Source organism: Streptosporangium sp. NPDC001681 (genome assembly GCF_040298085.1).
Taxonomy (GTDB): domain Bacteria; phylum Actinomycetota; class Actinomycetes; order Streptosporangiales; family Streptosporangiaceae; genus Streptosporangium.
In genome coordinates this window covers 1-56,893 of the sequence record NZ_JBEOZN010000051.1, presented here as the reverse complement: position 1 = coordinate 56,893, position 56,893 = coordinate 1, and the positions used below count along the sequence as shown (strand labels likewise).

Sequence of the window (56,893 nt, the reverse complement as noted above, 5' to 3'; positions counted from 1 at the left end):
GGGTGGTGCGGGCGGTTCAGGATGAACCGGCCTGCGGCGGGGTCGGTGGTCGCGGGCGCCTCAGGCAGCTCGAACCGTACGCTGCGCTCCCGATACTCCGCGTTCCAGATGTGGACCTGGTCGGCCATCTCCTGCATCAGCGTTGCCCCGGCGGGCCCGTGGCCGACGACGCCGACCTCGTACCGTTTCCCGCCGTCGGTGGCCGGTGGGGCGGGGCGGATGGTGAGGTAGGCCAGATCACCGTCGCGGGTGGTGGCCATCGACCCCCAGCCGAACATCGGGCTGACCTGGCCGCGGTCCTTGGCCTCAGACTGGGCGTTCATCCTCATCAGAGCGTTGCCGAGCGTGCAGGCCAGCCACAGGTCCAGCCACTCGAAGCACTCCATCGGGGCGAACAGGACCCCGGTCCAGGTCTCGTGGTGCTCGGTGTCCAGCACACCGGCAAGAGCGTGGCCATCGACCGTCTGGTCCTGGTGGACCTCCAACGCCACCCCTTCCCCAGGGGTGAGCTTGACGGTACGCCGCGTGTCGTCGCCGATACCACCGCGCAGCGGCATGAAGATCGCCAGCTCACTGCCCACGCTGCGCCAGCAGCCGTCGCCGCGCTCGAAGGCGATGCTGCGGGCGGCGGCGCCGCGCAGGCGCAGCGGCACGACCAGGCGCCCGCCGGGGGCGAGCTGCTCCAGCCACGCGGTGGGCACCTCGAACGCGCCGACGGTCGCGATCACCCGGTCGTAAGGGGCGCCCTCGGGGTGGCCGAGCGCGCCGTCACCGAGGATGACCTCCACGTTGCTCACGCCCGCAGCGGCCAGGTGCTCCCGGGCGCCGTCCACCAGGTCTTCGTCGACGTCCATCGTGACGACGTGCCCGTTCTCGCCGACGAGGGCCGCCAAGTAAGCGGCGTTGACGCCCGTACCGGCGCCAACCTCCAAGATCCGCTGGCCGGGCTGCGGGGCGAGTTGCTGGAGCATCACGGCGACGACCCGCGGCTGTGAGGCGGCGCTGATCGAGGTGCCGGTATCGTCCTCCTTGGTGTAGACGGCGTTGTCGTCATACACCTGCTCCAGCGGCACACCGGGCAGGAAGGGCTCTCGGGGGACACGCCGGAAGGCGTCCTCAACAGCGGCATCCTGAATGATGCCCTGGGAGCACAGCTGGTCGGTCAGGGCGGCGCGGAGCCGCTCAGCGGACATGTCTTCACTGACAGTAGTCGCGGTAGTCATTCGGCTGACCTTAGTGTTGGTGGGATGGGTGGTGAGCGGGAAGCGGCGTGTCAAGGGGCCAGGCAGGTCCACGTCATCCCCTCTCGACCAGTTCGGTGGGCACTATGACGGCGAGGGCCGGTTCGTCCATCGCGACGGCGTGGGCGAGGTAGGCCACGATGGCCTGTTGGTGGCCGCGCATGCCGGCCCGGTTGAACAGGAACAGAACGTGGCGGGCGAGTACGGCGCGCAGACCTCGCTGGAGCACTCCGGTGCGGGCGAGGCCCGCGAGTTCGCGTCCGGCGACCTCGAAGGCAGCCACGCGGCTTCGCCACCCGGTGCCGAAGCGCTGGGCGACGGGGTCAGCGGCCATCAGGTGTCCGATTCCGGTGAGCGCGGCGTCCATCTGGTGAGGCGGCGGAAGCCGGGGCGGGTCACGGCGGGCGCAGATTCGCGCCCAGACATCGCCCTGTTCATGCACGTCCAAGCCCGCTGCGCGCAAGAGGGCGCAAGTGAGCAGCACCGAGGTCTTCCTCGGGCACGGGCTTGGCAGGGGTGAGGCCAGGTCGAAGGAGGCGAGGGCAGCGTGGGAGTCGGCGCAAAACAGCGTGTGCGCTGTTCGCATGGCGGCCGGACCGCCGAAGGCGTGGGTTTCCGGCTCGTAGATGCCGGGCACCCAGCCGCTGACCTGCCCGCAGGCGGCGAGTCTGTCCAGGATGGCGGCGAGCCGCTGCTGGGCGGGCTCGCTGTTGGGGCGGACGCGTAGCCGTATCCCGCCGTCTTTGCGGAGGAAGTGGTAGCTGTGGATCACCTTGTCGTTCTCGGCCTCGCCCAGCTCGGCGCCGAGGTGGGAAAGCACAAACGGCGTTAGCCCGTGGTGGTGACTTAAGGCAGGGCTGGCGACCGTGATCTGGTACCAGGCTGGCCGCTCCGACATTCGGATCAGTGCCGCCTCACCCGCGATCCGGTACACCTCCACGGCGCGGACCAGGTCGTCCTCGCGCATCTGGAAGCGGGCGGCCACCTCGCCGAGGGGCTCGCCGGCCAGAACTGCGATGACAGCCTGACCGGCGGCGGGTGGCGCGAGCTGGGCCCTCATCAGTGGTTCTCCAAGGAGAGGCGGTTAAAGGGCCAGGAGGAGTACGGCGTCCCACCCCGAGGTGGGCGCTGTGTTGGTGCCGAAGGTGTGCAGGGCGAGTGCGATGCCCGCGGTGCCGTCCAGGAGTTCGGGGTTGGCCATCAGGGGCGGGAGGCGGGCGACGAGCTGCGAGGCCAGGCCGGGCAACTCGGCGGTTATCTGGTCGTCGAGGGCGTCGCCTGCGATCCGCCAGGCGGCTTGGAGGAGCCCGGCCATGCCGTGGCAGAGCCCGAGATCGGGGAGAAGGTCGGGCAGAGCTGGGTTGCGCAGCGTCGTGAGCACCGCCTGTTCGGCCGTTCGCCGCCGTTCGGTGTCGTTGAGGGCGAGCCCGGCAAGCTGCTGGGCCCGAGCGGTACCGGCGACGCCGTAGCACCATGACGGGCGGGGCCGCAGCGACGGATCGACGTGCTGCTCGTGGAGCTCGCGGTGAGTGAGCAGGCCCGGCCACCACGGGCCCACGTGGTCGTGCTGGAGCCAGTCGTCGGTCCACGCGCAGACGCGTCCGATCGCCTCGGCCAACCCGGGCACCGGCATGCCGCGCAGGGCGGCCAGGGACAGCAGCGCCAGGGGTGCGCTGATGCCATGGGAGAGGCCCAGGTTGCCGTGCCCGCCGGGGAACTCGTCAGGGTCGCGCTCACCGTTGGGCGCGACGGGCGTCCACCACGCCGGTAGACCGTGACGGGTTGGGAGCGGCTGGGTGAGCCGTACGAGGTAGGCGAGGACGTCGTGGGTGAGCTCGTGGTCGGGGTTGCAGCGCAGGTGGTAGACGCCGAGCCCGGTCAGCCCGCGGATCAGGTCGAACTCCTTCATCTCGGGGAGTTCGCCTCGGTCGATGCGGGCGTGGGCGGCTTCCAGGCGGGCTCGGGTGAGGTTCGCGACGGCTTGGTCCAGCGTGGCCAGTGTGTGCTGCGACCTTCCTGCTGATGCGGCTGCGGCGTGCGTAACGAACGCGAGCGCGGGCGCGCCTACGTACAGGTTGGCGTTCGCCGCGGCGGTCACGGGGGCGGTGAACGCCGCCCGCAGCCAGGCGTGAGCGAGGGCTTCGTCGCCATGGCCGGAGTGGGCGCGTTCGATGTGCAGGAGGGCTATGCCCGCCGCGCCGCCGGCGAGTGACTGCGACCAGGCGCGCCCGCTGTCCGATGGGACGGTGGCCTGGACCTTCCCGGGGTCGGCGAGCACGGTCGCGAGGGCGTCGGATGCCGCCAGTGTGTCAGGGATGGGGTGGGTCATACGCTCCTCCTGGCGTGTGCGGACCAGCTCAGGGCGGCGGCGCGGGCCAGGTGCAGGCACAGGGCCTCGTGTCCGGGGTCGGTGCCGGCGACGCGGGCGTGGTTCAGGTGCAGCAGGTCGGGCAGCAGCTCGGCGGCATCCCGCAGGACGTGCCGGTAACCGGCCAGCTGGGCTCGGCGCTGCGCCCAGCAGGCGGCGATGTTCTCGCCGTTCGGCAGAGAGGTGACGTCGCCCCGGTGGTAGGGGTTGGCCAGGGTGACGGCTTGGTCGTAAAGGGTGCGGGCCGGTGCGGGGGCGACCGGCCGGGTGTTGACGATCAGCCAGCGCATGGCCGCGCCGGTGTCGCCGAGCCAGCCGATGGCCAGGTCGAGCATGCCCGCCGCGGTGATGGTCCGCAGGTCGGGACCACCTTGGAGGGTGACGGTCTGGAGTTGGGCGAGCACGGCCGCCGAGTCCGCGGCGAACACCTCCTCGGCAAGCTCCATAACCTCTGGGCCGCCGAACCGGGCGGTCTCGGGGAAGTAGGTGTCCCACTGCACATGGGCGACCAGGTTGGCCTGGCGTAGCCGCTCGCTCCAGGCTGCGAGGCAGTCGGCGGTGGCGGCGAAGCTGTCGGCCGGGACGGTCACACGCAGCCGCAGGTGACAGTCGGGATCGTGGTAGCGCAGGAACCACGATCGCCCGCCCACGCCCAGCTCGGCCAGCTCGGCGTGGAGGTAGGGGAGGTGGCGGGTCAGGATGGCCGTCTGCCGGTCGGGATGGCCGTACAGCTTGAGGAAGAAGCGGCCATTCCGACCGGGTGGATACCCGTGGTCGCGGGCGGTTGCCGAGGTCGTGGCCAGCCAGGTCGGCGCCGGCGGGGGCGTGCTGGTGACGGCGAGGGGGATGACGACCTCGGCCACCTGCCCACCCGCCCACCCTTCGGCATCCGGCGCAGGCGAGGTCACCAGGACAGCGGTGGCGGTGCGGTCCAGGTGGGCACGGAGCAGCACCCGATGGGCGGGAACGTCCAGGTCAAGGTGCAGGACCCGGTCGCCTTCGGTCAGGCCGACCCGCGCGGGGATGCCCATCTGTTGCCGCCACACGGCCAGTGCGTCCTGCCACGCCTGCCACGTGGCGGCGGGGCCGGGCAGGTCGTCGGCCGTCAGCCGCCAGCGTGCCGGGGCCAGGATCGTCCTTTCGTAGCGCAGTGCCGGGAGGAACGGCAGGGCCGCCGCGGCGCCCCAGTTGAACTCGGTGCAGGGGGTGGTCAGCGCGGTGCCGACTTCGATCAGGAACCGCACCAGGGGGTGGGTGTGGTGGCCGAGACCCACCGCGTTGAACAGCATCGGCGCCACCACCTGGCGCCGGGAAAGGGAAGCCAGGTAGAGGTGGTTCCGGTCGGCGGTGACAGCCAGGTCCTCCAGCGCGATCACGTCGCCTCCGCCGTGGTGGAACTCGCCCAGCGGCAGGACATGCCCGAGCACACGCGGGGCACGGGCGACGTTCTGCGTGCTGATGTGCAGCGGCGGAGCGGAGACCTGCACAGGCAGCGCTCCCCGGACGACAGTGGGCAGGCTCGCGTAGACGCTGCGCGTCCGCTCCCGGTCGTTGGCGTCGAGCAGGGGCAGAAACCGGCCGACGCTGGTGCCCGCCGCGCGGGAGACACCGAGGACGGTGAGCGTGAAGTCCCCGCGGGTCAGCGCCTGCTGGGTGGCGGCGGCGATGTGCACGGTCAACTCGGTGGTTGGCTGGGTGGCCGCTGTGCCCTCTCCGAGGGCAAGGTCTGTGAGGGTGGCGTCATCGAGCACGATCTCACGCTGGCCGCGCAGCGCCGCCCACTGGGCGAGCGCGAGCAGCCGCCGATCCCGGTCGGTGAGCGCGCCGGTGGCCACTGCCGCCGTAGAGCCCAGGTAACCAGCTGGGTAGCCGAGCCCTGTGTCGGCGTCGACGACGTCCAGGACCGGCACCAAGGCGCGCGGCCCGTACCGCTCCAGGAAACGGCCATGCCAATTCACCCATCCCGAACTCAGGTAAGGGAGTCGGGCCAGCCGGACGAGCACGGACGCGGCGGTGGCTGCCTCGGCGGCGACCGCATGCGGGATGCGCATATCCCAGTCCACGCGGAGGTCCACCGCGACGTCGGGCCGCGTGTCGGCCACCTTCGAGGCTCCGTTCCCCGGGGCGGCACGCAGTTGCTTGATCAGGTGGGCGAGCGGGTCGCTTTCCGTCATCGCAGGTCGCAGGCTAGTGAGAAGAAGCTGCTGCGCCACCATACGCGTCAACAACCGGTCTGCGGCCTCGGCTGAGCCGCCGGGAATGTCGGTCACGAGTTTGTCGGCCAGGTCCGCCCACCGGATCGGCTCGCGCGCCAGCCTCAGCGCTGCTCGTATCGGCGCCGTAGCGCGCACGGAGACAGTGACCGGTGCACTCGTCGCCGCCTCGGCGGGGCAGTGTTCCAGCACCAGGAGGCCGTCCCGCTCGATGATCATGTTGTTCGCCCGCACCCGCAGGTGCGGGCGTAGTTGCGCGTCGGCTTCCAGCTCGCGGATGAGTGAGGTCAGCCATCCCGCTTCCGCTCTGGCCAGGGGTTGGTGCCGGTCACCGATGTGGACCTTCGCCGTATCGGCGACTCGCGCCGCAGCGACCCCTGCGAACAGGCCAAACGGAGTCGCCCGGCCTGAAGCCCGCAACCGATAGCGCAGCAGCGACAGCACCACCCGCCGCTGCTTGAGCTCGGGCAGATCATCCCGCCCAGCGCAGATCTCGCGCACACGTCTGGTCAGGACCGGGCTGGCCTGCTCCAGTGCGTCGGCGAAGCCGGGGAGCGTGAGCGTCTGCTCCAGCCACGGCCGCCAGGTCGTGATCCCACCTGAATCTCCGATCAGGTCCGGCCACGATTTCACGGGAACAGCGGCTGGGCAGACCGCCGCTCGCACTACCAAAGCGTCGAGATATCGGTACACCTGCTCCCCTCCGTGCCGAAGGGTGTTCGGCCGGGCAGCTCACCCGGTCGAACACCCTGGACAATCAGTCAGGACGCGCCGAGCACCTCTACTTGCAGGTGGAGGAGCATGCGGACTGGCACGTCTGGCCGCACCCGTCATCGGTCATCTGGATGAGCCGGTTCGCCTCAGGCCCCGACTCGACGAGGGCGACGTCGAACTCCCAGTCCGCGAACTCCTTCGCGGTACCCGGCGAGGACGAGTTCCTACCAGGTAGGACGTGGTCGATGTGGACAGACACAGGAACCTCTTTCTCGATAGGTGGTGCGTTCGCTGAGGGGAGCGCCTTCCGGTTCAGGCCCACGAGATCGTGACGGCTCCATGCCTTTTGAGTACGACCCCCCGGGCGGGTGCGAGAGCGCCGGCCGTGGCGGGGAGGTAGGTGATACGGGCTGCGCCACGACGGCGATGGTGGTCGGCCCAGCGGCGCAGCAGCTCGACGTACTGCTCGGCGGCCTCCTCCGCCTGCGGGCCGTGGGCGATGACTCCGGACTCGAAGCCACCGGTCTGCGGGTTGTCCCGCTTGATGCGATAGGCGAAGCTGCCACCGTGGATGAGCGTGGGAACCCCACGGCCCGCCGCCGGGTTGAACCGGCCGCTGTCTATGTGCTCGCTGCCGACGTGCAGCATGGCCGGGTGCGGGATGCTGCTCATGAGGAACAGTTCCAGCTCGTCTGGCAAGTCGAAGGCCGCGCCGGACCACCGTTCCACCTTCGGCGCGTGCAGCGCCTCCCGCAGCGCGCCGACGTCGAACCGCTGCGAGGTGTCGTCGATGCGCAGCGCCACGCCGTCTTCCAGTCGGACCAGGCACTCGTTGAAGGCACCCTCTCCCTGCATGGGAACGAACCCGGCCAGCCGGTAGCTGTCGCTGACCAGCCCGTCATCTACCCGGTCGAACGCGATCGACCGGGTAAGCCCGCGGAGCCGGAGCGGGACGACGATCCTGCCGTTCTTGGCGAGCTGGTCGATCCACGCGGGCGGAAGGTCCCATGAGCCGGCGGTGACCAGGATCCGGTCGTAGGGAGCACCCTTGGGCACACCGTTCTCGGCGTCGGCCGTCACGACTTCGACCTGTGCGTACCCGGCGGCGTTGAGGCAGTCGCGAGCACGACAGACGATCTCAGGGTCGATGTCGACGGAGGTCACCTTCCCCTCCTCACCGACGAGTTCTGCGAGCAGAGCGGCGTTGTAGCCGCCAGAGCCGACTTCCAGGACGCGCATGCCAGGCTCGACGCCTGCCTGCTCCAACATCACCGCCTGGATATGCGCGGCCGACAGCGAGCTGATCGCGGTGCCGTCCTCGTCACGCTTGATCACCAACGCCCTGTCTGCGCTGTAGGCGGCGTCCAACGGCTCGTCGAGGGCGAACTTGTGCCGGGGCACCGTGGACATGGCCGCCGCCACGCTTTCGGAGGTGATGGCGTCGCACTGGCGAAGCTCGGCCACCATGGCCTCTCGGAGTGCGCGGGCATTCTCCTCCGTGATGGCGTCCTCGCGGATGGTGGCGGGTGTCGCCGGGCGTTCTGTCACGCCCACCTCCTGTTCTGGCTTACTGCGGACATGAGGGGTCGCGTCCGTGCTGGATGCGGTTTCAATGGCTGGTGCGACCGGAGCGAAGGTCCTCGCCGCCCCGGACAATGCGGGGATTCGCCAACTCATCGGCGGCGAGCCGGACCGTTGTGGCAGCAGCCATTGCAGCCTCCCTGCGGATAGCGGACCTGCTTCGACGCTAGGGACGGCGGGCCGTACGGCTCAACGGAATGTCTTCAGATTTCTTCAATCTCGTGCAGGGCACGACCGATCAGCTCGTGCGCGCGCTCCCCATACACGGCGAGACGGTCCAAACCGCCGAAGTGCCGCTCGTACAGCGCGATCTCCCGAGGCTGGGTCACGTTCAGCCCGGCCGTGACGGTCTCCGTCATGACGATCCGCGAGTCGAAGATCCAGTATCCGGCGTGCGGGCCGAGCTCGATGTCGGCGTGCCGGGGAATGACGCCGACGTGCAGGCGCAGCGGAAGCGCCTCCATCTCGGCGCGGATGTGCGCAAGCTGACCGCGCATCACCTCCGGACCACCCACCCACGTGTCGAGGGCCTGCTCCGCCATGATGATGTGGAAACGCCGATCCCCCATCCGCAGGATCGCCTGCCGACCGAGTCTGGCGCCGACCGCTGCCTCCAGGTCGTCGTGGGCGAGTTCGTAGAAGGCCGCGGACCTGGCCATGATGACCCGGGCGTAGTCGCGAGTCTGCAGGAAGCCGGGGATGTGGAACGGCTCGAAGATCCGGAACAGCCGCGTGTTCAGGTCCTCGTTCCTGATCGCGTTCTGGACACGCCGCTGGCCACCGCGCATCTGGCGTTTCCACTCGACGTACTGGGCGTCGATCGTACGGACGGTGGCGATCAGTTCGGGAATCTGGCCCTCGGCGCCGCAGACACGACACCAGGTGCGGATGTCCGCCTCGGTGGCGTTCTGCCGGCCCAACTCCAGTTTGGAGACCTTCGGGGGGCGCCAACCGGCCCGCTCCGCCAGATCACGGCCAGACAGCTCCGCGTCACGGCGTAGCTCCCGCAGGCGTGCGCCCAGGGCTTCGCGGGCCTGGTCGGTGGGAGGGAGCACGAGACGTGACAGGGTCAGACATAGTTGGCGTGGGGAAGTCGACAGCATCTAAAGAAACACCGTCATCGCACACAGCGTCACACTCGATACCGAAGCCGAGGTGGTCCGTCACGCCCCCCAAGAGATTCACCGTTCTTCCTCACATTGGGCCGTAGAGCAGACCTACGGCTGGCTGATGTTCCACCGCCGCATGGCCCGCGACTACGAGGCACTACTTACCCGCTCTGAAGCCATGATCGACCTCATGTCCCGCTGCCTCACCAGCGAACCAACCCCTACTTGGCAAGGCACCTGAATCCGAACCAGACGGAACCCGCAGGATCAAACACTCTCTGGCCGCAGGTGACGTCCAAAGCATGAGGTGCGACAGTCCGTGTCTCTCTGTCCGATTCTCCCTATCATCGAGCATTGCTGGACAGGTAACCAAATACCCCTTTTCGGATCAGACAAAATGCGATGTCCTAAAACAACGAGAACTGGCGTTCAGGCAAAGGAGATCGATCACCCCCCTCTGGAGCTACGCGAGGCGGACTTAATTCGGACATACAAGGACGACACAGACAAAGCGGTAAGCTAATGTCTCTGAAGTCGAACCCGAGTTTCGGACTGCCGAGACTTGGTAATCACTGACGAAAAGTGCTGAAAGGATTTACCGTGCAGAATGCCGCATCGTATGATCTTCAAGGTCCGCATTGCGTGGATTCAAGGAGGCGCGGTGACTCTACCCGGATTTACCCTTGCTTACGAAGCATGGGAGGGAGAGCACCACTTCGCGATTTTCGATGTCGATGCAGATGCTGTGTTAGACCTTTTCGCAGAGACGATTCGTGATCTTTATGTTGAATCAGATACGCTGCGCATTACGCTGACTAGCGCACTCGCGGGCCTTGATGATGTGGTTGATCTACAGGACATAGAAGCTCTTGTGAGCGAAGTCACTGAAGCCGCAGTCCCTCTACCAGGGCAGAATCAAACTAAACCGCATTTAGATATGGCCCGTAATGAGGCTGCCGAGGTGTTAGCTCACCTAGTGGCAGAGCGGCTCCATGGTGGCTTGGTGGTCGCTAACCGTGTGCGTAACAAGGAGATCCCCGGGCAGCCTACGAGGGGCATGGACCTCTTAGCTTTAGAAGAGTCTTCTCCCAAGCAATTGCGATTGGTGTGTGGTGAAGTGAAGGCATCCAGCTCAAACTCATCCCCACCTGCAGTTGTGGACAAGGCGGATGATTCCATGAGGAATCAACTCAAGAGGACAATCTCCGATCATGCACGCATTCTTCAAGAGTTGAACTGGGCACATAAGCATGCGAAGGACGGGAATAAGCCTATGGTTGCCCGCGCCATGCTGTTGTGGACACGAAAAAAACTCCCTGTGGTTATCCTTCCTGTTCTAATGCGTACGAGCGAAACAGGTCAAGAATCCGACTTTGGTACATTTAAGAGCAAACCTACAGAATTTACGCCGGCAGTTATCCGCTTCTTCCTTGCCAAGATTTCGATTTCTATCGAAGAGTTTGCCGAACGGGCTTATACTAAGGCACGGGAGGTGGGATGAACGTCGAGGAAATAAGAGAGCTTCTTTCCGATTTAGAGTTAGACACAGCTATCGAGGCGTCTCGTACCCACTATTTCACCGAAGCCTTACAGGAGCTACTCGATGAGCCTCAAATAGCAGCTCCACGGGAGGAAGACCCTTCATCGCTCGCGGTTGCTATTGAGCGACTCGCCCTCGACGCCGATGATGGCGATGGAGCGGAGCTTTTCGACGAGGCTTTTCTATGCAGAAGATCCGAAGAATCGTACTTGACGAGTCAACAAAGTGCAGTTCTTCATTATTTCTATCTCTCAGTAGATGCGCTACTTGCTGGTCGTCGATCTGAGCTGAGGATGCTCCTCAAGGACCACCAAGAAGACTACCGTATAGATTCGACTAGCCGGACTTCTAATTGGTTGGATGAATTGCTGCTGCGCATTGCACGCAGTTTTATACTACTATGCCGGAAGGAAGGTGGATGGACGGATGTTAATACGGCCGTTGCGGAGATTGAAGCTTTACGCCGATTACAGCGAGAGCATCAAGAGTCTATGCTTCACAAGATCCGAGATGATCGACGAATCGCTGGATCTTTAGTAACTCGTTTTAACTTAGCCAAAATAGTCGACATTGCGGCTCGATACACCATTAACGGAGAGCCAGCGGATGCAATTATCCGAATCGATCGTCACGCTTCTAACATTGTAGAGATTCTGGAGCTACAACCTGATCCTGAACTTCTACATTTCACTGACCTTCTGTCTGCAGGTGCTAAACAGCTAGTTAGAAGCAGCGTATGGTTTAGCACAAGGCGGCTGGGAACACGTATTCGCGATTTCGTTAATCTGTTAACTGACCAAGCACGTCAATCACCTCTTCTTGAGTTATGGCCAAGTCAGCGGGCCGCTCTCGGTTCTAGCCTTCTCGACCCAGCTAAAAGAGCCATAGTTGTTGAAATGCCGACATCGGCAGGAAAAACACTGATAGCCGAGTTTTCGATCATTCAAGCATTAGCATTAAATCCGGGTAGCAGAGTTGCTTATGTGGTTCCTACGCGAGCTCTGATCAACCAAGTCGTTGTTAGACTGCGATCTGATGTGGCTCCATTGGGGTACACCGTTGAGGCAGCTGTACCAGTTTTTGAACTCGATCCGACGGAAGATCTCCTCCTGAGGAGAAAGGTAGATGTACTCGTCGTCACTCCAGAGAAGCTGGACTTACTAATTCGATCCGGCCATCCAGTAGCAAATACGCTCTCTCTAGTCGTTGTGGATGAAGCTCACAATATCGCTGATGGTCCCCGAGGTGCTCGCCTTGAGTTGCTCCTAGGTACCTTGAAACGGGAGCGGGCTGACACAAGATTTCTCCTACTTACTCCATTTGTGCCCAATGGTGATGCTCTCGCATCCTGGCTTGGCGATGACGCTGAAGGAACTATCCGAGTTTCCTGGCGGCCAAGCGAAAGAATTGCTGCTGCAAGTCTTTGGGAGAAGCCAAGAGGCAAACCATATAGGCTTGTGTTAAATACTCTTCCTAGCGCGACCAACGTAGACCTTCAAGAAGAGATTAAGCTTTATCTGGGGCCTGTCGGATTTGATAAAAACCGATCTAAAGGAGCAGTCTCTGTCTCTACTGCTATACGTCTCGCTCGGCGTGGAGGTGTCTTAGTTCTTGTGCGAGGCCGTGCACCTTCCGAGACGCGGGCTGCAGAAATAGCAGAGCACATGGAAGAACTGCCGCTATCTGATTTTGCAAAGTCGGTAGTGAGGTATATCCAAAGCGAGCTTGGGCCTCAGCATGAGCTGCCACACCTTATTAGAAAAGGCGTTGCCTATCATCATGCCGGCTTGTCTCATGATCTGCGTTATCTAATTGAACTACTCATTGATAGGGAAGACGTCCGGGTAATTTGTGGCACGAGCACTCTCGCTCAAGGAGTTAACTTTCCTATTGGCAGTGTCATCGTGGAGACACTTTCGAAGTATCAGGGAAGATCAGCTGGCTGGGTTCAGATGTCCTACTCTGAATTCTGGAATATTGCTGGCCGTGCCGGCCGTGCCCTCAGGGACCGTCTAGGCCTCGTGTTGTTCCCTACATCAAATAAAAAGGAAGTTGAGGATGCACGAAACTTCTTACGTGGTGAAGCAGCCGAGCTAGCAAGTGTTCTACTAAAGGCGCTCGGAGACTTATCAGCAGTAACATCGGAGCTTAATCTCGGATTTGTCCGTAATAATCGAGAGCTTGCCGTATTTCTACAGTACCTCACGCATGCCGTCAGAGTTGCAGGCACAGACTTCTCGACCGCTGAGCTAGAAGATGTTCTTCGCTCGAGTCTTGTTTACCACCAGGCACGGGAAGAGAACGTTCCCGCCGCGGAAAGACTAGTTAGACTCACTCGGCGTTTTGTTGAGCAGTTACAAGGTAGACAGCCCGGGTATCTGTCATTAGCCGATGGCACTGGATTTAGCTTGTATTCGGTAGATTATCTATACGCAAGACAGCGGTCAGAGTTCCCGGAATTTCAACAGCCTGAGTTTTGGCAGGCAGGAAACCTGTTCAAATCAGATTTGACCGCTCTTACGTCGCTAGTCTCAGTGCTGGCTGATGTTCCCGAGCTGACCTTAGGACATAGCGAAACTGGACCATTCGACCCTCGTAGGGTAGCAGGCATAATTCACGACTGGGTGTCTGGCGCAACTGTCATAGATATAGCGGATAAGTGGTTCGATAATGTTTCCGATGTCGCCAAACGCAGACGAGAAGCTGGGCACTATCTATATTCGCGTCTGATCAGTCAGATCCCATGGGGAATTGGAGCTATGCAGCGTTTGGCTTTAGGCAACAATTCTGGTGCTGGCGAAGTAGCTCACATTCCGTCCCTAATATTCTATGGTGTTCCGACTCGCGAAGCGGCTGCACTGCGAATGGTTGGTGTTCCGCGTGCTGCAGCTCAGGGTTTAACTCTCACGATTCGTGATGCTAAATTCTCTGCAACTTACGAACAGCTTAGGGGCTGGGTAGCGGAGCGTGAAGTTGCCGACTGGGATGCAGCGCTAGGCCCGAACAGTATCCTTTCTGGGGCTGACTGTAAGTCAATTTGGTCAACTCTGGCTGGTGTAGATACTTCCTTTTGAGACTTACACAAAGCTTTTATCTGTTACTGATTCTGAGAGCTGAATTTACTACGGTCAGTCAGACAGGACAAGGCCGACCCCGGGGGTAAATCCGGTCAGGAGTTCGAGCTAGTATTACATGCACTTAAGATCGCGAGCTGGTCTAGGGTCGCCCACGGTAAAGTTGAAAAGTTTGATACGTAGGGCAAACCAGATTCCTTCGGGCACCTTTGGCGGTCGGCGTAAACCAGGCCCGGGAATCTGACGTCATACCGCTGGCATCCGAGCTAAGAGGGGAAGCTCACCCAGCGAGTACGAAGTCATCTACTGCGCTCAATACAAGTCCAAACATGCGCAAACAGTCACACCGTAGCACCTTACAAAATCTGGCCTTCCAGCCAAGCAGGCCGCTTAGTCGCTGCCACTCAGGGAGCGGAAAGACTAGCCTGGTGGAAAATGTCTGCGGGGAGTGGGTAGGCCAGCTGCCAGATGATCTGCATTGGTCGGTCGCCCTTGGATGACACGTATGTCATCGGGCCTGCGTAGAAGAACGGTGGGGCGCCGAGGGAGCCGTCTTCGTCTTTGGACTCGCGAAGGAAGAGGTGCACGGTCGAGCCGCCGTTGATGTAGCGCTGGCCGGTTGGTGATGATGCGCGGGTGGTGCTCTGCGACTCCCAGTGGAAGAGCGTCGGGCTGATCGCTCGGTCGTTGTACATGGTGGTTGGGGAGAAGCCATCGGTCTTGCGCAGGGTCACGAAGAAGGCATCGGCTTTCGCCTCGGGGATCCACTTGACGCCCTCGCGAACGTTGCCCGGGCGATCAACGCCAAAAGCTGCCAGCGCTTCGTTCTTGGAGTATCGAGCATGCAGGCGCAGCGGTAGGCCGGCGATCTCCCGAGTGACCCGGTGCATGCGCTCTTCCAGGATTGGCGCTATAGCCCGTAGCTCCTCGGCGCGCTGAGGGTGATCAGCCAGTAGTTCCAGGACGGCGTCCCCTCCATCGAAGGACACATTTCCACCCACTAGAGCAACATGCAGCATCGCACGCAGGCGTGGGTCGTCAACGGCATCTCCACGAAGCTGAACCAGCCGCAGAGGATCATCCACATGGAGAAGACGGCCGATCGCCCGGCCAAGCTTGCGGTCGACTTCCTCATCAGCGATGGAACGATTCTCAGCTCGACGGCGCAGCCCAGCCCAACCGCCCCGGCCGGAACGATAGAGGTCTTCGAGCTCGTGACCCGTCTCGGCCAAGAACTTGGCTAGGGAAATCTCAGGCATCGAGCGAAGCTCAGCAATCAGGTCGTTCCAGGAGAGACGAAGAGCGCGGCGTACGTTATCAAGGACCATCTCGGTCACTACGTCGTCGAGCTGGAGGTGACATCCAGCGGGGAGCGTGGGGTTAAGCAATGCTCCGGGAAGCTTGCGCCGAGGCACTCCAGTGAGTGCAGAAAGCCGCAGGTCAAAGCGGAATTCGGCCCGCTGATGCCCAACAAAGTCCAGCGCGGTAAGACACGTCTTGTCCGGGGCACGGCGCAAACCGCGGCCGAGCTGCTGCAGAAAGACTGTGGCACTCTCCGTGGGGCGCAGGAAGAGGATGGTATCCACCTCCGGGATATCCACACCTTCATTGAACAGGTCCACGGTGAACAGCGCGTTGATCTCACGCTTCTTCAAGCGCTGCAGGGCGAGACGGCGCTCATCGTGTGGCATGTCGCCTGTCACCGCCAAGGAAGGGATGCCGTGCTTGGTGAACTGGTCAGCCATGAATCTGGCATGTTGAACGCTTACGCAGAACCCCAGGGCACGCATCTCACCGGGATGAGCAATCTTGTTCCGTACGGCCTGCAGAATGAGGCGGACCCGGGCATGGTTCCCGGTGTAGAGGTCGTTGAGAGCCTTCTCGTCGTAGTGTCCGCGGCGCCAGGCTACGTCGGCCAGCGACACTTCATCATGGATGCCGAAGTAGTGGAACGGGGCAAGAAGCTGCTGTTCAAGTGCCTGCCAGAGGCGTAGCTCGTAGGCGATCCGTCCGTCAAAGAACGCTCCAACGTTGATGCCGTCGGTTCTCTCAGGGGTAGCAGTCAGGCCGAGGAGATAGCGCGGCTGGAGATGCTCCAGCAGTCGCCGGTACGTGGGAGCCTCCGCATGGTGAAACTCATCCACGATCACCATGTCGAACCGGGCCGGGTCGAGTTCGTCAAGGTTGATTTTGGCTAGCGACTGAACCGAGGCGAAGACATGTCGCCACTTCTTCGGCCGGTTCCCCGCGACGCACTTCTCTCCGAACTCTCCGTCGCGGAGCGTCTGCCGAAAGGTGGCCTGGCTCTGAGTCAGAATGCTGTCTCGGTGCGCCACGAACAGCACACTGTCGACCTTGCCCGCAGTGGCCAGTCGTCGATAGTCGAGTGCGGCGACCACGGTCTTACCCGTACCAGTCGCCATGACAACCAAGTTGTGCGTACGGCCATGCACCTCACGTTCGGCTTCCAACTCTTCCAGGGCCTCGGCCTGATACCAGCGAGGAAGCACATCCAGCGCGGCGATCTCCAGAGGTAGATCAACCGGGGTCGTCCCACCCTCACGCTTGAGCGCCTCGGTCAGCCGGGACCCGTCACGAGCCGGGTCATAATCTTCGAACGCTGGATCAGCCCAGTACTGCTCGAAGGTGGCGGTGAACGTTGACAGCAGATGGGCCTGCTCAACCTGGGTAAGCCGTACGTTCCACTCCAGGCCGTCCAGTTGCGCTGCCTTGGACAGGTTGGACGAGCCGACGTACGCGGTCGAGAAGCCGGTGTTTCGGTGGAACATCCACGCTTTCGCGTGAAGCCTGGTGCTGAGCGTCTCGTAGGAGATCTTGACCGTGGCACCGAGGGCCACCAGACGATCCAGGGCGGCCCTGTCCGTAGCCCCGATGTACGTCGTGGTGATCACTCTGAGTTCACCCCCTCTGGCGATGAACTCCTTGATCGCTCCTTCGATGAGACGCAGGCCGTACCACTTGATGAAGGCGCAGATCAGATCCACCCGGTCGGCGGTCGCGAACTCCCGCATAACCTCGGTGCCGATGCTCGGCTGACCTCGCCCGTTCACGAGGAGAGCGCTGGCAGACAGCGGCGTCTCAGGCCGAACCAACGGCTCCGGCCGCCCAGGCACTCCTGATGGCTGCCGCACCTCTGTAAGCAACTGCCCAGGCTGAACGACCCGTTCCTCCGCGTCCTCGCTGTCGAGAAACTCCTTGATGATCGCCTCAGCGATGTGGTTCGCCCGGTCAATCTGCTGCTCAGGGGATTTGGCAGCGCGTAGGGCGTGGCGTGTCAGAGCGGCAACGTGCCGTACGAGGTAGTCCTCCGCCACCGCCTGCTCAACGGAGGTCACCTCCACCAGCTCGTCAGGAAGCGCGCGTAGACGCCTGTCCAGAGCATGCGTGACGATCTGTTCGTAGGCCCCAGGCGCGATATCGCTCATAGGTCAGCAATCTAAGCAGTGTCCTCGGCATTTGGTGTTGGTATTCGGACATCCTCGTCCTAGCGCTGATCACAGCACAGGGAGTGTTGGATACCTTGTTCGAACTTTTGATTCAGGTGAGAGACCTCTCGGATGATCTGTGGCTCTCACAAGGAGAACATCCTGTAGTCAGATGGCTTTAACAAGATATGAGCTGCGCCGGGAATGACGACAATGACTCTGTTAAAGGTGCTGAGCGAGAACCTGTCCTGTCAGAGTTACGCGATCTTCGTCTCCATGAACTAGAAGTAGCGGACGCTGAATCCCAGATTCGGATTCGTGTGCCCCATCGAGTAATCACTGTCAAGCAGTTCAGCGTGATGGCTCTGGGACCTGCGAACGACCCTCACTCCTTGAGGCCAACCACGGCCGCCCTGGCAGCCCTTACCGCAAACACGTCTGTTGTCGCCAGGGCGTACAGAACGGCGGATCCGCCGGCGCTGACACCCCAGCTCACTACCCACCGAAGACTCGTACAGCTGGCAGACACCAGATGAAGGGCGACGTCAGCGTAGTCAGTGGCATCGGCGTTCCCTCGAATTGCGCAGATGAACTGTGCGACTTGTCCAGACTGTCTGGATTTACTGGCAAGATTCGGACATGGGCAAGTACAGCAGGACCTTCGGCGAAATCCCCGGATATCCAGAGGGCTGGAAGCCCCCTACCGGGAAGCGTGCAGAACTACGCGAAGTAGGCTTACATGCACATAACGTAGCTGGAATATCCGGCAAAGCTGACGAGGGCGCCGACGCGATCGTCCTTAACGGCGGATATCCCGATGACGATGACCGGGGCCTGGTGATCATCTATACCGGACACGGAGGGCAGGACGCCAACACCAAGAAGCAAATCGCCCACCAAGATCTTGAGGACTCTGGCAACGCCGCCCTCGTCAAAAGTCAGCTCGATAGCCTGCCTGTTCGAGTGATTCGCGGATCCAAAGAGAAGTCACCGTACGCCCCCAACACGGGTTATCAGTATGACGGGCTATACCGGGTCGTACGGCACTGGTTCAAGACTCGCGCTGACGGGTTCCGCGTCTGCCAGTTTCTCATGGTCAAGATCGGTAGCCAATACGACGTTTCCGATCCGGATTACCCCGATGACCTCGTCATTGAAGATGCTCCGAATGTTTCGCAATTGCCACTGGAGCCCATACGTCGAACCAAGACGACTATTAACAAGGCCAACCGCCGCGCAGAAGTCGTAAGGAAGGTCAAAGATCTGCATGCCAACCTCTGTCAGATCTGCGGCAAAACGGTGGAACTTCCCAGCGGCCCAAGCAGCCAAGCTGCCCATATACGCCCCATTGGCGTTCCCCATAATGGCCCTGATGTAATTGAAAACGTCCTATGCCTATGCCCCAACGATCACATTAGATTCGACAACGGCGCCTTCTATCTGACCGACAATCTCGAAATTGTCAACGCCCTCAAAGGCAACGTCTTCCGTTCCTTGCGTACGCATCCTGAACATAAAATTGGAATCGAGTACGTACGATATCATCGCGCTTGCTGGGTTAAGGTGCCTTGAATTAGGGCAGCACCGAAGCCTCTCATCGCAACCTCGAACATGCTTCCAGCAACTTCGACATTTTGCCATGAAGAGCATGACCTCACGGTAGCCCACCTTTGGGACGAAATATCTCCTGCGAAATCGACCTCTACCGAATTTCAAACACACCCTGCAGTAGAGTGCGCTTTCGCAGGAGGTTTAGCTGAGCTGCCGGACAGCCGATCAGACCTCGAAGGATCCGTTCTTGATGCCGCCGATGAAGGTCTGCCATTCGGCGCCGGCGAAGCGCAGCACCGGCCCGTTCGGGTCCTTGCTGTCCCGTACGGCACGGCCGCCGTCTGGGAGCTCTGCCGTCTCTACGCAGTTGTCCTGCTGAGCACTCTTGCTGCTCTTGCGCCAGGTGAGTACAGGGGTGATTCGGTCCACGGTTGTTACCTCTCCTCCTGCTTTAGTTGATCAACCAGGGCAGTCACATAGTGTACGGACTGCTCGACGGTCAGAGCGGCCGCTACCACGCGATTAAACATGAGCGCATACGCCTGAACCTCCTCTGGGCGCTCCAAAAAGAGATTGTCTGTTGGTGTCTCCAGATAGACAAGTGATGGATCCAGATCGCCCATAAAGTCCAGGACGACGAATCCGCTACCCATCGCCGCATGTGCACCGATCGAGTCGGGCAGCACCTGCACGGTGATGTTGGGTTGTCTCGCCATGTTGACGAGGTGTGCGAGCTGTTCAGTCATGACGGCCGGGCCGCCAACCATCTTCCTCAGTGCTGCCTCGTCGACGACGGCCCAGAGTTGGGGTGAGTTGTCGCGAGTGAGGATCGCCTGCCGAGCCAAGCGCGCCTCAACGTGCCGCCGCACAGCAGCCTGATCAAGAACCTGTCCAGCTTGGAAGACTGCTGTGGCGTAGGCGGCTGTTTGCAGCAGGCCTGGGATGGTCACGAGTTCGACAGTGCGGATCTGGGTCGCTTCCGCTTCGAAGCCGGGAAGGCTGCCACCGAACACATCCTTGTACTTGGCCCACCAGCCTTTTTCGCGGGACTGCCGAGCAAGGTCGAGTATCGCTTCGCGCACAGCGGGATCGATGACGTTGTAGAGGTCCAGCAGGAGACGAACGTTACCGATATCGGGCAGAACCCACTTGTTCTGCTCCATGTGGGTGAGGCGGCCTCGTGACCATTCCAAGCGCTTGGCGACTTCATCGTGCGTGAGACCAGCTTGCTCACGTAGCCGGATGAGCTCAGCACTCAGACGCCGTCGTTTGACAGTTGGACTGCCGACCATTGGCCCTCTTTTCGCACGTCAAATGAGCGAATCACACAATTTAACCGCTGAAACCAGACAATATCGGCGATGAAATATTGGCCTTGAAAATTCTGCTGCCAGCCATCACCATGTGAGAGTATCCATCACCCAGAGTGATGGGGTGTAACTCTTGCCTAATGTGCCTTTTGGACTCTCGGGAAGCTTTCAGAGCTAAATGCCCGCATGTGGGTCGTTATGAGCTCAGGTAGTCCAACAGCGCTACCACTAGGCCAGGAGGCCAAAAAACGGTTCTGCCAGGCGAATGGCGTCGCCTGGCAGAACCTCGCCCGCACATCGGAGGTGCGACCTGTGTTCAACAGTAGTAGAACCCCGAAGATCATCCGGGTCCGCTGGCATGCCGAGCAGCCGCCGACTCCCCTCGGGTGCCGCTGGTGCGGCCATCCCCCGTACGCGCACGACGCCGCCAGCCTGCCGCACCGGCCCGGTCACCTGTGGGAACAGCCCACCCCGGCCCAGGTCCGTACCCGCATGACGGCCCGGCGCCGTCTCGGGCTCTGCGGTCGGCTACCCGCGCCTCCCGTACCGACCACCGTGCCCCCGCGTCCGACGAACCGTTCTCCCATCAGCCGAGGACGCCACTCGCGACCGGCCGCACCACCGTACGGGCGCGAATCGCCGCCAGGCCTGCGGCCCGGCAGGCGCGAGGCGTACCGGAAGGGGGTGACGGCATGAGCACACCTCTCGTCGAGACGGAGAACCTCCGGCACGAACCCGGCGAAGACCTTCAGGCACTGCGCACGCTGACGCTCCGCTTCCCCGACTGGCGTCCCTGGTACGGCCACGCCACCGGACACTGGTGGGCTCTCTCCCCCGCCCGCTACCGGCAGCGCATCGGCCTGATCGAGGCCGACACCCCCGCCGAACTGGCCGCCCGGATGCAGCACATCGAGGACTTTCACCCTCAAACCGACCACCGGACAACCGCCGCGGTGCCGCACCCCGAAAACCCCGACGGGGACAACGAGACCACCGGCAAGGGAGGTGATCAGGATGACCGTACGACTGCTGTCCGTCCTCGTCGGCGTGCTCGCTGACCGCTTCCGGACCACAACCGGCGACACCACCGGACCGGCCGCCACGATGTGGTCACCGCACCTGGGCCGGATCCCCGGCTGGTCGACGACACCGAACCACACCCCCGTCATCTCCCAGCGCTTCTCGGCCACCACCGACCAGGTCAGACCCGCACGCACCTTCGTCGCCGACATCCTCGGCGACGACCACCCACTCCGCGACGACGCCATACTCCTCACCAGCGAGCTGGCCACCAACGCCGTCGAACACTCCGCCAGGCCAACCGACGCCGAACCAACCGATGCCGAACCGACCGGTGCCGGAACCGCGGACATCACACCGGGCGACCGACCACGGGAGTTCGTCGTCACGGTGGCCTTCACCCCGCACGGCGTCATCGTCACCGTCCAGGACCCCGGCTCCGCACAGATCCCCCGCACCAGAACCCCCCGACCCAACGCCACCGGCGGCCGAGGACTCCTCCTCGTCAACGAACTCGCCACCCGCTGGGGCTTCCACCGCGACCCCACCGGAACCGTCATCTGGTTCGAACTCACCTGACAGCCCGACGTGGCGGCGCGAGCCTGAAGAAGCAGCGCCGCCACGTCCTCAACCAACAAAGCCACGCGTGGCCAGGACGGTTCCCTCTCGGCGGTCGGCGTACTCGGCGTCTCCTCCGGTGGGGTCACCAGGTGATCGTGAGGCGGGTGTCGGGGCCGAGCTGGTCGTCGGGGGTTCCTGCCCGGTAGACGGTGATGATCGGCCGGGCGGGCCGGGTGTGGTTCCAGTCGTGAAGGAGTTCGACGAGCCGGGCGGTGAGGCGGCGGCTGCCAGGGTGTTGCGGAGGGCGACGGAGTCTGCGGTGTCTGCGTTTAGCCGTCGCCGATGCGGGAGATACGGCCTCCCGGGCAGCCGCCGGGGTGGTGCCGTTGTCGAACACCAGACGGGCGGCGGTATGGATGAGCGCCCCTGGCGGATCGCCCGACGCTCCGGCTCATTCCCGCGCGGCGGGAGCCAAGGAGATGTTCCAGAAGTCGGCGTAGCGGCCGCCGTGGTCGAGCAGTTCGTCGTGGCTGCCTTCCTCCGTGATCCGGCCGCCGTCCAGGAAGATGACGCGGTCGGCGCGTTGGACGGTGCGCATGCGATGGGCCACCATCACCACCGTCCGGCCGGCCATCAGGCGTTCGATGCCCTCGTGGACGGCCGCCTCGTTGACCGGGTCCAGCGCCGAGGTCACCTCGTCGAGCAGCACGATGGGGGCGTTCTTCAGCAGCGCCCGCGCGATCGAGACCCGCTGGCGCTCACCACTGGACAGCAGCGTGCCGCCCTCGCCGACGTTCGTCGCCCATCCGCCGGGCAGGCGCTCGATCACCTCGTCCAGCTGTGCCGCGGCCGCCGCGGCCCGTACCTCGGCAACGCCTGCGTCGGGACAGCCCAGGCGCACGTTCTCCTCGATGGTGCCGTCGAAGAGGTAGACGTCCTGGAAGACGATGGCGATCCGCGCCATCAACGCCTCGGTGCTGATCGCGCGCACGTCCACGCCTCCCACGCGCACCGCGCCGGCGTCCACGTCGTAGAAGCGCGCCAGCAGCTGCAGCAGCGTGCTCTTACCCGCTCCCGACGGCCCGACGACCGCAAGCCGCTGTCCCTCGGGGACGGTGAGCGACACCTCGTCGAACACCGTGCGCTCGCCGTGCCGGAAGGTGACGGCGTCGAACTCCAGACCGTGGTGCGCAGGCTGGATCGGCTCGCGAGGTTCCCGCAGCGGCTCGGTGCGCAGCACCGTCTCGAGTCTGGCCAGCTCCGAATGCGCGCCGCGGAGTTTGCCGCCGATGTCCGACAGCGACAGCAGCGGGTCGGCGCAGCGGGCGGCCAGCACCAGGATCGCCAGGATCTCCGCCGCGCCGATGTTCCCGCCGAGCGCGAGGTGGGCGCCCAGGACCAGTAGCCCGCTGAAGGTCGCCTGCACGGTGAGCGTCAGCCCCACGGCGCTGGGCAGCGTCGCCAGCACGGTACGGCGGGAGGCGCGCTGGACATCCAGCAGCGAGTCGTCGAGCAGCTGGAAGCGTTCGCCGGTCCGGCCGCCGGCCCGCAGCACCGGCTGGGCCTGGAGGAATTCGATGACGCGCCCGCCGGCCTCCTGGTCGCGTTCGTGACGCTCGGCGTCGGCGGCGGCCGTCGCGCGTACCGTCCAGGCCTGGATCGCCGCCACGACGGGTGCGGCGAGCAACGCGGCCAGCCCCATCCGCCAGTTGAAGGCGGTCATCACGGCCACGATGGTCAGGGGCGTGACCAGGGCGGAGATGAACGGTGCCAGCAGATGCGCGGCCACGCCCATGGCTTGCAGGAGGCCGCGGCCGGCCAGGACGGACACCTCGCCGATGCGACCGGCGTTGTACCAGCCGAGGGGGAGGCGGGCCAGGTGCTCGCCGAGCCGGTGATACATGCCGCGCAACATGGTGGTCCCGACCCGCATGCCGGACACGTCGCTGATGTAGCGCAGCACGGCGTAGAGGGCGACCGCGGCCCCGAACGCGACCAGCCAGGGCACGGCGTCCGCGGGCGTACTGCCGAGCAGCGCCCGCAGCACCGGGACCAGCAGCGCGTAGGACAAGCCTTCGACCACCGCGGTGATCGTCATCAGGATCACGGTGCGGCGCATCGCCCGGGCGTACTCGTCTCCGAGCACGCGCAGCAGCATTCGGATCATCGGGGCTCGTCTCCTCGCAGTACGCCACCGTGGGTTTCGATCTCGGCGGATCGGTGGGATCGCCAGAACGCGGCGAACCTTCCGCCCCGTGTCAGCAGGTCGGCGGGCCTGCCGCGTTCGACGATCGCTCCGTTCTCCAGCACCACGACGGTGTCGGCGTCGGCGACCGTCTCCAGCCGGTGGGCGATGACGACGATCGTGCGGTCACCGCTCAGCGTCGCCAGGGCCCGGCGGACCGCCTGTTCGGTCTGCGGGTCGGCGAAGGAGGTCGCCTCGTCCAGCACCAGAACGGGCGCGTCGGCCAGCAGCGCGCGGGCGATCGAGATCCGCTGCGCCTCGCCTCCGGACAGCTTGGCCTCTTCACCGAGCACCGTGTCGTATCCGCGCGGCAGCTGGAGGATGCGGTCGTGGATGCCGGCCAGCTGGGCGGCGCGGACCACGTCGTCGCGGCCGGCCCGCGGCACCGCCAGCGCTATGTTGTCGGCGACCGAGACGCGCAGCAGATGGACGTCCTGGAAGACGAAGGACACCTGCCGATACAGCTCCCGGCTGCCGATCTCGCGCAGATCGACGCCGCCAAGAAGAACCGAGCCGTGGGTGGGGTCGAAGAACCGCGGCAGCAGCTGGACCAGCGTGGACTTGCCGCTTCCCGACGGCCCGACGACCGCGGTGACCGTCCCCGGCTCCAGCACCAGGTCGATGCCGCGCAGCACCTCGTGGTCGGCGTCGTAGGCGAAGCGGACGTCACGCAGTTCCACCCGGTGCCCCTGCGGCGGACGCGGGTGGGCGGGCTCGGGCAGTGGCCGGACCGCGAGCACGTCTTTGATCCGGCCGACCGCGCGGCCGGCGCTCTGCAGATCGTCGAAGCCGTGGCCGAGCGCCGCCACCGGAGCGGTCAGTCCCAGCCCGAGCAGCAGGAACGGCAGCAGATCCGCCGGGGCCAGGCCACCGGACGTGATCAGCGCCGCGCCACCGATCAGCACGATGAGCAGCACGAACGGCGGCGACAGCGCCAGCTGCATCCCGGCGGCGATCACGGACATGCCGCGCACCCAGCGGGAGAAGATGCTGACGAAGTCGTCGGCGGCCGTCAGGAACGTGCGGTGGGCGCGCTCGCCTCCGCCGAACGCCTTGACCACCGAGATGCCTTGCACGAACTCGACGACGGAACTGGCGATCCGTCCCATGGCCGCGTCGTAGGCCTCCTGCTCGCGCGTCCTGGCGGGCAGCATCAGCAGCGGGACCAGCGCTATCGCCAGCACCACCGGGATCAGCGTGATCAGCGTGAGCCGCCAGTCGACGGTGAACAAGTAGATCAGCGACACCAGCGGCACCACGAACGCGGCGACGAGCTCACCGGGGGCGTGGGCGATGAACGGGTGCACGGCGCTCACGTCCTCGCCCACCACCTTGGCCAGCTCGCCGGTGCGGCGCCGGGAGAACCAGCCGATCGGGACGCGTCCCAGCGACGCGGCCAGCTGCCGGCGGAACGTCAGTTGCACCCGGCTGTCGAGAACATGCCCGATTCCCGACGACGCGGCGGTGAACAGCAGCCGGACGAGCAGGCCGGCCGCACCCGCGATCACCACGGTCCAGACGTGAGCGTGGTCGATCGGGCCGGGCGACAGCAGGGTACGGCCCAGTTCGACGACCGCCAGCAGCGGGGCCAGACCCGCGAGCGCGCCGATGACCTGCAGGATCACCACGGCCGCGAAACTCCGCAGATGAGGGCGCAGCAGCGGTGTCATGCTCTGTCCCGCCGCGGAACCGGCATCCGGTTGCTCAATCGTCTGAGCGAGGTCGGTGGTGGTGGTCATCGTTCTGTCGAAGAGGCGGTGTGGATCTCGGCGAAGGCCAGCAGGGGTGTGGCGGTCCGCTGCGGATCCTCCAGGATGGGTGAGTGTCCGAGACCGGGCAGCAGCTCGACCCTCGCGCCGGGAACGGCGCGGTAATCGGCGGCGGACGAGGAGCGCCACCTCCGGTCGTCCTCGCCGAAGATCACCAGCAGCGGCTTGCCGAGGACCGCCAGCCGCTCCGGGAGCGCCTGCTGCTTCAGGTAGCCGCTTGTGGCCTGCATCGTCATGGTGAGCGTGTGGTAGGTCATGGCGCGCACCTCGTCCAGGAGCTGTTGCGGGATCTGGTAGCCGGTGCGGCTGAAACCGGTGCTCGCGAACTGGCGGATCTGCTCGTCGGTCGGCGGCCACTGCGTGGGGTCGATGGCGGCGGACCCCGCCGCGATGAAGGCGTCCAGGCTGGGTCCGGTGTTGATGAGCACGAGCGCGGTCACCAGATCGGGTCGTTGCTCGGCGAGGGCGGTGGCGACCACGCCGCCGCTGGAATGGCCGACGAATATGGCGTGCTCGACGCCGAGCCGGTCCAGTGCCTGTCCGACCCGGCGTGCCTGGTCCGGGGTCGCGTAGCTATGGCCGTCCGGTTTGGCCGATCGGCCGTGCCCGAGCAGGTCGATCCGGATGACGCGATGGGATCCGGTCAGCATCGGAACCAGCGCGTCCCACGAGCGTGCCGAGGAGGCGGACCCGTGGATGAGGACGAGTGCGGGGGCATCGTGGGGGCCGTCCTGGCACACGTAGACGTCGCCGTCGTCCAGGGCCAGGGTCGAACTCTCCGTGGTGCCGTCAGGAATGGTCATGAGCCCACTGTCGCCGCCGGTGCGCGCCGGTGTATTGGACAAATGTTCCCCTCGCTCGGCTCTCCTAGCATGGGAGCATGCGGTCCACTGTGCGCGAACGTGACGATGCCGTTATGTGGGACGTCGCATCCTCAGTGCGGCGCAGCCGGGTGGCGGGTGTCACCATGGCCGGCTTCCGTGACCAGGGCATGGCTCCGGAGGGTCACCGGATGATTCCGCACCCGGCCGTGACGCTGGTTCTGGACTTGGGGGCCGGCCCGCCCGTCGTTGAGGACGTCGCCGGGCGGCAGCACCGGGGAAGTCTTGTCGCCGGGCTCGGGCTCGGCGGCGCGGTGTGGGTGCGAGGCCAGAACATCGCGTGTGTTCAGATGCGCCTGTCCCCTGTGGTCGCCCGCGCGATTCTGGGCGTCGCCCCGGCCGAGCTGAACGGCTACGTGGTGACGCTGGACGACCTGTGGGGCAGGCAGGCGTCACGGATCAGCGAGCAACTGGGCGAGGTCTCCTCCTGGCAGGATCGCTTCGCGTTGATCGAGGCGTTGCTCGCCCGTCGGCGTGAGGCGGGGTCGCCGGTCGAGCCGGAGGTGGCCTGGGCCTGGCACCGGATCGTGGTCAGCCGCGGCCTGGTTCGGGTGGAGCGGCTGGCGGCCGAGCTCGGATGGAGCCGCAAGCGCCTGTGGTCGCGATTCCACGCGCAGATCGGCCTGCCGCCTAAGCGCGCCGCGAAGCTGGTCCGCTTCGACCATGCCGCCCACCGCCTGGCCGCGGGGCACGACGCGGCCGGGGTCGCGGCGGACGGCGGCTACGCCGACCAGTCCCACCTGCATCGGGACGTCATGGAGTTCGCCGGGGTGACCCCCGCGGCCGTGGCCCACGAGCCATTTCTGGCGGTTGACGACGTCGCCTGGCCCAGCCACGGAACACCCGACCAGCCCGGCCCTGCCGATCGAGCGCACGTGACGTGACCGCCCTGCGCGAGGGGACGGACGTCGGCCGCGGATCTACAGCGGCGGGGTGGATCGGCGGCGCCACATGATGGGGTGCCACTCTGGCGACCTCGCGTAATCAACTGTCGCCTATTCGGCCGTGGTTGGGGTGCTACGAGGGTTCCGGACAGACCGTCGCCCAGTACTCCGACTCGACATCCAACCTGCGCCTGGGTCCTCGCCTCGCCATCAACACGCCCCTAATGATCAGGTGTGTTGCGACAAGCACTAGAACCCAGGCGTCGTCAGGGGGTCACCGTTCGCGCGTCGTTAACAGCTCCGCGTGATGGGCCTGGAACTTCGGGGCGGCTCGGCTCCAGCTCGCCAGGTCGGCCACCGCTGACCTGGCGATCCCGGCCGCGAACTGGTGGGCCCTCTCCCCCACCCGCTACCGGCAGCGCATCGGCCTCATCGAGGCCGGCACCCCCGCCGAACTGGCCACCAACACCATCGAACACTCAGCCGGTCGAACCGACGCCAAACCGGCAGACGCCGAACCCACCGACACCGAAACCTCAAGAGCCAGAACCGCGGACACCACACCGGGCGACCGGCCACGGGAGTTCGTCGTCACGGTGGCCTTCACCCCGCACGGCGTCATCGTCACCGTCCGGGACCCCGGCTCCGCACAGATCCCCTGCGTCAGGAACTCCAGCCTGGACGCCACCGGCGGCCGGGGACTTCTCCTCGTCAATGATCTCGCCACCCGCTGGGGCTTCCACCGCGACCCCACCGGAACCGTCATCTGGTTCGAACTCACCTAACCAACCGGCGCGGCGGCGCGAGCTCGAAAGGGCGGCGCCGCCACGCTCCCAACCAACGGCGTCGTCCCCGGGAACGAGACGGTCATACGATTTCCTGTACGGATGATCCCGTTCGTTCTGGAGGCACACGACGGAGACGGCTCCAGCCCCGGCGTTCGGTGAGCTGATCTCCCGGCGGTGGGAACGCGGAAACCCATAGCCCCGAACCAGGGAGATCGGCCAGCGTGGGCGCGTTCAGCCGATAGAGATCATCCCCAGCCTAAAAACGGTCTGCGTGCTCGTCCACCCACTGCATGAACGTACGTGCCGGACGGCCGGTCACCCTTGCGACCGTGTCGTCCACGGTCTTGGAGGAATCATTGGACGCGGCGTACCAGCCAACGACATACTCGGCGTCCGCCCGGGACACTCCGGTGGCCATCAGCCTGTCGATCGCCTGTTCGTGCGTTATCGGCTCGAAGGCGATGTCGCGACGGAGCGTCCGCGACAGGATCGCGACCCGCTCACTCGGGGTCAGCGGTTCGGGTCCGGTGAGGTTGTAGGACTGCCCCGCATGGCCATCATCGAGCAGTGCGACGGCTGCCACGGCCGCGATGTCGGCCTCGTGCACCAGCGCGCTGGGAAAGTCGTACGGTTCTCGGACCACTCCTTCGGCTCGGATCGATTCGGCCCAGCTCAACGTGTTGGACATGAACTCTTGTGCTTCCAGACGTGTCCATTCCACGCCTGAGTCCGCCACCGCCTGCTCGACCGGGCCCACCCAGCCGCCCCACAGCACGGTGAAGCGCTGAACGCCCGCGGCGACCGCCCGCTGGACCAGCTCGGGCCCGACCTCGGCGAGTCCAGCGGTCACCGTGATATGCAGCCGGCTGACGCCGTGGAGTGCGGCGTCCAACTTCTCTGGTGTGTTGTGCGTGCCGGCCACCAGCTCCACCTCGGCCGGAAATCTTCCCGCGTTCGCCGCCGGGTCTCGCGTCAGGGCCCGAACCCGCTCTCCTCGGCGGACCAGCTCTGCCACAACGTGCCGGCCGGTGTTCCCGGTGGCGCCTGTCACCAAGGTCGTCACAGTCGAGCTCCTTTGGTCATCTTGTCTGGATGAGTCGCTGACGAACCTAGGAACTCAACCGCACTTGAGGTCAAAAGGTCCGCCCGATCATGCCTGTCGTTACGGGGCGTGTCACCAGGTACACGCGAAGCGACACTCCGATTGCCGCACTCAGCCTCCTCGACGGCCGACAGGCCAACGGCCTCGCGTTCTCGCCACGGAGACCTCCGGTGGTCCTAGGTCCAAGGTCCCGGATCATGCTGACCGGGCGTCCGATGCCGTGGACCGCGGCGAGCGGCATATTCGTCCTGAAGACAGCACAGAGCACGCAGGGAGGGGAGGGGCGATGACCGGACCGGACGGACCGAGCCCGGGCGCCGCCCACCCCAGTGCCCTCAAGGGGTGTGCCAACAAATGTCCGCCGGTCCCGGTGCAGCCATGACAGGCCACCGAACCACACACGGACGAAAGGCACACCCATGTCCACAACTCAGTCCCCGGCCCGCAGCCGACGGCCGGGATGGAGCCTCGCGCTGCTCGCGCTCGGGCATCTGATCATCAGCCTCGACTTCACCATCATCTATGTCGCCCTGCCCGACATCGCCGCCGATGTCGGCTTCACACCGCACACCCTGCAATGGGTGGTCACCGCGTACGTCGTCCTCTACGGAGGCTTCCTGCTGTTCGGCGGTCGGCTGTCCGACCTGATGGGACGTCGGCGGATGTTCGTGCTCGGCATGGCGCTGTACGGCGTGGCCTCCGTGCTGGGCGGCCTGGCCACGGCGCCGACGGTGCTGCTCGCCGCGCGCGCCTTGCAGGGCCTCGCCGGCGCGGTGCTGTTCCCCGCGGTGCTGGCCCTGGTCAACACCGCCTTCACCGAGGGCAGGGAACGCAACCGTGCACTGACGGTCTGGGCCATGGCGGGCGCCGGCGGGCTCACCGCGGGCGCACTGGCCGGCGGGGTGCTCACCCAGGCCCTGGGCTGGCAGGCCGTGTTCTACGTCAACGTCCCGCTGGCCGTCGCGGGTGCCGTCGCCGCCTTCGCCCTGCTGCCCCCCGACGGCCGCGTCACCAGAGGAAGCGTCGACGTGCTCGGAACCCTGACCGGTACCGCGGGCATCACGCTGTTGATCTTCGCGGTCGCGCACGGCTCCGAGGTCGGCTGGGCACGGGCCGAGGTGATCGCCGCGGCCGTTCTCGCGGCGGTCCTGCTGGCCACGTTCCTGCGCGTCCAGGCCCGGGGTCGGACACCGCTGATGCCGCTGCGACTGTTCCACAACCGCGCGCTCAGCGGAGCGGTCGTGGTCATTCTCGTCTTCGGGCTGACGATGCAGGCCGTGCCGTACTTCCTGACCCTGTACTTCCAGGACGTCCTTGGCTTCAGCGCCCTGGAGACCGGGCTGGCGTTCCTTGGCCCGACCCTGTCGATCACGGCAGGAAACTTCCTCAGCGAGAGGCTGATCCACCGCTTCGGCACCCGGAGCGCACTGATCATCGGCATCGTCGTCAACGCCGTGGGCGCTGCGTTCCTCGCCCCCGGCATGCACGCGGACGGATCCGTCCTCACCGTCCTGGCCGGGGTCGTCGTCATCGGTCTGGGCATGGGCATCACCTACGAGGCCATGTGGATCGCCGCCGGCACCGGCGTCTCGGCGGACGAACAGGGCCTGGCCTCCGGGGTGGCCTCCACCGCGCTGCAAGTGGGAACCGCCGCGGGTCTGGCGGTTCTTGTGGCTGTCGCCAACCACGACATCGAAGGGCTGTCCGGGCAGGCCCTGCGCGTCGCCTCCGCCGAGGGAATGCGCGCCGCCGTCTACGTCCTGGGCGCCGTCATGCTGACGGCCGTCCTGGCCGCCCTCAGGCTCCCCGGTCCGCGTGCCCGGGTCGCCGCGGCCGCGTCCCAGCCCGTCCCCGACCCGGACGCCGCCGACCTGCGCCCCACCGGCTGACAGCGTCCGCGGCTCCGGTGTCCGGTCGCCGCCGCCCTACCTCACCTCTCAGCGACCGGTCCGGTTCGGACCCGTCACCGCCTCCCGGTCACGCGTCCCAGGTGACCGGGAGGCTCTTCACCCCGTAGATGTCCGCGGTCTCCGGGCGCAGACCGACCTCCTCGGTCGGTACGGCGAGGCGCAGCGTGGGGAAGCGGTTGAGCAGGGTGGGGAACGCGACCCGCATCTCGACGCGGGCCGTGATGGGCGGGCAACAGAGCACGCACGACGATCAATGGCAGTCACCGCGACTTCGGGCTTGTCGCCGAATTGCCCGACATCCTCGCCCACGAAGCGGCCGAAACCCGCATGACGACGGCCACCTATAGGCCGATTGCGGCTGACTCAGCCGACGCGATGACCGGGGCAGACCTTCCACGGGGGGGGCGCCGGGAACGGGCCGCGCCCCATAGTGGCCTCCTCAGCGGGGGTTCAGGATCTCGGTGATCCGGATGAACCCGTCTGTGCCGTGGCCCCGTCCGATGGCGCGGCGCGCCATGCCTTCGGCCGCACGCATCACACCCGCGTCGATGCCATGGGCCTCGGAGGTGTGGACGATATGGGCCATGGACGATACCGCCGAGGTGATCGGGTTGTCTTCGCCGGAGAACCTGCCGCTGTCCACTTCCTCCGCGGCCTCCTCGAAGATCGGCGGGAGGATCGCGCCGATGCCCTTGGCGAACGGTGCCAGCTCCCGTGCGGTGATGCCTTCTGCCCTCGCCACGGCCAGGGCGTGTGCATAGCCCGCCATCGCGGTCCAGAAGATGTCGAGCAATGCGATGTCGTATGCGGCCGCCCGGCCGATTTCCTCACCGAGGTGGGTGTGGGTGCCCCCCAGAGCGTCCAGCACCGGCCGGTGCTCCCGGTAGATCTCCTTGGGGCCACTGTGCAGGAACACCGCGGCCGGCGTGCCAATGGTCGTGGTCGGAGTCATGATCGCACCGTCCAGGTACCCGATGCCGTGCTCGGCCGCCCAGGCCGCGGTGTTTCGGGCCCGGTCGGGGGTGTCGGCGGTCAGGTTCACGACCGTGTGCCCCTTGAGCGCGTCGGTGACCGCACCGCGCCGCACAATGCCGTCCACCGCGTCGTAGTTCACCACGCAGACCACGGTCAACCTGCTTGCGGCGACCGCCTCCTCGGCCGATCGGGCGCCGACCGCGCCCCGCTCGACCAACTCCCGGTCCCTGCCCGGCGTCCGGTTCCAGACCGTGGTCCGCAGGCCGGCATCCAAGAAGGCGCTGGCCAGAGCCCTGCCCATCGGCCCCAGGCCGAGCACGGTGACGGCAGACTGTTCGGTGTGCGAGATCATGCCTCAACTCCCTTAGAAATAACGACAAGCAGCAACGAATAGGACGAAGATGACACGCAGTCGCGCCCAGGACCCGAATGTGTGCGGAGTGACTGCCGCGATCGCCGTGATCGACGGCAAGTGGAAGACGATTTTGCTCTGGCTCCTGGAGTCCGGCCCCCGCCGCCCTGGCGAGCTGCGCCGGCGGCTGCCGGGCCTCACCGAGAAGGTGCTGACTCAGACACTCCGGGAGATGGAGACCGACGGACTGGTCCACCGGGAGGTGCACGATGTTCGGCCACTGAAGACCGTGTACTCCCTGACCACGTTCGGCCGCGAACTCTCCGAAGCGTTGACGCCTCTTTCCGCCTGGGGCCACCGCCGCTTGGAGAAGCTGGCCGAGGCCCAACCGGTTTCCTGATGCACCGCCAACCTCCCCGTCGCACCTGGATCTGACGGCCCTCCGACCGCCCACGACCAAGCTTCAGGCCGCCCCGGCCCGGCCGACAAGTACCCACAAAAAAGTGGCTACCGGGTGCCAGTGCGGCCACGGCTGCCCAAACAGCCCGGAACGCGGTCCCTCCAGCAGCCGTGACACCGAGCGCCGCACCATCGTCGAGATGATGGCCAAGGGCACCTACGACTGGATCCTGCCGGCCACCCGGGACCTCAACGGCACTTTCGAGCAGGTGCAGGCCGGTGATGCCGAGATCGTCCAGGAGCCGACCGAGCAGCCGTACGGCATTCGCGACCCTGCGGGCAACCTGGTCCGCACCCAGGAGCTTCGCTGAGCCGTCCGGTCATCGACGAAAAGGAGCTCTCCCATGTGTCAACGCGCCGCGGCGCAACGCCTGAGCGACCTCAACCTGCTGGCGGACGGCCGGGTGCGCCTTGGCCTCAGGCCGACCCGCGACGTCGTCGTCGACGGCACCGCCGAGCCGGTGGACCTCGCCGACCCTCGCCCCCAAGACGGGTGACGCGTTCGCGACCAGGACCGGTTTCGAGCCACGCGAGCTCGACGAGCCCTACCGGTACTTCCTGGGGGGCAGACCAAGTAAGCCAGAAAGGGGCAACGGCCGGTGTCACGCGGTCTGTTGTGCCGCTCGGTGAGGGTGGGTTTCGACGGTCTGCTGCCGAACGGTCCACGAGACCGAATCGGCGAGGGAACCAGCGTGAAGGCGCTGACCTGGGGTGACGCCACTGAGTGACCGGACAGAGTTCATGCACTGTCCGGTATCGGCCCGGCGGCGGAACATCGCGGAGCTGGCGGCCCGCCGAGTAGCCCGGAGGTCGACCGACCGCGGCCACAGCCGCGGGGACGGCCGCCGAGGGAATCACCCGGGCCCCCAAGGACATCGACGGTGCTGCCTCACCCCCCCAGGTCGATGACTGCGTCGAAGTGTGCGTGAATGTTTCCGTCGCCGACTTGGAGGTGGCCGGGGGGAGGCTCCGCGGGTGCGGCGTGAGCGGAGCCGGCTGAGGCGAGCGCGACGGCGGGCTCGGCGAAGACGGCCGCGGGCAGGGCCAGAGCGCCGAGGGCGAGCAGGGCGACCACAACGCGCCCCAACCGACAGTAATTAACCATATTCAAAGAGTGGTCAAAGGAGGGTGACGGCACCAGGCGGCGCGGCCCGCCCAGGTCGGCGCCCTGTGCCTCGATTTCTATGTCATCAGAATGGAAGTTCTGTCCGGCCAGTCCCCTACTTTGCCCCTGGCCGTAGCTTCGGGTGGTTTTGTTCGCCAGTTCCGGCCGCAGTTGTTCGCGACCGACGACCGCACCTCCGACCTGGTGTGGTCGATGTTCGCCAGTTCTGACCGCACCTGGTCGTCACACGAGCAGGTGCCGCTGACCTCGGCCAACACCCTGCCTGATTTCATCAGCGGCAACTGGCCCCACTTGTGGATCTTCGGTAGGTGCGAAGTTCGCGTGGGAGTTGGCCCCACCCCTGAGGGTCTACGGCGAAGCCTTGGCTGCCCGCCCAGCGACGAACCCCGCCCTTCCGCGCTGGAAGGACGGGGGATTTCGGTGGGGAGGTCACGTTCGCAGGTCGCGGTCGTCGACCAAGACGGTGCGGTGCACGTCAACCAGAATCTACCCAACGAGGTCGGGACAGTGCTTCGGGCGATCGGCGATCCACGTCCATGCGGTCGACGTGCCGTGTCAGGCCGGTGGTGCCAGGCGTTTTCACGCCCGCTCTGGGGCACGTCATCCGCCCGCGGCGTCCTCGGCCTCCCAGCGCAGCAGGTCGCCCGGTTGGCAGTTGAGTGCCTCGCAGAGCGCGGCGAGTGTCGTGAAGCGCACCGCCTTGGCGCGGCCGTTCTTGAGTACCGCCAGGTTGGCGGGTGTGATCCCGACGCGGTCCGCGAGGTCGCCCACGGACATCTTCCGCCTGGCCAGCATCACGTCGATGTCGACGACGATCGGCATCAGATCGTCTCGTCCAGCTCGGCCTGCATCTGCGCCGCTTCGACGTCGCGCGCGACGGCCTGGGCGAGCAGCATCCGCAGCACGAGCACGATGAGCGCGACCCCCAGGATGGCCAGGCCGACGACGCCCATGATGACGGTGACGCCCGGGTCGGCCCGCTGGCCCGGCGCGTTGAGGGCCGTGACCGCGAACCATAGGAGGGCAGCCGCCACGATCGCGCCGATCACGGCGTCCACGTATCGGAAGGCGGCGGAAGAGAACACGGTTTTGCGTCGGACCATCGTCACCAGCCGCCATACGCTGACCAGGGCGACTTGGGCCGACACCATGCCCAGGATCGTGATCACGCGCAGCGGGGTCAGCGGGAGCGACCCGTCCTCCGGGTCGCTCCCGCTGGCCAACGCCCACACCGTAAATGCCTGTACGAACACGGTGCCGGCGAGCACCACCACGAGCACGGCGCGAAGCGCACGCACTGTCAGCTTTCCCATGACCCATCCTTCTATCGAGTTGCGATGATAATCTATCGAATCTCGATAGGGGAGGCAAGAGTTGGGGCGGAGGGCCGGCGGCGGTTTCGCACCGTGGCGGGACGCCGTCGCCCCCGCCCATGGCATGGCGTGCGCGCGAACCGCCTTGATCTTGTCGAAGTCGGCCTTGCTTGAGCGCAAATCGGACGCCACCCGACTACGCCGAAGCCCTGCGGCCGACGGGGGCAGCCGGGTGGGGCCAAACTCGTTGGTCCCCGTTCCGGTCGCCGGCCGGCTGGGGCCATCCACGTTGGGGCGGGGCCAGAAACCGTTGGTACAACCACCCTGCCTCTCGTCGATGTCAACGACCTGAGCCCATGACTGCGGTCACTTCTCACGAACGCCGGCCCACCTCGGTGCGGTCGGAAGTGGCGAGCATTCGCGGTCACTTCTCACGAACGAAATCACTTCGGGAGTCCTGGGCCTCCACCGCCTGACCAGCCCTATTAGCCCTTTCCGGCTTACTTGGTCTGCCCCCCTTCCTGATCCGGCCGCGGCGCATCCAGGCCTGGCGGGAGGCGAACGAACTGCGCGGACGCGACCTCATGCGCGACGGCCGCCGGCTCGGCTGACCGCCCTTCAATCAACACCGCCCGTGCCAGAGCGTGCAGGCAGCGCAGGAAGCCGCGGTTGGGCTCATGCCGACCGGACGGCTCCCGCGATGCGGTCGGCGCTACATGTGGTGGGCGGTGATCGTGCGGGGCACCTGGTTCTCGGTGCCAGGCGGCACGATCACGAATTGCCCCATCATGCCGGAGTCCTCGTGCCGGAGGATGTGGCAGTGGTACATGTACGGCGTGGCCGGGTCGGTGAAGTGGCCGAACCGGACGGCGAGCCGCACCGTGCTCTTCGGCGGCACGTAGACGGTGTCCTTGTGGCCGCTCGCGTACGCGGGTGGTTTCTCCCCGTCCACGTCGAGCACCTGGAAGGCCACCTCATGGATGTGGAAGTTGTGCGCGTAGACGGTGTTCTCGATCTCCCAGATCTCGGTGGCACCGGCGGGAACCACCTCGTCGATGCGTGCCATATCCATTTCCTTGCCGTTGATGGCGTCGTGGCCGTTGAGCCGGAACCGGCGGACCTTGGCGTTCGGTGGGATCACGATCGGAGCGGGGTCGGCCAGGCGGGACGGCAGGCGGGGGGAGGCGGCGAGCCGCGGCTCGGCGACGATCTTCAGGAGGTCGAAGTCGCCCTCGTCGATGTCATCGGATCCCGAGATCGTGCGCAGCAGGACCTGCTCGCCGGCCGTGAAGGTCACGACGACCTCCACGCGCTCGCCCGGCGTGAGAGAGACCTGGTCCACCTGGACCGGGGCGGGCAGCAGGCCGGCGTCGTTGCCGACGACGTGGAACGTGCGGCGGTCGGCGAACGTGAGGTGGTACATGCGGGCGTTGGATCCGTTGAGGATCCGGAAGCGCACCCGCTCGGTGCGCACGTTCAGGAACGGGGCGTGCGTGCCGTTGACCAGCATGTGGTCGCCCAGGATGCCGAAGGTGCCCTTCAAGGGGTCGCCGATCGGTAAGCCGTCCTCGGTGAGCTTCTTGTCCTGCAGGATGAGGGGGATGTCGTCGATCCCGTAGCTCGCGGGGAGCTCCGCCGTGGTCCCGTCGTCGATGATGAACATGCCCGCGAGGCCGCGGTAGACGTGCTTGGCGGTCTGGCCGTGCGGGTGCGGGTGGTACCAGGATGTGGCGGCGGGCTGGTCGATGGTCCAGTGCGGATTCCACGTTGCGCCCGGTTCGATCGTCTGGTGGGGCCCGCCGTCCATCTTCGCGGGGAGCCGCATGCCGTGCCAGTGCACGGTGCTCGCCTCGTCCAGCCGGTTGGTAACCGTCATCCGGACCCTGTCGCCGCGTGCCGCCCGGATCGTCGGCCCGAGGTGCGGGCCGTTGAACCCCCAGGTCTCGACCGGCTTGCCGGCCAGGATCTCGCTTCGGCCCCGCTGCATCGTCAGCGCGAACCTCCGTGTCCCGTCCTTGCCCACCTTGGGTTCGAGCAGTGGTGGCACCTGCAGCTTGGTGCGAAAGGCGGCCGGATCGCTCTCGGCGCTGGAGCCGCAGGCCGAGGCGAGGCCCGAAAGCGCGGCGAGCGCGAGGAACTGTCGACGATTCATGGTCCCCGTTGATCTTCGTATCGATGTGAAGGTTCAACTGTGCGGCACCGGGCGCTCACCGGCACAGTCGCCGGGTTCACCTCGTGGGCGTGAGATCCTCATGATCGACCGGGATACGGGCGAGGAGCTCGAAGCGATCGCCGGTCCAGGTGGTGGTGAGTTCGCCGCCGATGGCGGCCAGGCGGGCGCGCATGCTCCGCAGCCCCGTGCCGGGCTCGTCGGAAGCGGGGGCGGCCCCGTCGTTGGCCACAAGCAGACGTACGCGACCATCCTCGACGGCGATCTCGACCACGCACTCCTCCGACGTGCTGTGCCTGAGCACGTTGGTGACCGCCTCGCGCAGCACCACCGCGAGCACGGGCTCGGCCGGCCCCCGCACGGACGCGGCGTCGACCCGTACGGCTGCTCCCGCCGACTCCAGCACGGCCCTGGCGGAGTCGACCTCGGCGGCCAGCGACAGGCGCCGATCCGGTGCGCTCAACCCGGCGACGTCCGCGAGCGCGGCCCGCGCCGCGTCCGTCATCCGCTCGAGTTGCTCCATCGCCCGGCCCGGATCCGTCTTCAGCAGCCGCAGCGTGAGCTCTCCGTGCAGGACGACCGCGGTGAGACCACGGCCGAGCAGGTCGTGCACGTCCCTGCCTACCCTCAGCCGCTCGCGCAGGGCCGCCACCTCGACGAGCTCGGCCCGGGTACGGCGGAGCTCGGTGACGAGAGTGACCAGCCGGGTCAGGCCGTAGACCGCCAGCGCGGTGGCCAGGGCACTGCAGAACTGGTAACCGGCAAGGAGCGTGCCCCCGGTGAACCAGCCCTCCATCGCCGAGATGCCGCAAATCGCCATGCACAGCGGCCATGACACCCGCGCCTGCGCGTAGAGCAGGAGGACGCCGGCGAAGAACCCCGACACCACGAGCCCGGATGTCTCCCCGTCCAGCAGAGGCGCGTAGATGGTCATGCCCTGAGCCACCAGTGTCCAGACCAGGCCCTTGGGCCGCCTGCCCGCGCGCAGGGCGGCCAGGTGCCAGAACTGCAGAGCGAAGGTCAGGGGCAGCAGGGCCAGATAGCCGGCGTCTCCGGAGCCGGAATCGAGTGCCTCGTCGGCGGCGAAGTTGAACAGCGACTGCCCGATGAACAACACGTGCGTGACGACGAGAATCGGCGTGGCCTGCCGTACGATCCGCCCGTCGCGATCGCGAGGCGGGACCGGGATCGGGCCGTCGGCGGGCGGCAGGGACCGTACGCGGTCCAGCGCCTTCCGTGCGATGGCGACGGCTTGGGAGACCTGTTTCCGCACCACCTCCGCCTCGCCCTGGCACCGTGCCCGCCGCGCCAGCCGCTCGACGGCGGACACGCTGCTCACCACGAGGTGCTGTACGTGCCGCCACAGCCGTAGCCGCTCGACCTCCTCGGCCCTGGCCGCCAGCTCGGATCGCTCCCGGCCAACCCGGTCCAGCAGGTCGGCGAGGCGGCTGAGGCCGTACAGCATCAGACCGACATTGAGGGGGGCGACGACCGCGTAATAGATCTCCATGGGCGCGCGGTCCAGCGCGGACGCCACGGCGCCCTCGACGACCGCGATCAACCCCAAGAGCAGCCACGCGGCGGGACCGCTCACCATGAGAAGGGCCGAGGCGGCCACGAACGCCGAGCCGCCCGCCCGCCAACTGTCGGCCTCGGCCAGCAGGGGAAGGTAGTTCAATACGGCCTGCACCGGGAAGAGCACGGCCGACAGGCGCCGCCTGCCCGGGAGCGAGATCGGCAGCTGGAGCGCGGCGACCCCCATGATGCTCGCCACGGTCAACGGCCCGGCCGAGGCCTCGCCGAGGTAGAAGCTCACCCGTAGGACGCACACCACGCAGATGAAGGCGGCGAGCAGGCGGGCCGGGCTCAGAGCCAACCGGCGTCCTGGGCTATCCGGACAGCGTGCAGCCGGTTGCGGGCGTGCAGCGTGGCGACGATCCCGGTGAGGTAGTTGCGTACGGTGCCTGCGGACAGGAACAGCGCCTCGGCGATCTGCTCCACGTCCTCGCCACAGGAGAACCTCCGCAGTACCTCCAGCTCGCGCGGCTTGAGCGGGCTCTCGACCACCTCCAGCGCCGCCACGGCGAGCTTGGGATCGATCACCCGCTCACCCGCCGCGACCCTCCTGATCGCATCGGCAAGCCGGTCCGGCGGAGCGTCCTTGACCACGAACCCGGACGCCTGGGCGGCGAAGGCCTTGCGGACGCTCCCCGGGCGGCCGTAGCTCGTCACGATCAGCACCCGGCACTGCGGCACCCGCCTGCGCAGCTCGGCTGCGGCGGTGAGCCCGTCGACGCCGGGCAACTCGACGTCGATCACCGCCACATCCGGCTTGGACTTCAGCGCCAAGGGCACGATCTCGTCGCCGGTCGCCGCCTCCGCGACCACCTTGATGTCGGGTTCGAGTTCGAGCAGTGCGACCAGCGCCCCTCGGACCATGTGCATGTCCTCGGCGAGCAGAACCCGGATCACCTATCGCCCCCTACCCTCAAGACCCACTTTCGCCCTATTCCTACCATCTCGTGTGATCTTCATTTTGGATCATGAAGTATTCACGCCCTGAGCGACTCGGGCCGGAGTTCAGGATCGACGAGCACTCGCCCGGCTGCGATCCGCCCGGCGGGCCACGTACCCTGTTCCGCTTCGAGTCCGACACCCCGGCGGGGGTACGTCAAGTACGCCGAGCTGGTCGAGGCCGGCTATCACGGGATCGCCGAGCCGTTCGACCAAGCTCGGCAGAAGGCTCAACTGACGCAGACCTCACCCGACACCACAACGCGATCGCTCTTCGTCCGCTACCGCCGCCTCACCAAATGAGACGACCTCTAAAAGAACAGGCCCTGGCACCAGGTCGAGTTACGGGGCGTTGTAGGTGCGAGGATGCGGCGTGATCAAACCCGGTGAACGTATCCGGTCCTGGTCACCGCACTAGACAAAGGCCGTGACGCCCTCATATTCCGCTACCGGGGCAGCGCCGACGGTCTCGTACTGGAGCAGCAGCAGGCCGTTCGCTGTCACCTCGTGGCGGACGAGTCGAAGACCGACGGGTCCGCTCGGGTGGTCGAGCAGCCGCCGCCCGGAACCGGTCACGACCGGGGCGACGACGAGCCGAAGCGTGTCGACGAGACCCGCCGCCAACAGGGCGTTGCCGAGTCTCGCACTCCCGTGGATCTGGAGTTCCCGTCCTGGCTGCGCCTTGAGTTCCCCGACGGTCTGGATCGGGTCACCGCGGAGCACGGTCGTCGGATGCCAGCACCCTTCGGCGAGGGTGTTGGTCACCACGTACTTCGGTAGTGAGTTCATCCGCTCGGTGTACGGGTCGTCCGGGTCGGTGATCTGCGGCCAGTCCCGGGCGAACGCTTCGTAGGTTCGCCGCCCGAGCAGCAGACCGTCGGCGAGGTCCAGCCAGTCGGAGGTACGCCGGACGAAGAGTTCGTCCAGGTGGGGCACGAGCCAGCCGCCCCGGGTGAAGCCGTCGCTCGTGTCCTCTGTCGGTGAGCCGGGGCCCTGGCTGACCCCGTCGAGGGTGACGAACCCGGTGAGAGCGATCTTCACCGCGCGGCCTGGCTCTCCGCGACCACGGCGAGTTGCTTGGTGACCGAGCCATAGCCTTCGAAGAAGCCGAGTTCCTCGTGGCGGGCGCGGGCGGCCGGATCGCCGTGCCGGACGATGATCCGGTAGTCCGTACCGTCCGGATGATCGCTCAGCGTGATCTCGGCTGTCATGGGCACCGGCGCGGGATTCGCGGGGCGCCAGGCGCTGTCGATCGCGTTCGTGAACACGATCCGCTCGAACTCGTCGACGACGAGGAAGCTCGCGTTGATGTGCGGGACGAAGTCCACCCCGTCGTCGCTCAGTCGCGTCACGAGCGCGCCGCCGGGCCGGACGTCGAGGCGGTCGACGCGGCACACGGTCGGCGCCGGGACCCACCACTTCTCAAAGCGGGACGGATCAGTCCACGCGCTCCACACCGCGGCGCGGGGGGCGCGGATGACCCGCTGCAGGGTCAGGTCAAGATCGGGGTTCATGGTTGTTTCTCCTTCGGATCGGTGACGAGGCGTTCGAGCCGGTCTGTGCGCTCCTCCCAGATCTGGCGCTGCTCCGCGAGCCAGCCGTCAACGAGAGCGAGACGGTCGCGGTTGAGCACGCAGGTGCGCACCCGGCCGAGCTTGACCGTGCGGATCAGGCCGTTCTCCTCGAGCGTCCGCACGTGCTTCATAAAGGAGGGAAGGGTCATCGGGAACTCGCGGGCGAGATCGCCCACGCTCGTCGGACCGCGACCGAGGCGTCGGATGACGTCGCGCCGCGTCGGGTCGGCGAGGGCGACGAACACGCCGTCGAGCTCCGCCGAATACTGTGCCATGCGGCTAAGTATTGCTCGCCGAAACACTTAGCGCAAAGGCAAAGTATTCAGGTCGTCCCAGGTACCCGGCCATGGCGCCGGCAGGCCAAGGCCTTGAATCGGGCCCCTCCAGGCCGGTGATCCCCGCAGCGTCCCGGATCTTGATGCGGAACGGCGGCACAACCCGCTGCCACGACAGAGCGACACTTGCCGGAATCACCGCGCCCCTGGTCGATGAGCGGGTGCGAGTACTCAAACACCCAACGGACACCGCACTAGCGGGCCACGTACGTGATCATCGACGGGTGGTCGACCTGGACGGCGCCGTTGTAGCAGGTGATGTACCGGATGCTCACGTACGCCGGGTACGACTCCCAGGGGGCGAACAGGTTGCAGAACTCCGAGCCGTAGCCGAACGCGGTGACCTGGACGTTGTCCCGGTATCCGGTGTTGCCGAAGATCACCTGCTTCCTGGCGACCGCGGACCTGCTGAGCTGCACGCCCCCGGACTGCGAGTTGTAGCTGACCGGGTACGGCGTCGGCACGTAGACGCCCGGGGTGTCGGGGGCGTTGTCGAAGGTGTAGGCGAAGCGGTACGGCTGGGGTGTCCAGGTGATGGCCCGCTCGCGGTGGTAGGTCAGGCTCCATCCGGTGTTCAGCGATGTGCCGGTGGCGTCGTAGCAGCGCACGATGATGCTCTGCGCGGCCGTCGTCGCGGTCCATCCGCCCAGCTTGCAGCGTGCCGGTACGGCCGAGTCGACCGCGGTGACCTGGATGTTCCCGGCGTGGCCCGCCGAGCCGAGCCCCGGCAGGGTGACCCGCCACGTTCCCGGGGCCGTCAACGGCTCGGCGGTGTTCACCGCGGTCGGCGCCGAGGAGTTGAACCGCGCGGCCACGGCGGAGCCGTCCCAGTGCACGTACCCGAACGCCTGGGGCGCGGGCAGGTACTGGGCGCTGTACCCGAAGGTGACGGAGAACCACGAGGCGATCGGGCCCACACCGTATCGGTGGCACTGCACCGCCACGATCTCGTCGGCGCCCGACTGCCACCAGCCCTGGACCTGACACCAGTCGGCGGACTGGGAGATCGCCGTGACGTGGGCGACTCCCCCGGCGGCCATGCCGATCTGCGGGAACTTCACGAACACCTGGCCGGGGCCGCCCGGGGTGGCCTCGACCTTGAGCCCGTCCGGCCACGAGCCCGCCTGGCGCATGGAGTCCACGACGGCGCCGCTCCTGACGACGGCGAACCCCCAGCGGGGAGGCTCGGCCGCCGCGGCGTCCGTGGCGGCCGCGGCGAGCCCGGTCGCGGCCAGGGCCGCGATGCAGAGCGTTCGTACGATCACTGCCCATAGCCGGCGCATGTCATCCTTCGTCCACATCGGAGTGGTGGTCGTGAGCGGGGCTCAGGCTCTTGATAACCCGCCAACCGGGCGGCTGAGAAGACCCAAATTGACAGATGAACTTGACTCCTGTTCGACAGGTACGGCCATGTCGTGGATGTCGATGCCGGACTGATTGGTGCGCCGGCGCGTCCCAACGCCACCGGCGGCCGAGGACTCCTCCTCTACCTGGCGGTCGTGCTCGATGTGTTCTCCCGGCGGATCGTCGGCTGGGCGATGGCCGAGCACATGCGCACCGAGCTGGTCACCGACGCCTTGGCGATGGCGATCCACCAGCGCCGCCCCGGCTCCGGGGTGATCCATCACAACCCCAGACAGCACACCTCGATCGCGTTCGGTCGACGTTGTGAGCAGGTCGGCGTGCGCCCCTCGACCGGCCCGGCACGTGCTTCGACAATGCCATCACCGAGAGCCTTTTCGCCGCACCGGAGTGCGAGCTGATCGACCGGCGAACCTTCCGCACCAGGTCAGAAGCCGAGCGTGCGGCATTCGCCTACATCGAGGGGTTCTACAACCCGCGCCGCCGTCACCCCGCCAACGGACAACTCAGCCCTGCCGAATACCTGCGGCGCCAAGCCCTCAAACCCATCCAAAAAGACGGTTATGCTGCCGCATAGCCGAAAGCCCTGACGTGTCTACTGAATCGGGGCAAATCCACACGAAGGGGAAACATCATGCAGTTAGGGAAGAAATTCACTGCCATCGCCGCTTGCGCCTTCATGGTGAGCGGGGTGCTGGCCACGGCGTCCCCCGCAGCGGCTACTGCGGCTACCGCGGGGGAAAGTGCAGCACGTTACTATTACGGCGCCATTGCCGTGGCGCGGGACGGCAGTATCGGCAGGTCCTGGGATTACAGAACAGCGTCTGCCGCCAGGAAGCGGGCACTGAAGGCATGCGGCCGCTCCAGCTGCAAAGTCCTTACCACCTTCGTCAACGGTTGTGGCGCTGTCGCCTACAATTCCAGGAGAAACGTCTACTGGGGCGGCAGGGGGAGTACAGCCGCCAAGGCGAAAAGGAACGCTATAGCCAATGCGGGCGGCGGCCGCTGGGTCGCCTATCAATGCACCACACGATACTAGTGCTGCACCGCGTCAATTCGTTGAGGGTGGGCTGAGCCAGGCGGTGGGATCGTTGAGGTAGAGGCCGCAGGCACAATCGATTGCTTCTTCGGGGCTGCCGACAGGCAGGATGTTGTCCTGGCAGCCGTCGCGGCCGGCGAGGTAGATCGCGAAGCCCCAGGTGTGCAGGACTCCGCCGAAGCTCAGGCGGCACAGCGGTAGCACCTCAGCGCCGGGCAGTACCCCGTCGACGTAGGCGAACCCGCCCCGGTAACGCACCTGGCCCCGGTCCAACCGCGGCCGGCGAGCGCGGGCGTGCTCGTTCAGGCGCTGGCGCCGGCGACTCGGGCGGGTTCTTCGGCATGGCCCCATCGTGCCCGTTGACGTCTCGGTCCGCCATGATCCTCACATGGCGGGCCGACGGCGGAAAAAGCGAGGCGAGACAGTGCGGGCACAGGCGGTGCAGCGGAAGCCACACGGCGGTCGCCGCCTCGGTCCGGTACTTGGCGGCCAGCGGGTGCCCGACGGGGATGGCCTTGACGAACACCCACTTCCCGCCAAGGTCGAGACGCACGGAAGGGGATCGCGGGATGAGCAAGGCGACCACCGGAATGCTGCACCATGTCGAGCTCTGGGTGCCAGACCTGCCACGGGCCGTCGCCGGCTGGGGGTGGCTGCTGGGCGAGCTGGGCTACACCCTCTTCCAGAACTGGGCCGACGGGCGGAGTTGGCGGCTCGGCTCCACCTATCTGGTCCTTGAGCAGTCGCCCGCTCTCAGCGCGGACGAACACGACCGGCGCCGCCCCGGCCTGAACCATCTCGCCTTCCACGTCGAGAGCCGGGCCATGGTCGACGCCCTGGTCGAGCGGGCACCGCGGCACGGCTGGACCCTGCTGTTCCCGGAACGTCATCCCCATGCCGGCGGCGAGCGGCACTACGCCGCCTACCTGGAGGACGCCGACGGATTCGAGGTCGAACTCGTCGCCCCCGAAACATCACCTCGAACCTGACACGACACACTCAACCGCCCCACGGCTCCGGCCGAGCACATGCGGCCACCACCCCGGCGGCCCGCTGACCGCTCCTATCCCAGACGAAGTCCTCGCCTTGCCGGTTCGCGTGCTGTTCACCGAGGGTGAGCTTCCGCTGCGATGCCGGGTGTGGCGGTCTTCGGCCCCCTGTTCGCATGGGCCACCCAGCACTACGCACCCGGTGGTGGCGATCCGGGCGAAGGCACGCTCGCCGATGTGAACCTTTCGGGCATGTCCGCATCGGCCAAGGACGCCTACCTGCACGCGGTCGCCCACGGCACGCAGCGGATCTTCCTGGTCTGCGCCTTCGCCGCCGCCGTGTTCATCAAGGAGGTACCGCTGCGCGGCAAGCCCGGCACCGCCCCGGCCAAACCCGCGGCATCTGCCGCGAAGTGAGCCAAGACCCTGCACGACCACGGCCGACGGCACCCGGCCATCCTGTCGAACCCGTTCGTTACGAACGGACGGCTTCTTGACTCCCGGAAGGCCCCGCCCCGTTCGCCCACGGCCCGGCGGGGAACCCCCGGGCGCGAACGAACTTGTTCGTAGCGAACATGTTCGTTACGATGCGGTCATGACCCCACGGACCCCTGCCCCCCGAAGTCGCCGGGAGCGGCCCGCCAAGCCCGCCCTCACCTACGACGGCATCGTCGCCACCGCGGTCCGCCTCATGAGAGCCGAGGGACTGCAGCGCGTCACCATGCGCCGACTGGCCCAGGAACTCGACACCGGCCCCGCCTCGCTGTACGTGTACGTCGCCAACACGGCCGAACTGCACGCCGCGATCCTGGAAGAGTTGCTCGGTGCGGTCGACCTGACCCCGGCAGGCAGCGAAGGCGATTGGCGCGACCGGCTGGCGAAGGTGCTCCTCTCCTACACGCGGGTCCTGTTCGACCACCCCAGCCTCGCCCACTCCGCCCTGGTCGCCCGCCCCTCCGGCCCGAACTACCTGGCGCTGGTCGAGACGATCCTCGCCCTGCTGCACGAGGGCGAGGTACCCGACGCGCAGGCCGCGTGGGGGGTGGACGTGCTCTTGCAGGTGGCCACCGCCACCGCCGCCGAGCAGTCCGCCCGCGACGGCGCCATCGATGCCGAGGATGAACACAACGGGCTCATCGCCGCGCTGGGGGAGGTCTCCGCCCAGACGCATCCACGCATCGCCGCACTCGGCGCCGACCTCGTCTCCGGCACCCCCCGGCAGCGCCTGGCCTGGATCTTCGGGGCCGTCATCAACGGCACGCGCACCACCCCACGGACCACGAACTGAACCGGCGCAGTGTCCGTGCACTACCGACTCAGAAAGCGAAGGCACCGTTATGAGCACGACGCACCATCCCGTAGCCGTCATCGGCGCCGGACTCAGTGGCCTGCCCCTGGCCCGTGTCCTGCACGTGAACGGGATCGAGTCCGCCGTCTTCGAGCTGGACGCCGACCGGCACGCGCGCGCCCAGGGCCGCATGCTCGACATCCACGAGGACTCCGGCCAGGCGGCCCTGCACGCCGCTGAACTGCACGAGCGGTTCCGGGCCAGGGTCCACCCCGGCGGCGAAGCCCTGCGGGTCCTCGACAAGCACGCCCATGTCCTGCTGGAGGAGACGGATGACGGCGAGGGCGGCCGCCCCGAAATCGACCGGGGTGACCTGCGCGACCTCCTGCTCGATTCGCTTCCCGAGGGCACCGTCCGCTGGGACAGCAAGGTCACCGGCGCCCGGCCGCTCGGCTCCGGACGACATGAGGTGACTCTCGCCGACGGCACCGCCTTCACCACCGACCTGCTCGTCGGCGCGGACGGTGCCTGGTCCCGTATCCGGCCGCTGCTCTCCGACGCCGTCCCCGCCTACACCGGGATCTCCTTCGTCGAGCTGAACCTCCTCGACGCCGACACCCGCCATCCGCAGTACGCCGAGCTGATCGGGGGCGGGATGTTCTTCGCACTCGGCGACGACAGGGGATTCCTCGCCCACCGCGGGACCGACGGCGGCCTGCACGTCTACGCCGCGCTGCGCGCTGCCGAGGACTGGCTGTCCACGATCGACTTCACCGATACCGACGCCGCCAAGGCCGCGCTGTCGAACCACTTCACGGACTGGGCCCCCGGCCTGCGCAACCTGATCGCCGACGCCGACGGCGAGCTGATCCCCCGCCTCATCCACGCGCTGCCCGTCGGACACCGCTGGGAGCGCGTCCCCGGCGTCACGCTGCTCGGCGACGCCGCACACCTGATGTCCCCCTTCGCCGGTGAAGGCGCCAACCTCGCCTTGATCGACGGTGCGGATCTGGGACAGGCGCTCGCCGCCCACCCGGGGAACACCGAGGCCGCGCTGTCCGCCTATGAGGCAACCCTCTTCGAGCGAAGTGAGAAGTCCGCCCGGGAGTCCGCGCAGAGTCTGGAGACCGTCTTCAACGACCAGGCACCGCAGCCGCTCGTCGACATGTTCACCTCCTTCGCAGCGCGATGAACCCCGAGCGCCGACGCTGCCCTCATCACGGGCGGAGTGCCGTCCCGGATCCCCATCCCTTCACACCTGGGATGACACCGAACAGCCGGACGCCCTCGCCTCCGTGGCCGACCTCGCCGATGCCTACCCGGAGCTGCTCGAACAGCTCGTCACAGGCCCAGCGACCGCCCAGGCACCTGCTTCGGCGGCTGGATCGCCTCTGCCCGTACGCCACCAGCCGGAATTGCCCCTCGCCATGGCCCATCCCCCGATACAAACCCCCAGACGGCTCGTCGTACAGTCCCGTTGGCGGTGACAGGTCGGGCTGGGGCCCGGCTGAGGTGCCCTGACGGGTCACTTCGAGTAGGGCAGAGCGCGGTCGCCGTCGTGGTCGTCGTCCATGGACGGCTTCGGGAGAGTGACCGGATCGTTCATCGTGCCGCCTCTCCTGTCGAGGTCGCGGGCAGCCTGTGGTTGGGGCGCTGGTCATGGGCGGTGCCAGCACCGCAGCTTGTCCGGGTTCAGCACGATCCACACAGCGGTGACCTCGGCTCCGGTGACGCTCACGCTGACCACCGCCACGGCCTGACCGGCCAGGCGCAGTACCAGGCCGGTACGGCCGTTGACAGACTCGGCGGTCAGCACGGTACCGGGTTGACCGGTCAACAGGGCCGCGACGAGCCGGGCGACCTCGTTCGCACCGTGGATCGGGCGCGACACGGCCCGCACCTTGCCGCCGCCGTCGCTCACGACCATCACGTCAGCGGCCAGGACCGCCTCCAGCGCCGCGGTGTCTCCCGTGTCACACGCCGCCGCGAACCGGCGCACGACATGATCATGCCTGTCGAGCATGGCCTGGGCGGATCTGTGCCGATGAGGGGGACGCGGACACCGCAGTGATCTTGGCCGGGTTCATCATCCACAGCACCTGGTCGATGCCCTGGGCCGAGGCGTTGACCGTGAGCACCGCGAACACTTCGCCGTCGCGGCACAGCAGAGCGGACGCCTGCCCGTTCGCGCTCGCCCACTCCACCTCGACCCCGTCCCAGAACCGGTCCGCGAACGCCCTGACGTACTTCGCCACCCGGAACGCGCCCACCACGGGGATGCGAGAGGCCCGGACGACGCCACCGCCGTCGGAGTGACTGGTCACGTCCGCCGCGAAGAGTTCCTCCAGCGCGGCCAGGTCACCGGAGCGGGCGGCGGCGACGAAGGCTGTCAGCAGCCTCCGTTGCTCGGCTCCGGTCACCGGCGCGCGACGCTCGGCGACCACGTGCTTGCGGGCCCTGCTGACCAGCTGACGGACCGCCGCCTCGCTGAGCTGGATGATGTCGGCGATCTCCTGGTACGGGTAGTCGAACGCCTCCCGCAGCACGTATGCCGCGCGTTCGTTGGGCGAGAGCCTCTCCAGGAGAAGCAGGACCGCGAACCCCAGGGCCTCGCCCCGCTCGGCGCCGAGGTGCGGATCCGCACTGGTGTCGACGGGTTCGGGAAGCCACGGGCCGATGTAGGTCTCGCGGCGGACCCGCGCGGACTGGGCGACGTTGATGGCCAGCCGCGTGGTCGCCGTCGCCAGGAACGCGGCCGGGTTGGCCACCGTACTGCGATCACAGGTCTGCCAGCGCAGCCAGACGTCCTGCACCAGGTCCTCGGCTTCGGTGACGCTGCCCAGCATCCGGTACGCGATCCCGAACAGGCGCGGCCGCAGGCCCGCGAAGATCACTGCGGCCTGTTCAAGATCTTCCGGCACACCGGATTCGTTCGCCGGCACGGTATCCGCCACCGTCATCCCCCTCTCACCCGTGTCCCACACTCTGCCGGTGAACCCATCCTGGACCCACGACCCTCGTCTACCGCCTTCAAACCGCTCGCCGAGCAGCTATGACAGGACAGGCGGGTGGTTTGTGACAACCCCGGGAGATCTCATCCGGCGGAGCGGCCAGGGGCGGCTGACGGTCCGCGCCCTCGGCGACCGCGACGACGTCGCGATGCCCGGCGGGGGCGCTACCTCCCGGCCGTGGCCCGGCCCGGCCAGTCGCCGTACCGTGTCTCGCCGAGAATCGCGTCGCCGGCCGGTACCAGGGTCCCCTCGCCCAGCTCGGCTCCGAAGTAGCGCGCGTGCGGGTCGGTGACCACCTCACGCGGATCGTCCCAGGCGGCCAGGGCGTCCCGGAAGAACTCGTCCATCCGGAACCGCTCGGGCCCGGCGACCTCGACCCTCCCGTTCACCGGCAACCCCACCGAGATCCTGCCGACCGCCTGGGCGACCTCGTCGCCCGCGATGGGCTGGAAGAGCACCGGTGCCATCCGGACCGTGCCGCCGTCGGTGGCCGCAGCAGCGATGCTCCGGACGAACTCGAAGAACTGCGTCGCGTGCACGATCGAGTACGGGATCGACGAGTTCTCGATCAGCTTCTCCTGAGCGATCTTCGCCCGGAAGTAGCCGCTCTCGGGCAGCCGCTCGGTCCCCACCACCGACAGCGCGACGTGGTGGCCGACGCCTGCCGCCGCCTCCGCGGCGAGCAGGTTGCGGGTGGAGGTCTCGAAGAACTTCAGTACCGCGGTGTCCTCGAAGGACGGGGAGTTCGACACGTCGATCACCACCTGCGCGCCGGTCAGGGCCTCGGCGAGCCCTTCGCCGGTAAGGGTGTTGACGCCGGTGCTCGGCGCTGCCGCCACCGCCTCGTGGCCGTGCTCGCCGAGCTTCGTCACGAGCTTCGACCCGATCAGACCGGTACCGCCGATTACCACGATCTTCATGACAAACCTTCCTGGCCGCCGGGGCGTCCGTCACCATCCGGTCGTCAGCTAAGACAGGACAGCCCTCCGGCCTGTGACGGCTCAGGCGAGATTCCTCGGGTTGCGGATCCCCGGCGCCGAGGCGTCACAAACCGAGACGCTGTCTGTCTTTCGGTAAGGCGGACTTGCCGTCAGCAAGCCGACTACCTACTGGACGAGTAGGAACGCGATCGCTTTCCGCCACATCAGTGGTGATGTGGCGGGGTTCGGAAGCACCGTTCGCCCACGAGCGATCCAGCGGCGGCAAACAGCGCGCCATCACCGGCAAGACGATTCTCATGCGATGACCCCGCAGTCCGGCGGTTCGACCGGCCGGCGCAGGCGGTCAGCGTGCCGGACCTGGTTGTGCAGCGCCAGGCGCAGGAACGTCTCGATGGTGTCGAGTTCGGCGGTGCTGAACCGGAGGAGTTCGGTCTGCGCCTCGGTCACGATCGGCCCCCAGACCTCCCGCACGGCTCTCTGCCCCTGTTCGGTCAGGTTCACCAGGATCCGGCGCCGGTCCGCCGTGTCGCGGATCCGCGTGGCCAGGCCGGCCCGCTCCAGCCGGTCGATCGCGGTGGTGGCGGCACCCCCGGTGAGACCGGCGGCGGCCGCCAGCTCGCTTGCGGTGAGCGGGCCGCGGGCGGTCAACCGGCTCAGGCACCTCAGGTCGGTGCGGTTGACGCCGAGGCGCCGGGCCGCCAGCTCGTCAATGAGATCGGTGGCGTCCTGGAGCTCCTGAACTGCCCTGGTCACGGCATGGACCTTATTTTGCTTTGACAATCTAACCCTTAGAAAGTTGAATTAATTGGGTCGCGTGAAGTCTAACCCTCCGGGAGACCCCGATGCCACGTCCTTCCGTCCAGCCGCGGTCGGCGACGACCGATGACGTTCCGGCCCTGCTGTCCCTGATGGACTCCGTCCATACATGGCTCATCACCCAGGGCCGCCCGGAGCAATGGGGAACGGTACCGTTCTCCCGAATCCCGGGCTTTCCCGACCGAGTCTCCGACTGGACGCGCCAGGGCGTCATCACCCTGGTCGAGCGGAACGGCCGGTGCGTCGGGATGCTGGCCGCCGCGCCCATGGTTCCGCCACGGATCCCCGCCGCCGTGGTGCCCGACGGATCGATGTTCATCCACACCGTGATGACCGACCGCGGCCCCGGCGGCCGCGGCGTCGGTTCGGCCCTGCTGGAGGAAGCCGCACGTCTCGCCAGGGCGCACAGCGCTCCCGCACTGGCTCTGGACCACTGGGCGGGCAGCCCCGAGCTGGGACGCATCTACGACGACCACGGCTACATCAAGGTCGCCGAGTACACCGACGAGCAGGACGGGAAGGCCATCCGCAACGCCGTACGCGTCCGCTACCTGAGCGTCGCCGACTGAACGCGTCAGAACGAGGCCCGGAACCGGCCTGACATGCCATCGGCCGCACGTTCCTGGACGTCGGTCGAACCTGAGCAGTGTCTCCTCGGTGAGGTCGTCCCCCCAGCAGCCGTACCGGGTCGAACGGAGCTTTCGGCGCGACGAGGGTGGTGAAGGGAGTCGGCCACCACCATCCGGGGACACCGGCAGCCCGGCACCGCCGCCTCCCGCCCTTCCACGTCCGCTTTGACTCGACCACCGCGCCTACGGACGCTGGGGCCGGCGGCCGAGCTGCCAGACCTCCCATCCGGCGGCGAGCCACGGGCCCGGCTCGACCGCGTTGCGCACGTCCACCAGCACCCGGTGACGTACCAGGTCGGCGGTGTCCGCGGGGAGCTTGGGGTCGGCGGTGAACTCCGGCCACTCGGTGGCGAGTACGACGAGATCGGCGTCCGTGATGGCCTGCTCGGCGGTGTCGGCGTAGCTGAATTCGGGGTGCAGCTCGCGAGTGGCGGCGATGGCCGCGGGGTCGTAGATGACCGGTGTCGCGCCGCGTTCGGCCAGCCTCTCGGCCAGGCGCAGGGCGGGCGAGTCGCGTACGTCGCTGGTCCCGGCCTTGAACGCCGTGCCGAGGAACGCGATGGTACGGCCGTCGATCGAACCGCCGTGCGCCCTCTCGATCAGCCTGACCGCCGCCGGGACCCGGTCGGCGTTGATCGATTCGACGGCCGTCAGGAATCCGTGCGCGTTCCGCGCGCCCAGCTCGCCGACGCGGTGCGTGAAGGCCGCCACATCCTTGGGCAGGCACCCGCCGCCGTAGCCGATGCCCGGCCGCATCCCGTCGTGCCCGATCCGCTTGTCGACGCCGATCGCGTGGGCGACCGTGTTCACGTCCGCTCCGACGAACTCGCACACCTCGGCTATCGCGTTGATGAACGAGATCTTGGTGGTCAGGAACGCGTTCGCGGCCGACTTGATCACCTCTGCCGTGGGCGGGTCCGTGAGGATCAATCCCACCCCGTGGTCGAGGATCGGCGCGTACACCTCCTCGACCGCCTCGCGGGCCTGCCGGGAGGTCAGGCCGACCACGACCCGGTCGGGGAACAGGGAGTCCCGCACGGCATGGCCCTCACGCAGGAACTCCGGATTCCAGACCAGCTCCACACCGGAGACCCGCGCGTCAGCGTCGATGATCTTCTGGAGCCGTTCGACGGTGCCGACCATCACCGTGCTCTTGCCGACGATCGTGGCCGGCCTGCTCAGCAGTGGGACCAGCGACCGCATCGCGTCGATCACCTGGGTCATGTCGTAGCCATGGCCGTCTTCGCGCAGCGGGGTGCCGACCGTGATGAAGTGCAGGTCGGCGAAGTCCGCGGCCTCCCCCAGATCGGTGGTGAAGCGGAGCCGGCCGGAGGAGGTGTGCCGGACCAGGAGGTCCTCGAAGCCCTCCTCGAAAAAGGGGGCGATGCCGTTGCCCAGGGCTCGGCACCTGTCGGGATCCGACTCGACACCGATCACCTCATGACCGATCTCGGCCATCGCGACGGCGTGCGGAGCACCGAGGTGACCGCATCCGATCACGGAAACGCGCATCTTGGGTCCTGTCCGTTGGCTTCCTCGGGCGCATGCGGGATGCGTTCCAAGAAGTTATCGCGTGTCGGGGTGCCGAGGTGTCGGCTCGGCGGCATTCACCCCTCAAGTCCAGGGATCGACACGGCTCTTTGCCGCTGAATGTGTGCGGGCCGGCCGTACGGTCCCGTCGGCGACATCGCACCGAGAAACACGAACTGGTAACGACTCGCACCCATGCGGTCACCGCCGCTTGACAGGAGGCCGCATTTGCCATTTTATGCACTTAACCGACTTATTAAGTAGGAATTAAGGAGTAGTCAATGAGGGTTCGCAGGCTCCGGGGGATGGCAGTGGCACTGGCCGCGGTCACGGTGACAGCCCTCGCGGCGGCCTGCGGAGGAGGCGGGGGGTCCTCCGGCGGCGACACGGCGAAGACGACGACCGAGGTCCGTCTCGGTTTCTTCCCGAACATCACGCACTCCACGGCCCTGGTCGGGGTACAGAAGGGCTTCTTCGCCAAGGCACTCGGCAGCGACGCGACGCTGAAGGTCTCCACCTTCAACGCCGGACCGGCCGCGACCGAGGCGATCTTCTCCGACGCCATCGACGCGACCTACATCGGGCCGAACCCGGCCATCAACGCCTGGTCGAAGTCCAAGGGCGAAGCCATCAAGATCGTCGCAGGTGCGGCGTCCGGCGGCGTGTTCCTCGTGGTCAAGCCCGAGATCAACGGCGTCGAGGACCTCAAGGGCAAGAAGATCGCCACGCCTCAGCTCGGCAACACCCAGGACGTCGCGCTGCGCTACTGGCTCAAGGAGAAGGGAATCGAGACCGACACCAAGGGCGGCGGCGAGGTGTCGATCCTCCCCCAGGAGAACGCCCAGACCCTGCAGACCTTCGCCACCGGCGACATCGACGGCGCCTGGGTGCCCGAGCCCTTCGCGAGCCGCCTGGTCCAGGAGAGCAAGGGCAAGATCCTGCTCACCGAGGCCGACCTCTGGCCGAACAAGCAGTTCGTGATCACGCACCTGATCGTGCGGCAGCAGTTCCTCAAGGACCACCCCGACCTGGTGAAGAAGCTGATCGAGGCGCACGTCGAGTCCAACGCCTTCATCCAGTCGGACCCGACGGGCGCCAAGGAGGCGGTCAACGCGGAGCTGAAGGAGCTGACCGGCAAGCCCGTCGCGCCGGCGGTCCTGGACAGCGCCTTCGGCAACATCACCTTCACCAACGACCCGATCGCGTCCTCCCTCGTCGGCAGCGCCGACCACGCCCAGAAGGTCGGCCTGCTCGACCCGGTGGACCTGAACGGCATCTACGACCTCACCATCCTCAACGAGGTCCTGGCGGCCAAGAGCCAGCCTGCGGTGAGCGACAAGTGATCGACCCGAGCAGGCGGCACAGAACAGCAGAGTCGAAGCGGCGCCTCCGGTCACGGGCCGGCGAGCCGCTGGTCAGGGAGGCGAAGTGACAGCTCCGATACAGGAGCTGCGCCCCGGCCGGACCGACGGGCACGAGCCCGCGGTCCGGCTGGACGCGGTTTCCAAGGTGTACGGCAGGGAGCTCCTGGCCCTGGACCAGGTCACGCTCTCGGTGGACAGGGGCGAGTTCGTCTGTCTGCTGGGCGCGTCCGGCTGCGGCAAGAGCACGTTGCTCAACCTCGTCGCCGGCCTGGACCGCCCCACCGCCGGAGAGATCGACACCAGGGACGCCCGCATCGCGATGATGTTCCAGGAGCCGGCCCTGTTCCCCTGGCTCACCGTCTCGGGGAACATCGAGCTGGCGCTCCGGGTGACGAGCTCGGGTAAGAACACCACGAAGAAGGAGCGCCGCGCGCGGGCGATGGAGTTCCTGGAGATCGTCCACCTCGGTGGCTTCGGCGACAAGCGCCCGCACGAGCTGTCCGGTGGCATGCGCCAGCGGGTCGCGCTCGCCAGGGCCCTCGCCCAGGACGCCGACGTGCTCCTCATGGACGAGCCCTTCGGCGCCCTCGACGCGATGACCCGTGACCTGCTCCACGACGAGCTGGAGCGGATCTGGCGGGAGCGGGAGCTGTCCGTCTTGTTCGTCACCCACAACGTGCGCGAGGCCGTACGGCTCGGCGACCGGGTCGTCCTGCTGAGCAGCAGGCCCGGCAAGGTGATCGAGGACTTCCCGGTGACGCTGTCGCGGCCGCGCCGTACCGACTCCGGTGAAGTGGCCGAACTGGCCTCCACCATCACCGGCAGGCTGCGCCAGGAGGTGCTGCGCCACGCCAAGCCGGCGGCGCAGCCGCCCGTCGGCGCCGGGATCGAGAAGTAGCGGGTGCCCAATGACTACTGATCTTTCCCAGCACATCGCCGGTCTGGACGCGCTGGAGCTGTCCAACCGGGAACGGCAGAGCCTGGCCTCAAGGGTCTGGGCCAGAAGCTGGCCGATGATCTCGGCGATCGTCCTCGTCCTCGCCGTCTGGGAGCTGGTCGTGCTCAGCGGGTGGCGCCCGGAGTACGTCCTTCCCGGCCCGGTGACCGTCCTTGAGGATCTGTGGAACCGCCTCGGTGAGGCCGAGTTCTACGAGGCCCTGGGCGTGACGATGCGCCGCGCGATCACCGGGTTCGCGATCGCGGTGCTGGTCGGGCTCGTGGTCGGCGCGGCCGTGTCACGGGTCCGGCCCCTGCGGGCGGCGCTCGGCTCCCTGATCACGGGCCTGCAGACCATGCCCTCCATCGCGTGGTTCCCGCTGGCGATCCTGTTCTTCAAACTCAGCGAGAGCGCGATCATGTTCGTGGTCGTCCTCGGGGCGGCGCCGTCGATCGCCAACGGGCTCATCGCCGGCGTGGACTACACCCCGCCGATCCTGCTCCGTGCCGGGCACATCCTCGGCCTGCGACGCCTGGCGCTCTACCGGCACGTCATCCTGCCCGCGTCGCTGCCGTCGTTCCTGTCGGGGCTCAAGCAGGGCTGGGCGTTCGCGTGGCGGTCCCTGATGGCGGGCGAGCTTCTCGTGATCATCGCCCACCAGGCGTCGATCGGCGAACAGCTCGACAACGCCCGGGAGCTCTCCGACGCGCCCGGCCTCCTCGCGACGATGATCGTGATTTTGATCATCGGCATCGTCGTGGACATGTGCTTCGGCGCGGCCGACAACGCTCTGCGGCGTCGCTGGGGGCTCGACCAGCGCGTCGGCTGATGCGGGCCGGGGGGGGGGGGGGGCCCGGGGGGG

53 protein-coding genes and 3 pseudogenes (1 of these 56 cut by a window edge) are annotated in these 56,893 nt (G+C 66.6%); 22 read left to right on the top strand and 34 right to left on the bottom strand.

The genetic code is table 11. From position 1 onward, the window contains the following. From fxlM (ABT130_RS23305) to ABT130_RS23275, 7 genes are all read right to left on the bottom strand, one after another. Window positions 1–1,193 carry the 5' portion of a methyltransferase, FxLD system gene (gene fxlM, locus ABT130_RS23305; RefSeq protein WP_350958398.1) on the bottom strand. 22 nt of this gene lie to the left of the window's left edge, so 1,193 of the gene's 1,215 nt are visible here — the first part of the coding sequence; the start codon lies at window positions 1,191–1,193; the stop codon falls past the left edge of the window. 103 nt (window positions 1,194–1,296) lie between these two features. Next, the gene (locus tag ABT130_RS23300) at window positions 1,297–2,301 is read right to left on the bottom strand and encodes a thiopeptide-type bacteriocin biosynthesis protein (protein ID WP_350958395.1); all 1,005 of its coding nucleotides are present in this window, start codon (window positions 2,299–2,301) and stop codon (window positions 1,297–1,299) included. 24 nt (window positions 2,302–2,325) lie between these two features. Further along, entirely contained in the window at window positions 2,326–3,570 is a 1,245-nt protein-coding gene (locus tag ABT130_RS23295) for a lanthionine synthetase C family protein (RefSeq protein ID WP_350958393.1), read from the bottom strand. Further along, window positions 3,567–6,455: a lantibiotic dehydratase gene (locus ABT130_RS23290; RefSeq protein WP_350958390.1), complete on the bottom strand. Its 2,889-nt coding sequence runs from the start codon at window positions 6,453–6,455 to the stop codon at window positions 3,567–3,569. The genes ABT130_RS23295 and ABT130_RS23290 overlap by 4 nt, the downstream gene beginning before the upstream one ends. A 148-nt stretch (window positions 6,456–6,603) precedes the next feature. After that, complete coding sequence (locus ABT130_RS23285) at window positions 6,604–6,795, bottom strand: FxLD family lanthipeptide (RefSeq protein WP_350958387.1); 192 nt, start codon at window positions 6,793–6,795, stop codon at window positions 6,604–6,606. 53 nt (window positions 6,796–6,848) lie between these two features. Beyond that, window positions 6,849–8,084, bottom strand: coding sequence for a methyltransferase, FxLD system (fxlM, locus tag ABT130_RS23280; protein WP_350958384.1), 1,236 nt, complete (start codon window positions 8,082–8,084; stop codon window positions 6,849–6,851). Between the two features lie 236 nt (window positions 8,085–8,320). After that, window positions 8,321–9,172: a helix-turn-helix domain-containing protein gene (locus ABT130_RS23275; RefSeq protein ID WP_350958381.1), complete on the bottom strand. Its 852-nt coding sequence runs from the start codon at window positions 9,170–9,172 to the stop codon at window positions 8,321–8,323. A 673-nt stretch (window positions 9,173–9,845) separates the two neighbouring features. Here ABT130_RS23275 and ABT130_RS23270 point away from each other — a divergent pair. Both ABT130_RS23270 and ABT130_RS23265 read left to right on the top strand, forming a co-directional pair. Further along, window positions 9,846–10,727, top strand: coding sequence for a Hachiman antiphage defense system protein HamA (locus ABT130_RS23270; protein WP_350958378.1), 882 nt, complete (start codon window positions 9,846–9,848; stop codon window positions 10,725–10,727). Further along, a complete protein-coding gene (locus tag ABT130_RS23265; protein WP_350958375.1) occupies window positions 10,724–13,840 on the top strand; it encodes a DEAD/DEAH box helicase in 3,117 nt (1,038 codons plus the stop codon). The genes ABT130_RS23270 and ABT130_RS23265 overlap by 4 nt, the downstream gene beginning before the upstream one ends. A 404-nt stretch (window positions 13,841–14,244) precedes the next feature. Here ABT130_RS23265 and ABT130_RS23260 read toward each other — a convergent pair whose 3' ends face one another. After that, window positions 14,245–17,286 carry a DEAD/DEAH box helicase gene (locus ABT130_RS23260; protein ID WP_350958372.1) on the bottom strand — a complete coding sequence of 1,014 codons (3,042 nt, stop codon included), beginning with the start codon at window positions 17,284–17,286 and terminating at the stop codon, window positions 14,245–14,247. A gap of 385 nt (window positions 17,287–17,671) precedes the next feature. Beyond that, window positions 17,672–17,866 (bottom strand): prolyl oligopeptidase family serine peptidase, encoded by a 195-nt coding sequence (locus tag ABT130_RS23255; protein WP_350958412.1) that lies wholly within the window; start codon window positions 17,864–17,866, stop codon window positions 17,672–17,674. Window positions 17,867–17,925: 59 nt separating this feature from the next. Between ABT130_RS23255 and ABT130_RS23250 the strand changes: the two genes are divergently transcribed. After that, window positions 17,926–18,858: a YDG/SRA domain-containing protein gene (locus ABT130_RS23250; protein WP_350958369.1), complete on the top strand. Its 933-nt coding sequence runs from the start codon at window positions 17,926–17,928 to the stop codon at window positions 18,856–18,858. 204 nt (window positions 18,859–19,062) lie between these two features. On the opposite strand, the gene ABT130_RS23245 is transcribed toward ABT130_RS23250, so the two are convergent. Beyond that, window positions 19,063–19,266: a DUF397 domain-containing protein gene (locus ABT130_RS23245; RefSeq protein WP_350958366.1), complete on the bottom strand. Its 204-nt coding sequence runs from the start codon at window positions 19,264–19,266 to the stop codon at window positions 19,063–19,065. 5 nt (window positions 19,267–19,271) lie between these two features. After that, a complete protein-coding gene (locus ABT130_RS23240) occupies window positions 19,272–20,129 on the bottom strand; it encodes a helix-turn-helix domain-containing protein (protein ID WP_350958364.1) in 858 nt (285 codons plus the stop codon). A gap of 710 nt (window positions 20,130–20,839) precedes the next feature. Here ABT130_RS23240 and ABT130_RS23235 point away from each other — a divergent pair. Beyond that, entirely contained in the window at window positions 20,840–21,205 is a 366-nt protein-coding gene (locus ABT130_RS23235; RefSeq protein WP_350958361.1) for a hypothetical protein, read from the top strand. Continuing rightward, window positions 21,162–21,746, top strand: coding sequence for an ATP-binding protein (locus tag ABT130_RS23230; protein WP_350958358.1), 585 nt, complete (start codon window positions 21,162–21,164; stop codon window positions 21,744–21,746). Before ABT130_RS23235 ends, ABT130_RS23230 begins: the two co-directional genes overlap by 44 nt. A gap of 124 nt (window positions 21,747–21,870) precedes the next feature. Here the strand turns inward: ABT130_RS23230 and ABT130_RS23225 are convergent, their stop codons facing one another. From ABT130_RS23225 to ABT130_RS23210, 4 genes are read right to left on the bottom strand one after another with little or no spacing between them, the layout of a single operon-like run. Next, on the bottom strand, window positions 21,871–22,125 hold the full coding sequence (locus tag ABT130_RS23225) for a hypothetical protein (protein WP_350958356.1): 255 nt from the start codon (window positions 22,123–22,125) through the stop codon (window positions 21,871–21,873). Window positions 22,126–22,179: 54 nt separating this feature from the next. After that, entirely contained in the window at window positions 22,180–23,895 is a 1,716-nt protein-coding gene (locus tag ABT130_RS23220) for an ABC transporter ATP-binding protein (RefSeq protein ID WP_350958353.1), read from the bottom strand. Further along, complete coding sequence (locus ABT130_RS23215; protein ID WP_350958351.1) at window positions 23,892–25,712, bottom strand: ABC transporter ATP-binding protein; 1,821 nt, start codon at window positions 25,710–25,712, stop codon at window positions 23,892–23,894. The genes ABT130_RS23220 and ABT130_RS23215 overlap by 4 nt, the downstream gene beginning before the upstream one ends. Then, window positions 25,709–26,545, bottom strand: coding sequence for an alpha/beta fold hydrolase (locus tag ABT130_RS23210; RefSeq protein WP_350958348.1), 837 nt, complete (start codon window positions 26,543–26,545; stop codon window positions 25,709–25,711). The genes ABT130_RS23215 and ABT130_RS23210 overlap by 4 nt, the downstream gene beginning before the upstream one ends. A 77-nt stretch (window positions 26,546–26,622) precedes the next feature. Here ABT130_RS23210 and ABT130_RS23205 point away from each other — a divergent pair, with 77 nt between their 5' ends. Both ABT130_RS23205 and ABT130_RS23200 read left to right on the top strand, forming a co-directional pair. Then, window positions 26,623–27,507 (top strand): AraC family transcriptional regulator, encoded by an 885-nt coding sequence (locus ABT130_RS23205; protein WP_350958345.1) that lies wholly within the window; start codon window positions 26,623–26,625, stop codon window positions 27,505–27,507. A gap of 365 nt (window positions 27,508–27,872) precedes the next feature. Beyond that, window positions 27,873–28,292 carry an ATP-binding protein gene (locus ABT130_RS23200; protein WP_350958409.1) on the top strand — a complete coding sequence of 140 codons (420 nt, stop codon included), beginning with the start codon at window positions 27,873–27,875 and terminating at the stop codon, window positions 28,290–28,292. 259 nt (window positions 28,293–28,551) lie between these two features. On the opposite strand, the gene ABT130_RS23195 is transcribed toward ABT130_RS23200, so the two are convergent. After that, window positions 28,552–29,358: an NmrA family NAD(P)-binding protein gene (locus ABT130_RS23195; protein ID WP_350915889.1), complete on the bottom strand. Its 807-nt coding sequence runs from the start codon at window positions 29,356–29,358 to the stop codon at window positions 28,552–28,554. Window positions 29,359–29,816: 458 nt separating this feature from the next. Between ABT130_RS23195 and ABT130_RS23190 the strand changes: the two genes are divergently transcribed. Further along, on the top strand, window positions 29,817–31,286 hold the full coding sequence (locus ABT130_RS23190) for an MFS transporter (RefSeq protein ID WP_350958343.1): 1,470 nt from the start codon (window positions 29,817–29,819) through the stop codon (window positions 31,284–31,286). An 88-nt stretch (window positions 31,287–31,374) separates the two neighbouring features. Here ABT130_RS23190 and ABT130_RS23185 read toward each other — a convergent pair. Next, window positions 31,375–31,527 (bottom strand): annotated as a pseudogene (locus ABT130_RS23185) (cytochrome P450); the annotation flags it as partial. A gap of 219 nt (window positions 31,528–31,746) precedes the next feature. After that, window positions 31,747–32,634 (bottom strand): NAD(P)-dependent oxidoreductase, encoded by an 888-nt coding sequence (locus tag ABT130_RS23180; RefSeq protein ID WP_350958340.1) that lies wholly within the window; start codon window positions 32,632–32,634, stop codon window positions 31,747–31,749. Window positions 32,635–32,722: 88 nt separating this feature from the next. Here ABT130_RS23180 and ABT130_RS23175 point away from each other — a divergent pair, with 88 nt between their 5' ends. The 3 genes and pseudogenes from ABT130_RS23175 to ABT130_RS23165 all read left to right on the top strand — a co-directional run bounded on the left by ABT130_RS23175 (window position 32,723) and on the right by ABT130_RS23165 (window position 33,590). After that, the gene (locus ABT130_RS23175; RefSeq protein ID WP_451936300.1) at window positions 32,723–33,034 is read left to right on the top strand and encodes a winged helix-turn-helix transcriptional regulator; all 312 of its coding nucleotides are present in this window, start codon (window positions 32,723–32,725) and stop codon (window positions 33,032–33,034) included. Between the two features lie 178 nt (window positions 33,035–33,212). Next, window positions 33,213–33,404 (top strand): annotated as a pseudogene (locus tag ABT130_RS23170) (VOC family protein); the annotation flags it as partial. Between the two features lie 33 nt (window positions 33,405–33,437). Continuing rightward, entirely contained in the window at window positions 33,438–33,590 is a 153-nt protein-coding gene (locus tag ABT130_RS23165; RefSeq protein WP_350958334.1) for a hypothetical protein, read from the top strand. A 392-nt stretch (window positions 33,591–33,982) separates the two neighbouring features. On the opposite strand, the gene ABT130_RS23160 is transcribed toward ABT130_RS23165, so the two are convergent. From ABT130_RS23160 to ABT130_RS23115, 10 genes are all read right to left on the bottom strand, one after another. Next, window positions 33,983–34,198, bottom strand: coding sequence for a hypothetical protein (locus tag ABT130_RS23160; protein WP_350958331.1), 216 nt, complete (start codon window positions 34,196–34,198; stop codon window positions 33,983–33,985). 621 nt (window positions 34,199–34,819) lie between these two features. Next, on the bottom strand, window positions 34,820–35,041 hold the full coding sequence (locus ABT130_RS23155; RefSeq protein ID WP_343980091.1) for a helix-turn-helix domain-containing protein: 222 nt from the start codon (window positions 35,039–35,041) through the stop codon (window positions 34,820–34,822). Beyond that, the gene (locus ABT130_RS23150) at window positions 35,041–35,532 is read right to left on the bottom strand and encodes a DUF2975 domain-containing protein (RefSeq protein ID WP_350958328.1); all 492 of its coding nucleotides are present in this window, start codon (window positions 35,530–35,532) and stop codon (window positions 35,041–35,043) included. Before ABT130_RS23150 ends, ABT130_RS23155 begins: the two co-directional genes overlap by 1 nt. Window positions 35,533–36,244: 712 nt before the next feature. Next, window positions 36,245–37,684, bottom strand: a complete 1,440-nt coding sequence (locus tag ABT130_RS23145; RefSeq protein ID WP_350958325.1) for a multicopper oxidase family protein — start codon at window positions 37,682–37,684, stop codon at window positions 36,245–36,247. A 76-nt stretch (window positions 37,685–37,760) separates the two neighbouring features. Then, window positions 37,761–39,578, bottom strand: a complete 1,818-nt coding sequence (locus ABT130_RS23140; protein ID WP_350958323.1) for a sensor histidine kinase — start codon at window positions 39,576–39,578, stop codon at window positions 37,761–37,763. Next, entirely contained in the window at window positions 39,569–40,174 is a 606-nt protein-coding gene (locus tag ABT130_RS23135) for a response regulator transcription factor (RefSeq protein ID WP_350958320.1), read from the bottom strand. The genes ABT130_RS23140 and ABT130_RS23135 overlap by 10 nt, the downstream gene beginning before the upstream one ends. A 456-nt stretch (window positions 40,175–40,630) precedes the next feature. Then, complete coding sequence (locus ABT130_RS23130; protein WP_350958317.1) at window positions 40,631–41,257, bottom strand: dihydrofolate reductase family protein; 627 nt, start codon at window positions 41,255–41,257, stop codon at window positions 40,631–40,633. Next, window positions 41,254–41,730, bottom strand: a complete 477-nt coding sequence (locus ABT130_RS23125; RefSeq protein ID WP_350915874.1) for an SRPBCC domain-containing protein — start codon at window positions 41,728–41,730, stop codon at window positions 41,254–41,256. The genes ABT130_RS23130 and ABT130_RS23125 overlap by 4 nt, the downstream gene beginning before the upstream one ends. Next, entirely contained in the window at window positions 41,727–42,065 is a 339-nt protein-coding gene (locus tag ABT130_RS23120; protein WP_350958315.1) for an ArsR/SmtB family transcription factor, read from the bottom strand. Before ABT130_RS23120 ends, ABT130_RS23125 begins: the two co-directional genes overlap by 4 nt. A 254-nt stretch (window positions 42,066–42,319) precedes the next feature. Continuing rightward, complete coding sequence (locus ABT130_RS23115) at window positions 42,320–43,390, bottom strand: hypothetical protein (protein ID WP_350958312.1); 1,071 nt, start codon at window positions 43,388–43,390, stop codon at window positions 42,320–42,322. A gap of 219 nt (window positions 43,391–43,609) precedes the next feature. On the opposite strand from ABT130_RS23115, the pseudogene ABT130_RS47800 reads away from it, so the two are divergent. The 3 genes and pseudogenes from ABT130_RS47800 to ABT130_RS23105 all read left to right on the top strand — a co-directional run. Then, window positions 43,610–43,888, top strand: a pseudogene (locus tag ABT130_RS47800) (DDE-type integrase/transposase/recombinase); the annotation flags it as partial. Then, window positions 43,849–44,064 (top strand): IS3 family transposase, encoded by a 216-nt coding sequence (locus tag ABT130_RS47795; RefSeq protein ID WP_502992197.1) that lies wholly within the window; start codon window positions 43,849–43,851, stop codon window positions 44,062–44,064. The pseudogene ABT130_RS47800 and the gene ABT130_RS47795, both read left to right, overlap by 40 nt. A 57-nt stretch (window positions 44,065–44,121) precedes the next feature. Then, window positions 44,122–44,526: a DUF4189 domain-containing protein gene (locus tag ABT130_RS23105; protein ID WP_350958310.1), complete on the top strand. Its 405-nt coding sequence runs from the start codon at window positions 44,122–44,124 to the stop codon at window positions 44,524–44,526. Window positions 44,527–44,538: 12 nt separating this feature from the next. On the opposite strand, the gene ABT130_RS23100 is transcribed toward ABT130_RS23105, so the two are convergent. After that, window positions 44,539–44,784, bottom strand: a complete 246-nt coding sequence (locus ABT130_RS23100; protein ID WP_350958307.1) for a hypothetical protein — start codon at window positions 44,782–44,784, stop codon at window positions 44,539–44,541. 311 nt (window positions 44,785–45,095) lie between these two features. Here ABT130_RS23100 and ABT130_RS23095 point away from each other — a divergent pair, with 311 nt between their 5' ends. The 4 genes from ABT130_RS23095 to ABT130_RS23080 all read left to right on the top strand — a co-directional run bounded on the left by ABT130_RS23095 (window position 45,096) and on the right by ABT130_RS23080 (window position 47,995). Further along, a complete protein-coding gene (locus ABT130_RS23095; protein WP_350958304.1) occupies window positions 45,096–45,515 on the top strand; it encodes a VOC family protein in 420 nt (139 codons plus the stop codon). A 141-nt stretch (window positions 45,516–45,656) separates the two neighbouring features. Continuing rightward, the gene (locus ABT130_RS23090) at window positions 45,657–45,932 is read left to right on the top strand and encodes a hypothetical protein (protein WP_350958301.1); all 276 of its coding nucleotides are present in this window, start codon (window positions 45,657–45,659) and stop codon (window positions 45,930–45,932) included. Between the two features lie 178 nt (window positions 45,933–46,110). Then, a complete protein-coding gene (locus ABT130_RS23085; RefSeq protein ID WP_350958299.1) occupies window positions 46,111–46,803 on the top strand; it encodes a TetR/AcrR family transcriptional regulator in 693 nt (230 codons plus the stop codon). A gap of 49 nt (window positions 46,804–46,852) precedes the next feature. Next, a complete protein-coding gene (locus tag ABT130_RS23080) occupies window positions 46,853–47,995 on the top strand; it encodes an FAD-dependent oxidoreductase (protein ID WP_350958296.1) in 1,143 nt (380 codons plus the stop codon). Window positions 47,996–48,460: 465 nt separating this feature from the next. On the opposite strand, the gene ABT130_RS23075 is transcribed toward ABT130_RS23080, so the two are convergent. From ABT130_RS23075 to ABT130_RS23060, 4 genes are all read right to left on the bottom strand, one after another. After that, window positions 48,461–48,802: a sigma-70 family RNA polymerase sigma factor family protein gene (locus ABT130_RS23075; RefSeq protein WP_350958294.1), complete on the bottom strand. Its 342-nt coding sequence runs from the start codon at window positions 48,800–48,802 to the stop codon at window positions 48,461–48,463. Window positions 48,803–48,809: 7 nt separating this feature from the next. After that, entirely contained in the window at window positions 48,810–49,763 is a 954-nt protein-coding gene (locus ABT130_RS23070) for an RNA polymerase sigma-70 factor (protein WP_350958290.1), read from the bottom strand. Between the two features lie 215 nt (window positions 49,764–49,978). Next, window positions 49,979–50,734, bottom strand: a complete 756-nt coding sequence (locus ABT130_RS23065; protein ID WP_350958287.1) for an SDR family oxidoreductase — start codon at window positions 50,732–50,734, stop codon at window positions 49,979–49,981. A 315-nt stretch (window positions 50,735–51,049) separates the two neighbouring features. Further along, on the bottom strand, window positions 51,050–51,508 hold the full coding sequence (locus tag ABT130_RS23060) for a MarR family winged helix-turn-helix transcriptional regulator (protein WP_350958284.1): 459 nt from the start codon (window positions 51,506–51,508) through the stop codon (window positions 51,050–51,052). Between the two features lie 89 nt (window positions 51,509–51,597). On the opposite strand from ABT130_RS23060, the gene ABT130_RS23055 reads away from it, so the two are divergent. Then, window positions 51,598–52,140, top strand: a complete 543-nt coding sequence (locus ABT130_RS23055) for a GNAT family N-acetyltransferase (protein ID WP_350958281.1) — start codon at window positions 51,598–51,600, stop codon at window positions 52,138–52,140. Between the two features lie 243 nt (window positions 52,141–52,383). Here the strand turns inward: ABT130_RS23055 and ABT130_RS23050 are convergent, their stop codons facing one another. After that, window positions 52,384–53,712: a UDP-glucose dehydrogenase family protein gene (locus tag ABT130_RS23050; protein WP_350958278.1), complete on the bottom strand. Its 1,329-nt coding sequence runs from the start codon at window positions 53,710–53,712 to the stop codon at window positions 52,384–52,386. Window positions 53,713–54,011: 299 nt separating this feature from the next. Between ABT130_RS23050 and ABT130_RS23045 the strand changes: the two genes are divergently transcribed. The 3 genes from ABT130_RS23045 to ABT130_RS23035 all read left to right on the top strand — a co-directional run bounded on the left by ABT130_RS23045 (window position 54,012) and on the right by ABT130_RS23035 (window position 56,860). Then, entirely contained in the window at window positions 54,012–55,073 is a 1,062-nt protein-coding gene (locus ABT130_RS23045) for an ABC transporter substrate-binding protein (protein ID WP_350915843.1), read from the top strand. A gap of 85 nt (window positions 55,074–55,158) precedes the next feature. Beyond that, window positions 55,159–55,992: an ABC transporter ATP-binding protein gene (locus ABT130_RS23040; protein ID WP_350958276.1), complete on the top strand. Its 834-nt coding sequence runs from the start codon at window positions 55,159–55,161 to the stop codon at window positions 55,990–55,992. A 10-nt stretch (window positions 55,993–56,002) separates the two neighbouring features. Then, window positions 56,003–56,860 (top strand): ABC transporter permease, encoded by an 858-nt coding sequence (locus tag ABT130_RS23035; RefSeq protein ID WP_350915839.1) that lies wholly within the window; start codon window positions 56,003–56,005, stop codon window positions 56,858–56,860. The last annotated feature ends 33 nt before the right edge of the window (window positions 56,861–56,893 follow it).

Excerpts from the sequence above, each read along its gene's own strand:
- ABT130_RS23265 (WP_350958375.1), top strand. The coding sequence starts at position 10,724 with ATGAACGTCGAGGAAATAAGAGAGCTTCTTTCCGATTTAGAGTTAGAC.
- ABT130_RS23120 (WP_350958315.1), bottom strand. The coding sequence starts at position 42,065 with ATGGCACAGTATTCGGCGGAGCTCGACGGCGTGTTCGTCGCCCTCGCC.
- ABT130_RS23145 (WP_350958325.1), bottom strand. The coding sequence starts at position 37,684 with ATGAATCGTCGACAGTTCCTCGCGCTCGCCGCGCTTTCGGGCCTCGCC.
- ABT130_RS23090 (WP_350958301.1), top strand. The coding sequence starts at position 45,657 with ATGCCGGGTGTGGCGGTCTTCGGCCCCCTGTTCGCATGGGCCACCCAG.
- ABT130_RS23155 (WP_343980091.1), bottom strand. The coding sequence starts at position 35,041 with ATGCCGATCGTCGTCGACATCGACGTGATGCTGGCCAGGCGGAAGATG.
- ABT130_RS23160 (WP_350958331.1), bottom strand. The coding sequence starts at position 34,198 with ATGGTTAATTACTGTCGGTTGGGGCGCGTTGTGGTCGCCCTGCTCGCC.
- ABT130_RS23240 (WP_350958364.1), bottom strand. The coding sequence starts at position 20,129 with ATGGTCGGCAGTCCAACTGTCAAACGACGGCGTCTGAGTGCTGAGCTC.
- ABT130_RS23295 (WP_350958393.1), bottom strand. The coding sequence starts at position 3,570 with ATGACCCACCCCATCCCTGACACACTGGCGGCATCCGACGCCCTCGCG.
- ABT130_RS23165 (WP_350958334.1), top strand. The coding sequence starts at position 33,438 with ATGTGTCAACGCGCCGCGGCGCAACGCCTGAGCGACCTCAACCTGCTG.
- ABT130_RS23095 (WP_350958304.1), top strand. The coding sequence starts at position 45,096 with ATGAGCAAGGCGACCACCGGAATGCTGCACCATGTCGAGCTCTGGGTG.
- ABT130_RS23080 (WP_350958296.1), top strand. The coding sequence starts at position 46,853 with ATGAGCACGACGCACCATCCCGTAGCCGTCATCGGCGCCGGACTCAGT.
- ABT130_RS23260 (WP_350958372.1), bottom strand. The coding sequence starts at position 17,286 with ATGAGCGATATCGCGCCTGGGGCCTACGAACAGATCGTCACGCATGCT.
- ABT130_RS23190 (WP_350958343.1), top strand. The coding sequence starts at position 29,817 with ATGTCCACAACTCAGTCCCCGGCCCGCAGCCGACGGCCGGGATGGAGC.
- ABT130_RS23300 (WP_350958395.1), bottom strand. The coding sequence starts at position 2,301 with ATGAGGGCCCAGCTCGCGCCACCCGCCGCCGGTCAGGCTGTCATCGCA.
- ABT130_RS23045 (WP_350915843.1), top strand. The coding sequence starts at position 54,012 with ATGAGGGTTCGCAGGCTCCGGGGGATGGCAGTGGCACTGGCCGCGGTC.
- ABT130_RS23180 (WP_350958340.1), bottom strand. The coding sequence starts at position 32,634 with ATGATCTCGCACACCGAACAGTCTGCCGTCACCGTGCTCGGCCTGGGG.
- ABT130_RS23150 (WP_350958328.1), bottom strand. The coding sequence starts at position 35,532 with ATGGGAAAGCTGACAGTGCGTGCGCTTCGCGCCGTGCTCGTGGTGGTG.
- ABT130_RS23055 (WP_350958281.1), top strand. The coding sequence starts at position 51,598 with ATGCCACGTCCTTCCGTCCAGCCGCGGTCGGCGACGACCGATGACGTT.
- ABT130_RS23035 (WP_350915839.1), top strand. The coding sequence starts at position 56,003 with ATGACTACTGATCTTTCCCAGCACATCGCCGGTCTGGACGCGCTGGAG.
- ABT130_RS23070 (WP_350958290.1), bottom strand. The coding sequence starts at position 49,763 with ATGACGGTGGCGGATACCGTGCCGGCGAACGAATCCGGTGTGCCGGAA.
- ABT130_RS23220 (WP_350958353.1), bottom strand. The coding sequence starts at position 23,895 with ATGATCCGAATGCTGCTGCGCGTGCTCGGAGACGAGTACGCCCGGGCG.
- ABT130_RS23125 (WP_350915874.1), bottom strand. The coding sequence starts at position 41,730 with ATGAACCCCGATCTTGACCTGACCCTGCAGCGGGTCATCCGCGCCCCC.
- ABT130_RS23250 (WP_350958369.1), top strand. The coding sequence starts at position 17,926 with ATGGGCAAGTACAGCAGGACCTTCGGCGAAATCCCCGGATATCCAGAG.
- ABT130_RS23230 (WP_350958358.1), top strand. The coding sequence starts at position 21,162 with ATGACCGTACGACTGCTGTCCGTCCTCGTCGGCGTGCTCGCTGACCGC.
- ABT130_RS23235 (WP_350958361.1), top strand. The coding sequence starts at position 20,840 with ATGAGCACACCTCTCGTCGAGACGGAGAACCTCCGGCACGAACCCGGC.
- ABT130_RS23065 (WP_350958287.1), bottom strand. The coding sequence starts at position 50,734 with ATGAAGATCGTGGTAATCGGCGGTACCGGTCTGATCGGGTCGAAGCTC.
- ABT130_RS23270 (WP_350958378.1), top strand. The coding sequence starts at position 9,846 with ATGATCTTCAAGGTCCGCATTGCGTGGATTCAAGGAGGCGCGGTGACT.
- ABT130_RS23050 (WP_350958278.1), bottom strand. The coding sequence starts at position 53,712 with ATGCGCGTTTCCGTGATCGGATGCGGTCACCTCGGTGCTCCGCACGCC.
- ABT130_RS23105 (WP_350958310.1), top strand. The coding sequence starts at position 44,122 with ATGCAGTTAGGGAAGAAATTCACTGCCATCGCCGCTTGCGCCTTCATG.
- ABT130_RS23085 (WP_350958299.1), top strand. The coding sequence starts at position 46,111 with ATGACCCCACGGACCCCTGCCCCCCGAAGTCGCCGGGAGCGGCCCGCC.
- ABT130_RS23215 (WP_350958351.1), bottom strand. The coding sequence starts at position 25,712 with ATGACCACCACCACCGACCTCGCTCAGACGATTGAGCAACCGGATGCC.
- ABT130_RS23205 (WP_350958345.1), top strand. The coding sequence starts at position 26,623 with ATGCGGTCCACTGTGCGCGAACGTGACGATGCCGTTATGTGGGACGTC.
- ABT130_RS23210 (WP_350958348.1), bottom strand. The coding sequence starts at position 26,545 with ATGACCATTCCTGACGGCACCACGGAGAGTTCGACCCTGGCCCTGGAC.